Raw genomic sequence first — 57,671 nt, 5'->3', positions numbered from 1 at the left:
GCGGAAGTCCTGCACCTGGTCGACCTGACCGGGGCGAAGGATCCGGCGAAGCGCCAGATCCCGCTGCTGAAATCGCTGGTCGCCGGGGTTGACGTCCCGGTGCAGGTCGGCGGCGGCGTGCGGACCGAAACGGATGTCGCGGCCCTGCTTGAGGCCGGCGTCGCCCGTGTGGTGGTCGGCTCCACCGCGGTGAAATCCCCGGAGGAAGTGAAAGGCTGGTTCAAACGCTTTGGCCCAGAACGGCTGGTGCTCGCCCTCGACGTGCGTATCGACGCCGACGGCAATAAGCAGGTGGCGGTCAGCGGCTGGCAGGAAAACTCCGGCGTGACGCTGGAGGAGCTGGTGGAAAGTTATCTGCCGGTCGGCCTGCAGCACGTGCTGTGCACCGATATCTCCCGCGACGGCACGCTGGCAGGCTCTAACGTCTCGCTGTACGAGGAAGTCTGCGCCCGCTACCCGCAGGTGGCGTTTCAGTCATCCGGCGGCATCGGCGATCTCAATGATATTGCCGCCCTGCGCGGCACCGGGGTGCGCGGCGTGATTGTCGGTCGCGCGCTGCTGGAAGGTAAATTCAACGTAACGGAGGCCATTCAATGCTGGCAAAACGGATAATCCCCTGCCTCGACGTCCGCGACGGCCAGGTAGTGAAAGGCGTGCAGTTCCGTAATCACGAGATCATTGGCGACATCGTCCCGCTGGCCAAGCGCTATGCCGACGAAGGGGCCGACGAACTGGTGTTCTATGATATCACCGCCTCCAGCGACGGTCGGGTGGTCGACAAGAGCTGGGTGTCGCGCGTGGCGGAAGTAATCGATATTCCTTTCTGCGTGGCGGGCGGGATCAAGTCGCTGGAAGACGCGGCGCAGATCCTCTCCTTCGGCGCCGATAAGATCTCGATTAACTCCCCTGCTCTCGCCGACCCGACGCTGATCACCCGCCTTGCCGACCGCTTTGGCGTGCAGTGTATCGTGGTGGGGATTGATACCTGGTTTGACGCAGAGACCGGCAAGTATCACGTCAACCAGTATACCGGCGATGAGAGCCGCACCCGGGTGACGCAGTGGGAAACCCTTGACTGGGTGGAGGAAGTGCAGAAGCGCGGCGCAGGCGAGATCGTTCTCAATATGATGAACCAGGACGGGGTGCGCAACGGTTACGACCTGCAGCAGCTGGCGAAGGTTCGCGCGGTGTGCCACGTCCCGCTGATCGCCTCCGGCGGCGCGGGCACTATGGAACACTTCCTCGAAGCCTTCCGCGACGCCGACGTTGACGGCGCGCTGGCGGCCTCGGTATTCCACAAACAGATTATTAATATTGGCGAACTGAAAGCGTACCTGGCGGCACAGGGCGTGGAGATAAGGGTATGTTGACTGAACAGCTGGACTGGGAAAAAACGGACGGCATGATGCCGGCCATCGTGCAGCACGCCGTATCCGGCGAAGTGCTGATGCACGGCTACATGAACAAGGAGGCGCTGGAGAAAACCGAAGCCACCGGCAAGGTCACCTTTTACTCGCGCACCAAGCAGCGGCTGTGGACCAAGGGTGAAACCTCGGGCCATGTCCTCAATGTAGTGAGCATCACGCCGGACTGTGACAACGATACGCTGCTGGTGCTGGTAAACCCGATCGGGCCGACCTGCCACAAAGGCACCACCAGCTGCTTCGGCGAAACCGGCCACCAGTGGCTGTTCCTCTATCAGCTGGAGCAGCTGCTGGCCGAGCGTAAACACGCCGACCCGGAGAGCTCCTATACGGCGAAGCTGTATGCCAGCGGCACCAAGCGTATTGCGCAGAAAGTGGGGGAAGAAGGCGTGGAGACCGCGCTGGCCGCCACCGTGAACGACCGCTTCGAGCTGAAGAATGAGGCGTCGGACCTGATGTATCACCTGCTGGTGCTGCTGCAGGACCAGGGGCTGGATCTCGGGGAAGTGATTGATAATTTAAGAGCACGGCATAGGTAATATAAGACATGGCGGTTATAAAGCCGCCATTAATTACTCTTTCTAAATGAACCCTTCACGCAGCACTCGAAATACCTCCCAATATCCTTTACAACCTAATATTTGAGATGTGAATTGGATTCACATGATAGATGTAGTTTGTTAGAATGCTGCCGCTTTTAACATCCAATTGGAACGCTAGCGGAGTATATAATGCCAAGTTCAGGCCCATTATGGCAACTAATGAAATATGGGTTAGTTGGGATAGTCAATACACTAATTACGGCAGTTGTAATTTTCCTGCTAATGCATTTGGGTCTTGGCATTTATCTGTCCAATGCGATGGGTTATGTTGTAGGTATTGTTTTCAGCTTCATAGCAAACACAATATTTACATTTACGCAACCAATTAGCATCGATAGACTAATAAAATTTTTATGTGTTTGCTTCATTTGTTATGTGGCAAATATCATTGTCATAAAAATATTTTTCGTTTTTATGCCAGAAAAAATATATTCAGCACAAATCCTTGGGATGTTTACATACACTATCACAGGTTTTATTTTAAACAAGTTCTGGGCGATGAAATGACAACCTCAACTGATATAAAAAGCACTCCTTCTTTAGCTATTGTGGTACCTTGCTATAATGAACAAGAGGCTTTTCCTTTCTGTCTCGAAAAGCTTTCGAATGTACTAAATTCATTGATAGCCAGAAATAAAATTAACAACAATAGTTATCTTTTGTTTGTCGATGATGGTAGTCGTGACAATACTTGGGCACAAATTAAAGATGCCTCGACCGCTTATCACTATGTGCGAGGAATAAAATTATCAAGAAATAAAGGACATCAAATTGCCTTAATGGCAGGGTTACGCTCGGTCGATACAGACGTAACCATTAGCATCGATGCGGATCTACAAGATGATGTAAATTGTATCGAAAAAATGATTGACGCTTACAGCCAGGGATATGACATAGTATACGGCGTAAGATGTAATCGAGACAGTGACACTTTTTTTAAACGTACAACAGCTAATGCATTTTACGCAATAATGTCCCACATGGGTGTAAATCAAACTCCAAATCATGCAGATTATCGATTATTAAGTAATCGTGCGTTGGAGGCTCTTAAACAATATAAAGAGCAAAATATATATTTACGTGGATTAGTGCCTCTTGTGGGATACCCCTCGATTGAGGTGCAATATAGCCGTGAAGAAAGAATTGCAGGTGAATCAAAATATCCAATAAAAAAAATGCTTGCGCTGGCTCTCGAGGGAATTACCTCATTATCAGTTACACCGTTACGAATTATAGCTATGACAGGTTTTATAACTTGCATCATATCTACCATCGCTGCTATTTATGCTTTAATTCAAAAAACAACAGGTACTACAGTTGAGGGATGGACATCAGTCATGATCGCTATATTCTTTCTTGGCGGTGTGCAAATGCTTTCTTTAGGTATTATAGGAGAATATGTCGGGAAAATTTATATAGAGACGAAAAATAGACCTAAATATTTCATTGATGAAAGCGTAGGTAATGATAGCAATGGAAAATAATATGCAAAATCTGATCAATTCTTTAGCAGAGGGAAATAAAAAAAACGTTTACATTTTTTATTTCTTTCTGATTATGTTAACATTTTCACCGGTAATTTTCTTTTCATATGCATTTTCAGACGACTGGTCAACATTCTTTGATGCTATAACAAGAAACGGTTCTTCGTTTCAGTGGGATGTCCAATCTGGTCGTCCCGTTTATGCTGTGTTCCGTTACTATGGAAAAATGTTAATTAATGATATTTCTTCATTTTCGTATTTGCGGCTTTTTAATATATTAAGTCTTGTTGTCTTAAGTTGTTTTATTTACAACTTCATAGACAGCAGAAAAATATTTGATAACCCCGTATTCAAAATAATATTTCCACTGTTAATTTGCTTACTCCCTGCGTTTCAAGTTTATGCTTCATGGGCAACATGTTTCCCGTTCACTATTTCAGTATTGCTGGCAGGTATTAGTTATAATAAATGTTTCCCACATTCGAAGCAGCGGTCGTCATTGCCAGAAAAATTAGCATCCATTGTTGTCTTATGGGTGGCATTTGCAATATATCAACCGACAGCAATTACATTCTTATTCTTTTTTATGCTTGATAGTTGCATAAAAAAAGAAAGTAGTTTAACTGTGAAAAAAGTTGCGACATGTTTTATCATTTTAGTTATCGGTGTTGCAGGCAGTTTTATCATGTCAAAAGTACTTCCTGTCTGGCTATATGGGGAATCATTATCGAGAGCCGAGTTAACCGCAGATATCGGTGGAAAGATGAAATGGTTCATAAATGAATCACTAATAAACGCTGTAAATAACTATAACATACAACCAGTAAAAATATATTCTTGGTTCTCCTCATTTGCAATTTTAATCGGCTTATACACTATTTTTGTGGGAAAAACAGGCAGATGGAAAACGTTCATAGTCATAACGATCGGGATAGGTTCCTACGCTCCAAATTTAGCGACAAAAGAAAATTGGGCAGCATTCCGCTCGTTAGTGGCCTTAGAACTTATTATATCAACTCTATTTCTTATTGGCATAAATAGCCTTGTCAGTAGAATTTCTAAGCAAGCATTTGTCTGGCCTCTTATCGCTTTAACAATTATGATAATAGCTCAGTATAATATTATAAATGGATTTATTATTCCTCAACGCTCTGAAATTCAGGCACTTGCTGCGGAAATAACTAATAAAATACCTAAGAATTACACAGGAAAATTAATGTTCGATCTCACAGATCCTGCTTACAATGCCTTTACAAAAACACAGAGATATGATGAGTTTGGGAATATTTCATTAGCAGCGCCCTGGGCGCTCAAAGGTATGGCTGAAGAGATCAGAATTATGAAAGGATTTAATTTCAAACTATCTAACAACGTTATAATTTCTGAGACCAATCGATGTATTGATGATTGTATGGTTATTAAAACGTCAGATGCAATGCGAAGGTCAACGATAAATTATTAGTAATTTCTGTGCCGCCCTCATTTTTTATGGGGGCGCTATTACAGTAATCATAAAATACGCTTTTAAATACTAGTCTTTATTTGAGAGTAGTTTAAGAAACTTTGTCTGAACAGTCTTTAGTTCTTCATTGTAATTTTCGAGAATTTTATTATCTGCTTTAATAGCTAAATTTTCCCTATTCATAGAAGCAATCATTTCGTCCTTTTGTTGAAGCTGCTGTTTTATCTCCTCAACTTCGTTTTGTAAGGTCAAAATATTTCGTTGGGCATTCTCTAATTCATTAAGAACCCGATCTTTTAATGAAAAAAGATACTCTTCAGCAGACATATCAGCGATTCGTCGATAAGCAGAAAGAATAAACTCATCATAAAAGTCTTCATTATTGATATCAAAACTGCTGATGAATAATTTGACATCTTGAAACAGTTTATTAAAGGCTTCACCCGATAGCGTATTTAAGTGCCACTCAAGGAATACGACAATGTAATTATAAAAATCCCTTTGTCGCTTTTGCATCATGCCATTTTTAAAAAGAAAATCCCTTAGAGCAACAAGAGCATCAAGTGCGCAATGATAGGAAACGGAGCGAGTTGAAGACAATGATGTTTTTCGATTAATCGTATGAGTAATCAATATTTCATCAAGAATAGTTACCTTTTCGGCACTAAGCATAGATGCACACACAAAAAACAGATCATTTGATGTTCTTAAATCTTGGTAGCTCAACGAGTGCTGAATAATAAATTCACGTCGGAATAGTTTGTCCCATGGCCACCATATAAATGCCCTGAAAAAGTCTCGCTCAATATCTCCAGGCGAGAAAACTGCTTTTTCAGGTAATAAATCTTTTCGAATTGAATCTGGCATTGGAGCATACTGGAGAGATTGTAGATTAAATGAGCGGCTTCTGCATACAACGATATCTGCCCCTGATAGCTCCGCACAATCAGACATGTGCTTCAACATGTTCGTATCGACATAATCATCGTCATCAAGAAATATTATATATTCTCCCTTTGCTTCTGAAAGACCTATATTACGTGATATGCCAGCTCCAATATTTACAGCGTTATCAATAATTCGTATTCTTTCATCGCTGGATGCAATCTCCTTAAGGATATCTAATGTATTATCACTCGAATGATCATTGATTATTATAATTTCAATTTCATACAATGACTGTGAAACAATGTTTTTTAGAGTATCTGCAATATACTCTTCGGCGTTGTAAACAGGAATAACGACCGAAACAATTATATCACTTTTTTCATGAGCCATAAAAATACCATTAGTAGTAAATTGAATTACATTATATAAACATTACTATTATCAATATGAAGGTTTTTCGCAATAATAAATGTGAAACTTACACATCATCGAACTACATCATGATATATTTGCAATGTTTTATCGATAATCATAACACTAGAAAATTTATCTTGTATACGTTTCCTCCCCTTAATACCCATTTCAACGCGTGCTTTAGGATTGCTAAGTAAAAAGGCAAGTTTATCAGCCAGCTCTTCAGGTGAATTGCTTTTAACAATAATTCCATTATCGTTATCAATAATAAGGCTATCACAACCACCAACATCATAAGCAATACAAGCGCGACCCACAGAAGATGCTTCCAGAAGAATTCGCGGAACACCTTCAGAATAAACTGACGGCAAAGCAACGATATTTGATTGCTCAATAAGATCGCAAACATTATTCGAACGACCTAACCAGTTAATTAATCCTTGCTGATGCCAATTTTCAATGACCTGAAGGGAAATTGCATCTTTATCATTTTCGACCAGAATTCCAGCAACATTCAAAGTAAAGTGAATATTCTTACTGCGTAATATTTTCTTCGCTTCAATTAAGTCGCCCAGTCCTTTACTCCACAACATACGGCTGGCAAACAATACAACAGGGACATCGTGATCCTGTTCAAGAGAATATTTGTATATCTCTGGATTAATGCCTGCACCATCAATAACAATAGTCTGTTGTTCTTCGAGTCCAACCAACTTAGCCAGTTTTTTTCTGTCGCGGTCATGTTCAAACATAAATATACAGCGCTTATTACTGGCAATATATTTATATGCAGCAATAGTAAACTGCCGCAATAATTTTAAAGGCATGCTGTCAGAAGAAAATACTCTTCCAAGCCCAACAAAACTTACGATGACCGGCAGATTAAATTTCTTCGCGAGCACACCACCAATCAAACATGGCTTGATAGTGATGCAATGCAAGAGATCCGGTTTTATATTTTTAATAATTTTTTGCACATCATGGTAAGTACGAAAGAAAACTAATGCATTAAAAGATTGAGCATCAAGAGTAACATTATGGCAAATAAAGCCAAATGTTTTGAATTTATTTATTATGTTGTCATCAATAAAATGGCTGATGATGTGAATCTCATAACCTGCATCACGGGAGGCGATGGCACGATCGATCCAGTGTAAATCGAAGTACCAATCCGAATTTATGAAATAACACAATTTTCTCATTGCTATGCCCACTTAATGATACTTACCACTAATACCTTTTATGCCATGTGAAATTCCACGAAGAATAAATTTCATATAGGAATATTTTTGACGTTGCCATGGCAGGATTAATATATATTTTAGGATGCGTATCGCTATCGCTGAATTGCTATACACGGCATTTTTCTGGAATATTTTCTTCGACAGGATCAAATTACGGCAGAGATAGTAAACCTTCCATTCAGGTGCAATAAGTTTGCCCTGAATACTCACATCATGATAAAAAAGCAACTCCGGGCTATACATAATTTTCTCACCAGCTAGTGATAGCTGATAGCCAAAGTAAAGATCATCAAAGTAGATAAAAAGCTGTTCATGGATGTGGTCAAGACTGGTCGCGAGCAGATCACGATGTATGACCATCCCAACAAATGAAACCGTTTGTACGAACATAGAACGATTAGCTGCCGGGATAAACTCTCCAGGGTAGCGTAAATAGCGTACAGTGTCGCCAAGTGAAGTTGGCACACGCGAGAACGGCATATTCATCGGACACGGTTTTCCTTGTGGATCTTTCACCAGTCCACTAAATACCCGACATCCCTGCTTATCCAGCTGTGAAAAGGACTTCAACGTGTCTGGATAGGGGTAAGCATCGTCATCGTAGAAAAATACCCAATCACTTGCCAGCTGTTCACAGATATACTGACTACCGGTTTTAAAGCCCCCCGCCCCACCGGTATTCTTGGTGAGGGTTAATACAATGACTCGTGTATCAACAATTGACGAAAGCCAGGCTTGGGTCCCATCCGTGGACCCGTTATTGACAATAACAATATTAGTGAATTCAAGTTTGAGGGTCTCTCCAACCGTTTTTTTCAGTTTGCCGAGACGATTGAATGTCACTATCAATGCCGTATATTTCATCGTACAGAAACCGTAAACACAGGCATTGGCTGATTTTCAGTGAGTGAATTTAAATAGACTTCTGCCGTTTTCAATGCTTCGGCGATGGTCACATCCATGTCGAGGTAACGGTAGGTTCCAAGACGACCGACAAAAGTGATGTTGGTTTCATTCTCGGCCAATGACAAATATTTTTCAAGAAGGGCCATCTCTCCCATCTGGCGAATAGGATAGTAAGGAATATCATTTTCTTCACAAGCACGGCTATACTCTTTATAACAAACAGAGCCGTCGTGTTGTTCCCAGGGAGAAAAATATTTATGTTCAGTGATGCGAGTATAGGGCACATCCACAGAACAGTAGTTCATCACTGCGCATCCCTGGTAATCACCCTGATAGATAAACTTTTTAAAATCTAATGTTCGATAGCCCAGACGGCCATATTGGTAGCCATAAAACGCATCTAATGGACCGCTATAGAATACGTGATCGTAATGAGTTCGCTCGTCAACGATAAATTCCCGCTGTAAGTCAACCTTGATATTCTCATGATTGAGAATTGACTTAATCATCTGCGTATAACCACATTTCGGCATGCCCTGAAATTTGTGGTTAAAATAATTATCATCATAGTTAAAACGAACAGGAAGACGTTTAAGAATAGATGCGGGCAGTTCCGAGGGTTGCATCCCCCACTGTTTAATCGTATATCCTTTAAAAAAGGCCTCATATAACTCTTTACCAATAAAGCGTAACGCTTGCTCTTCAAAAGTTTGTGGATCAGCAATAGTGCTGTCCCCTTTCTCAGCAATGAGCGCTCTGGCCTCATCAGGCGAACAAGTTTTTGAGAAAAACTGATTGATAGTATGCAAATTAATAGGCAGGGAAAATACCTGACCATTAACTGTCGCTTTAACCCGGTTCACATAGGGCATCATCTCTGCATGCTTGTTGACATAGTTCCACACTGTTTCATTGTCAGTATGGAAAATATGGGGTCCATAAACATGTACCATCACATTCGTTTCAGAGTCGCGTGCATCATAGGAATTCCCCCCAATATGATCACGCTGATCGATAATATGGACTTGATGTCCCTTCTCAGCAAGTTGGCGACCGATAACTGCACCAGAGAAACCAGCGCCTACGATCAATATTTTTTTTCTTTTCATCTGTTGTCTCTTTTATTGTCCAAGAATAGCACGGCGTACTTTGTAATAATATTTAGTCATCATGTTTCTTCTTGGCGTGCCTATTGGTGCATATTTATTAACATAAGGCATCAGTACGTTCTTGATTTTGGTCTGGAACAAGATTTGTTGTTGCGGCTCGCTATGGGTTAAACCAATCGAAGCCGCTAACGACATTTGACGTTTATAGATTTCCATCTCCCATGGAGTGTTAGCGATGTTTTCAATAAAGTCGTCATAAAAATCGACTTTTTCGGTATTCCATGGTTTGTTCTCACCCGCATAATGAATCATTTTAGGCTTCTTGCGAGCTGCTAAAAATTTCATATACGTTGCAAACTTAAGATTAGGGAAGAAATCATCCGTGTTGCCATTACCATGATAAACGTTCCACTCTAATGGCAGAAATGTGACTCGAGAGTAGAAGACTTTATTCATGATATCCTGGTCGAGGAACCAGTATTTTTTTGCCTTTAATACCCGCATCAATTCAGCAAAAGTATTTTCTTCGACCATTTGTTTGACATTAAAAACAATAATCCCTGCCTGAAAATATTCATCAGGGTTATTCATGTTTAAGGTTTTCTGTAAATATTCGCCTGCCGGCATAACGCCATCATCTGATGCCGACATTGCAGAAAATTTTACAAAACCTTCCATGACGATATCCTTAACCGCTGCAACTAAATTGTTGCCCAGAGGGACATCAAGCAGTTCACCCAGGTCAGCCTTTACAACGGTATCCGAATCAATAAATACGACTTTATCGTATCGTCTGAACAGTTGAGGAATAAAAAGACGGGCATACGTTGATGCGCTAAAATGCGCTCGGGTATGCACACCGTTTATTTCAGTGAAAGCATTAACGTCAAAAAAACGAAGAGAAATATTCGGATGAGCCGAAGTTAGATTTACCAACCGCGTTTTATTCAAATAGCTAACTTTGTTTTCGAGTACGACGATATCATAATTTTTATTTTTGTCCGCATGTCGGATAATGGAATTAATTAATGCGCCACCGCTGATTGCGTAATTATCATCGAAACTGATAACCACTGGAACCGCAGAATCAAAAACTGGATTCAGTGCACCATTGAATGTTTCATTGCTGACAAAGGTACGCTGTAATTCTTTTACCTTAAGCTCACCATCTTGTTGCAGCTTAATTATGTAAATATTAAACAGCCGTTCAGCTATATGCCCAATAACGCGTTTTTCCTGAGCATTATAATTGTTCATCGAGATGGCATCTTCGAGATTATCCAGAATGGAAAAGAGCCACTCAGAATAGTCAACAAAAATATCTTTGCGCATGACAAACATATTTGTGTAATAGCCATCACTGGCATCATTAAACGTTTTTATTGCCGTGCTATACTCTGGATATAGTTTTTCAACGATGGCAATGGCAGCCTGATAATCACGAATGTGTAAGTATTCACCTCGTTCATAGTGATCGTAATTATTTTTACTTCCCGCCGCAGTGACAGACCATTTTTTGGGCAGCAAGATGTCAATACCTTCGACACACCGTTGAATTGTTTCTTCGTTTAATCCAAAGATCTTCTCATATTCTTCATCAATGCATGGATGGTTCACGACCCCCCAGGTATCCTCAGAAAAAGTTTGTTTTTCGGAAAAATTAAGATGACGGCGATAGTGCATGAAACCGACATAGTCTGCCAGCTCTTCGTTTTTCCAAACCCAATAATGCGCAGTTAGTTCGCAATAAAACGGATTCTTAAAGGAAATATTATCGCCAGTGTCATCTCCTGGACAACCAATTTCATTACAAGAATTAGCTTTGCCGACATGCAGAGGTTTGATAATTGCAGCATTAAGAAAAGCACTAGGCTTATGGTGGCTGGTATAGATTTTAACGCTATTGTTCATTATATTACCCACTGATTAAGCCATTGCTTGCTTGTACAGTTCAATGATTCGCTCTGCAGACCCCACTTCTCTGAGCCTATGATTTTCGATCCAGATGACTCTGTCGCAGATTTTTTCAACGTCACTCATATTGTGGCTAACAAACAATATTGTCACGCCTCTTTTCTTAAAATCTCTGATGGTCTGAATACATTTTGCCTGAAAAGCGATATCACCTACTGCCAGAACTTCATCAATAATTAAAATATCCGGTTCAACCTGACTGATGACCGAAAAACCTAACTTAGCTAGCATTCCGCTTGAGTACACTCTGATTGGCTCGTCTATGAATTCTCCCAGTTCCGAAAATTCAATAATACGTTCCATACGTTGCTGGACCTCTTTACGCCGAAGGCCCAGCAGAGTAGCATTCAGGTAAATATTCTCACGCCCGGTAAGTTCCGGATGAAAGCCTCCGCCGAGTTCAAGCATCGATGCCACCCGTCCTTCAGTGGTGACGGTTCCCTTAGTTGGCTTAATCACGCCGGCAACCAGGCCAAGCGAGGTACTCTTTCCTGCCCCATTACGTCCAATCAGGGCAACAGCCTCACCTTTGCCAACTGTAAAGGATACGTCTTCGATAGCTAAATATTTCCGCCCCTTCAGCAACTGAAAAGCGCGTTTGGGATGGAAAATTAAATCTTTGATTCCTGAGCCAATATGATGGTACAGAGGATACTCTTTTGTAACATGACTGAAGTTAATAACTGGGTGCATTACAAGATCTCTGCAAATCGATATTTTAATTTATTGAAAATAGACAAACCGACAACCGTCAAAATGATTCCCGTAAAATAGAGTATAGAAATATACTCATAATTAAGAGTCCCATTCATGAATAAATCACGCCAACTAAGAATCATACTCGCTAGCGGATTGTAGGTAATTATCCAGCTAAATTTTTCCGGAATCATATCAGACGCATATAAAATCGGCGTACAATAAAACATCAGCATAATCCCCAGACTGACAAAGCGCTCTAGGTCACGGAAAAACAGGTTCAGCGTTGAAAAGATGATTGAAACACCAAAGGTGAAAATCACCTGGCCAATAGCAATGAGAGGTATACCCCAAACCCAGGACAAGGACGGCGTCATGCCATAAACAAAAAGAAAGACAACAATAACCGGGATGGTGCAAAGAAAATGCAAGCCTTCCATCATCACATTACTTAGCGGAATCACGGACCGGGGAAAAACTGTCTTCTTGATAATTTGAGCGTTAGCGATGAATGAAAATAATGAGTTAGTGGCCGAACTGGCAAACCATTGCCACGGAAACAAGCCGGTAATGAGGAAAACTGTATAATTTGGAATTTGTACTCTCATTACCAGCTTAAATATAAAATAATAAATCATGGCAAAAAGCAATGGATTTGCTACTGACCATAAATAGCCTAGCATGCTGCTCTTATAGCGCACTTTTAGATCTTTATTTGTTATCACAACAAGTAAATCAAATAAATACCCTAAATTGTACTTCATCTTTATACTCATAAATTATTCTGCAAATATCCACTGAATGAGTTAGTCATACCAGGTCTACCTCGCCGATCCTGTCAGGCTCAACAATCGAGAAACTGACTGCTTTGTGCTGCGGGCAAAGTTTATCAGGTCAGCTGCCATTCATCGACTGCAACCAATGATTTGAACGGAAGCGCAAGCGACACCCCAGCAATAAACCGATAAAAACCCTTTTAATTCAATAAATTAAAAAATCACCTTATGTTTTCTTCCACGCTACCGCCATTGGCTATCGCAACCAAAATGCGTGATCCACCGAGTTTTTAACACTCACATCCGTTCAAACCGCACTGCAGATGGCATTACTGTTCAGTACAGCCATGCATCTCGTTACCTTAGCTACAAAAAGGCTTTACTCTGGCGTTTCCCTTCTCCGTTAGCTATCAGGACTTTCTCATTTCCGCAAGCAGCATGCCTGGCGTAGCACTCCCCTCACCTGCTCATCACGCCCTTACATGCAAAAGAACCATCTAAGGACAGCATGAAATTCTGAAATAATTTCTTGCATATTAATAACAACTTTTGGTGATGATTTATCAAGCAATACCTAAGTCTGCCAAATAGAACGGCAGCGTATTATAACTCTGCAAGTAAGGAATAAAAGTAAAAATCCGGTGCATGGCTTTCTCAATGTAAAAATGGACACACTTTAGACGATATGATGGCATTATCGCTAAAGTGCTCTCGGGAAACAAACACACCGGGCAAACCAAAGTAACAATCTTTACTCTACGAGGCCAGACCGCGTCTAAAACCTAGCAATACTCGATAAAACCGAAACAAACAGATAACCCATTGTTTATATTGGTTTCTATAGTGCTTTTCATCTTCTGAATGGCTTAATACCTTTCACGAATGATAATTAATTACAAGGCATTTACTCTCAGACGCCGCTGTTTACAGTTACTTGCATATCTTGTCATGGCAAAGCAAGTGATCCCAACCGCAAGCCAGTGTAAAATCGGCACTTATGTAGAACGGGATATCCACACCCCGGAGGAAAAATATGAAGTTTTTGGTCACTGGTGCCGCAGGTTTTATCGGCTTCCATATCGCGCAGCGCCTGCTGAATGAAGGGCATGATGTTGTCGGAATCGACAACATGAACGACTATTATGACGTCAGCCTGAAGCAGGCACGTCTGGATCGCCTGGCATCTCCAGCATTCCATTTCCAGCAGCTGGATTTGGCCGTCCGTGAAGGTATGGCAAAGCTGTTCGCCACAGAGCAATTTGACCGCGTGATCCACCTGGCCGCCCAGGCCGGCGTGCGCTACTCGCTGGAAAACCCGTATGCGTACGCAGACGCTAACCTGATGGGGTACCTGAACATTCTGGAAGGCTGCCGTCATACCAAGGTGAAACACCTGGTGTACGCCTCCTCCAGCTCGGTTTACGGCCTCAACCGTAAAATGCCGTTCTCCACCGAAGATTCCGTCGATCATCCGGTCTCCCTGTATGCCGCCACCAAGAAAGCTAATGAGCTGATGGCGCACACCTATTCTCACCTGTACGGCATCCCGACCACCGGGCTGCGCTTCTTTACAGTTTATGGTCCGTGGGGTCGCCCGGATATGGCGCTGTTCAAGTTCACGAAAGCGATGCTGGAAGGAAAAAGTATCGACGTTTACAACTACGGCAAAATGAAGCGCGACTTCACCTATATCGACGACATCGTCGAGGCGGTGGTTCGGGTGCAGGATGTGATCCCGCAGGCCAATGCCGACTGGACCGTTGAGAGCGGTTCCCCGGCCACCAGCTCCGCGCCGTATCGGGTATATAACATTGGCAACAGCTCACCAGTGGAACTGATGGACTACATCACCGCCCTGGAAGAAGCGCTGGGGATGGAAGCGCAGAAGAATATGATGCCGATCCAGCCGGGAGATGTGCTGGACACCAGCGCAGACACCCAACCGCTGTATGACCTGGTGGGTTTCAAGCCGCAAACGTCAGTGAAGGAAGGCGTGAAGAACTTCGTGGAGTGGTACAAGGATTACTATCAGATCTAGTCCCCATGCCCTGCCGCAATCGTCAGATTGCGGCACCTCTTCTATGGAACCTCCGTTATCCGGGCTATATGTCGACTGAATGCACATTCATTGTTTTATATATAATATTTTGTGCTATAGACGGTATTTTTGCCTTTTTACTCGCACGCCTGAAACCAGTTTCATCCAGCCTTTTTCAGAAAAGCAAATATCCGCACGCCAGGCACTCAAACTTTCCTGATATCCAAACCAATTTGGTTAGCGAAAACAGCATTATATGCTGATAGATAAAAAACATTACTCTCTGTAGGAATTTTCCTAAATCCAGGATATGTTAGAGCAAGCCATGCAACAGCACAAAACTGATGTATTGCTTATCAAACTAATAATTCAATCAACATACGCCCTGTGGTAGATATTATGGAAAACCTATTTTTCTTAGTGGTCGCTGCCATACTACTTGCTGTTTCCGTTTATTTCTTAATTTCTTATTTAAAAGACAGAAAGAAAACGAAACTGACGTTTAATAAACGCAAGTGGTAAGGCCCACTTCATATTGCAATTAGATTAAGATAATATTAAGAGATAAAAAATGATATGACAGAATGACTATTCATTCTGCGTTTTGGCATGGCCTTAAGGCAAGAAAAAATAACGCTACTCGCGCCCTATCCCTCGTTTTTTCATAGGACATAAATAACAAAAGCCTGCGTTGCAGGCTTTGTTTTACCTCCCGGCGCTTATCTCCGGCATCTACATCACAGTGACGGTAGCTCTTCACAAGGTAAGTTTAACTTATCGGACCTGTTTTCAACCCGCAACGGCTTTTGAGCAGGATCGTAATGTCCATCACAATTTATTGAGCTTAATCTGAATGTTCGAGAAATACGCGTAGTGAGGGATATAGCGGGGAGATAAAGAAGAACACTGGCGGCAGGGAACCGCCAGTGTCAGACAGGCAGAATTAATCGTTACCAAACAGATCGCGGGTGTAGACCTTGTCCGCCACATCCGCCAACTCTTCCGCCATACGGTTAGAAATGATCACATCAGCTTCTTGCTTGAAGGCATTCAGGTCGCGCACGACACGGGAGTTGAAGAACTCATCTTCCTGCATCACCGGTTCATAGATAATAACCGGAATACCTTTCGCCTTGATGCGCTTCATAATGCCCTGAATAGAAGAGGCACGGAAGTTGTCCGAACCACTCTTCATGATCAGGCGATACACACCCACTACTTTCGGCTTACGAGCGAGAATAGAATCCGCGATAAAGTCTTTACGGGTACGGTTGGCATCGACGATAGCCGCGATGATATTGTTCGGGACCGATTCGTAGTTCGCCAGCAGCTGCTTGGTATCTTTTGGCAGGCAGTAGCCGCCGTAGCCAAAGGACGGGTTGTTATAATGGTTGCCGATACGCGGATCCAGGCATACCCCTTCGATAATCTGCTTGCTGTTCAGCCCCTGGCTTTCAGCATAGCTGTCGAGCTCGTTGAAATAGGCAACGCGCAGCGCCAGATAGGTGTTAGCGAACAGTTTGATCGCTTCCGCTTCGGTAGAGTCGGTAAACAGGGTCGGGATATCCTGCTTGATCGCGCCTTCTTTCAGCAGATCAGCGAAACGTTCGGCACGCGCGGAGCGCTCACCGATGACAATACGCGACGGATGTAGGTTGTCGTACAGCGCACGTCCTTCACGCAGGAACTCAGGAGAGAAAATAACATTATCAATCCCTAAACGTTCTTTGATGTCGCGGGTGAACCCCACCGGGATGGTCGATTTAATGATCATTACCGCGTTCGGGTTGATCTCTGTGACATCGCGAATAACCGCTTCCACCGTAGAGGTGTTGAAGTAGTTAGTTTTGGGATCGTAATCGGTCGGCGTCGCAATGATCACGTAGTCGGCATTGCGGTACGCGTCGTGCTTATCCGTGGTGGCACGGAAATTTAACGGTTTTTCTGCCAGATATTCCTGAATCTCTTTATCGACAATCGGAGAGATCTTCTGGTTAAGCATATCCACTTTGGCCTGTACGATATCCAGGGCCACCACTTCGTGGTTTTGCGCGATCAGGACACCGTTCGATAAACCAACATAACCTGTACCGGAAATAGTAATTTTCATGAGATTACACTTTAATCAGTTAACTGGATAATGGCGGATAGCCACGAAATTAAATAATTCTGTGGGCGGTTTTACGCTTTGACCAGTGGGATGTCAAGAATAAGCCATAAGGTCAAAAATACGATTAAAATCTGACCCTATGGCTTCCATTATGGATAATGCATTACTTGAGAAGAGCTAAAATCTCTTCGGTTTTTGCATTCATTAACGCAGTATCCGCTCTGGACTCAACGTTCAGACGCACCACCGGCTCGGTATTGGACGTGCGCAGGTTAAAGCGCCACTCAGGGTATTCAATACTGATACCGTCCGTTGTGTCGATGTGTGCGGCCGCCGGCTCATACTGCGCCCGGATGCGCGCTATCGCCTCCGCTGCATTTCCCAGCTTGCGGTTGATCTCCCCCGACGCCGGGAACGCCGCCTGGCGGTCCGCCACCAGCGATTTCAGCGAGCTGTTCTTCAGGCACAGCAGCTCCGCCACCAGCAGCCACGGGATCATCCCGCTGTCGCAGTAGGCGAAGTCGCGGAAGTAATGGTGCGCGCTCATCTCCCCGCCGTAGATGGCGTCTTCCTGGCGCATCCGCTCCTTGATGAACGCATGCCCGGTCTTCGACATCACCGGCTGGCCGCCGCTGCGGGTCACGATGTCCACCGTGTTCCATGTCAGACGCGGGTCGTGAATGATTTTCGCCCCCGGCTGCTTCTGCAGGAACGCTTCCGCCAGCAGGCCGACAATGTAGTACCCCTCGATAAACGACGCCTCGTCATCGAACAGGAAGCAGCGGTCGAAGTCGCCGTCAAAGGCGATCCCCATGTCCGCCTGATGCGCACGCACCGCGTCGGCGGTGTCCTGGCGGCACTCCGGCAGCAGCGGGTTCGGGATACCGTTCGGGAAATGGCCGTCCGGCTGGTGATGCACCTTGATAAAGGTCACCGGCGCCCCGGCCGCCGCGAAGCGTTTCTCCACCTCATCAATTACGTGCCCCGCCGCCCCGTTGCCGGAGTTCACCACCAGCTTCAGCGGACGGGTGAAGTTCGCCAGGTCCACGTAGCCCATCAGGTGGTCGACGTACTCCTTCAGCACCGAAATCTGGCGCAGGGTCCCGCGACGCGCCGGGTCCACCGGCGGGAACTGGTTCTCCTCCGCCAGGCGCTGGATATCCCGCAGGCCGGTGTCGCCGCTGATGGGCTTCGCGTTCTCGCGCACCAGCTTCATGCCGTTGTAGTTCATCGGGTTGTGGCTGGCCGTCACCTCGATACCGCCATCCACCCCGAGGTGGAAGGTGGCGAAGTAAATCTCTTCCGTGCCGCTCAGGCCGATATCCAGCACGTCGGTGCCGGCGTCCATCAGCCCGCGGGCCAGCGCCAGCTTCAGCGACTCGCTGGTGAGGCGCACATCGCCCCCCACCACTATCTTCCCGGGTTTCAGAAATTCGCCGTAGGCGCGGCCGATACGGTAGGCGATGTCCTCGTTCAGCTCCTCGCCCAGTTCACCACGGATGTCATAAGCCTTAAAGCATGTTAACTGTGTCATTCTGCGTTTTGTCCCGAAAAAATTAGCAACGACCATACTGGTCTTTAATACGAATAATGTCGTCCTCGCCGAGGTACGACCCCGACTGGATCTCCAGCACTTCCAGCGGAATGCGGCCCGGGTTTTCCAGGCTGTGCTCGGCGCCAATCGGAATAAAGGTGGACTGGTTCTCGGTCAGCAGGAACTGCTTGCCGTTGACCGTCACCTGGCCGGTGCCGGCGAGAATGACCCAGTGCTCGGCGCGGTGGTGGTGCATCTGCATCGAGAAGGCGCCGCCCGGTTTCACGGTGATGCGGTTGACGTTGAAGCGCGGGGTCTGGACCACCACGTCGCAGCGGCCCCAGGGACGGTAAATCTCGCGGTGGCGCTTGTACTCGCTGCGCTGGTTCTGCTTGAGGAACTCGACCGCCTTCTTCACGTCCTGGGAACGCTCGCGGTTCATCACCAGCACGGCGTCCTTGGTGCTGACAATCACCAGGTTCTCCACGCCGATGGCCGCCACCAGCTTCTCGTCGCTGTTGATGTAGCAGTTTTCGCTGTTGTGCACCCACGCGTCGCCGCTGAGGACGTTACCCTGCCCGTCTTTCGGGCTGACCTCCCACAGGGCGGACCAGGAGCCGACGTCGCTCCAGTCGGCATCGAGACCGACCACCACCGCGTCGGCGGTTTTCTCCATCACCGCGTAGTCCACAGACTCGTCCGGACACTCGCAGAAAATGTCATGCGGAATGCTGATGAAGTCGCTGCCGTTGTCGGCGGCATTCACCGCGACCTGGCAGGCTTCGAGGATATCCGGGCGGAATTTGGCCAGCTCGGAGAGGTATTTTTTGGCGCGGAACATAAACATGCCGCTGTTCCAGTAGTACTCCCCGGAGGCGAGGTAGGCCTCGGCGCGCTCGCGGTCCGGCTTCTCCACGAAGCGGGCCACCTGGTACGGGGTGTGGGCGCTGTCGGTGAGGGCCACGCCTCGCTGGATGTAACCGTAGCCGGTTTCCGGGGCGTTCGGCACGATACCGAAGGTGACCAGATGGCCTTCATCGGCATACTGCTCGGCGACGCGGATGGCGTCGTGGAAGACCGGCTGGTTATTGATGATATGGTCGGCGGCGAGGACCAGCATCAGCGGGTCGTCGCCGTGACGGGTGGCCTGAAGAGCCGCCAGGGCGATGGCCGGGGCGGTGTTGCGCCCGACCGGCTCAAGAATAATGTTGTTGGACAGCTTGTTGAGCTGGCGCAGCTGTTCGGCCACCAGGAAGCGGTGCTCTTCGTTACAGATGACCATCGGTTCATGGATTTCAAGGCCCGAGAGGCGGGTGATGGTTTCCTGCAGCATGGAGTTCTGCCCGTACAGCCGGAGGAACTGTTTCGGGTAAAGCTCGCGAGACATCGGCCAGAGACGACTGCCGGTACCACCAGCCATGATCACAGGAAGCAACATATTAATATCCTTTAATTAAAACCCTGTTATTAAACACCCAGATATATTCTGAGGCCAGAAGCAGCTTATTATAAGTGTACAAAAGTATAAATATGGCAAATTCTTAAAAGATAAGCATTTGGTTTATTAGAGCTGGATAAATAACGCAGGCGTGCAAATAAGATGACTTTGATCAGATTATTGTAGAATAACTAACAATAGATAACAGTCAGGCCAAATGGCCTGACTGTGGCATATAAAGATTATTCCAACCACTCGGTATGGAATACACCTTCTTTATCAGTACGCTTATAGGTGTGCGCACCAAAGTAATCACGCTGAGCCTGAATCAGGTTAGCGGGCAGAACTGCGGAACGGTAGCTGTCGTAGTAGGCAATTGCAGCAGAGAAAGTCGGTACCGGAATACCATTCTGTACGGCATACGCCACTACATCACGCAGCGCCTGCTGATAGTCATCAGCAATCTGTTTGAAGTACGGTGCCAGCAGGAGGTTAGCAATGCCAGCGTTTTGCGCATAAGCATCGGTGATCTTCTGCAGGAACTGCGCACGAATTATGCAGCCAGCGCGGAAAATCTTAGCGATCTCGCCGTAGTTAAGATCCCAGTTGTATTCATCAGAAGCAGCACGCAGCTGGGAGAAGCCCTGAGCATAGGAGACGATTTTACCGAGGTACAACGCGCGACGCACTTTTTCGATAAATTCAGCTTTATCACCGGCCGGCTGGGCCTGCGGACCACTCAGCACTTTCGACGCGGCTACACGCTGGTCTTTAAGCGAAGAAATATAGCGAGCAAATACGGACTCGGTTATCAGAGACAGAGGTTCGCCGAGATCCAGTGAGCTCTGGCTGGTCCACTTACCGGTACCTTTGTTTGCTGCTTCATCAAGAATGACATCAACGAGGTACTTACCTTCTTCATCCTTCTTGGTGAAGATATCTTTGGTAATGTCGATCAGGTAGCTGCTTAGCTCACCTTCGTTCCATTCGGTGAAGGTTTGCGCCAGCTCTTCGTTGGAAAGTGCCAGACCGCCTTTCAAAAGCGCATAAGCTTCAGCAATCAGCTGCATGTCACCATACTCAATGCCGTTATGAACCATCTTCACATAATGGCCAGCACCGTCAGCACCGATATAGGTGACACATGGCTCACCGTCTTCAGCAACCGCAGCAATATGCTTCAGAATCGGAGCAACTAACTCATAGGCTTCTTTCTGCCCACCAGGCATGATGGAAGGCCCTTTCAGAGCCCCTTCTTCACCACCGGAAACACCGGTACCGATAAAGTTAAAACCTTCGGCAGATAGCTCACGGTTACGACGGATGGTGTCCTGGAAGAAGGTGTTGCCGCCATCAATGATGATGTCGCCTTTATCGAGGTAAGGCTTCAGGGAATCGATGGCGCTGTCGGTGCCAGCCCCGGCCTTCACCATCAACAGGATACGGCGTGGTGTTTCGAGGGATTCAACAAACTCTTGTACTGTATAGTAAGGAACCAGCTTCTTGCCTGGATTTTCGGCAATAACTTCTTCGGTCTTTTCACGGGAGCGGTTGAAAACGGAGACGGTATAACCGCGGCTTTCGATGTTCAGCGCAAGGTTACGCCCCATCACAGCCATACCGACAACCCCGATCTGTTGCTTGGACATTACATACTCCTGTCTGGTGTGGTCACTGCGACACGTTCGCAGCTTAAATGTGATGATAATGTTAGCCCAAAGTACATAGAGCTCATAGTGAAAATTTGTTAACTAGCACAACATATAAATTTTGGACTATAAATGCACAATGCTTATCTTAAGCAGCATCTTATCAATAAGCAGATTTGTTAATAAATCCTTTAAAGACAGTAAGGAATATTATTTTTAGATCTAACCAAATGCTCCAACCTCTGATATATAACAAATCATATTCGATTCGTTTTTCCATTTTTTCCAAAGTATCTGTTTCACCACGCCAACCATTAATTTGTGCTAAGCCCGTGATACCTGGCTTAACCTTATGACGAAGCATATATCCCTGAATTAAGGACCGATATTGCTCGTTATGAGAAACTGCATGCGGTCGAGGTCCTACAACGGACATCTGACCAAAAAGTACGTTAAAGAACTGCGGAAGTTCGTCTAAGGAAGTACTGCGTAAAAACTTGCCAACTTTAGTCACGCGGATATCATTTTTTGTAGCCTGAATAACTTTATCGTCGTTTTCCATTACAGTCATCGAGCGAAATTTCCATACTTTTATAGGTTTTCCATCCATTCCATAACGCACCTGGCGGAAAATAACCGGCCCTTTCGAGGTAGTTTTAACTGCAGTAGCAATAACCAGAAGAATTGGTGATATCAGAATAAGAATCAATGATGATACAATGATATCTTCAAGGCGCTTAAAAACCATGTTAATGCCATTCAGCGGGGAATCAAATAATGGAACAACCGGTACGCCATTTATTTCTTCCGTACGCGACTGCAGTATATTAAAAGTAAATACATCAGGTATATAAAGAACAGAACAAGTAGTATCTGTTAATTGTGAAACCATATTTTTTATAGCAACCTCATCTCTCATATGCATTGCAATGTAAATACGGTCAATAGTTCCTTTTCTTGCCTCATTTATTAAATCAGAAATTTTTCCAGCATAAAGTTCTAAATCATAAGTACCTGAAAAGGAGTCTTCATATATACCTTTAACCTCAAACCCTAACCAAGGCTGCTTTCTAAAAGTTTCCAGCAAACTGATTCCTGCTGGTAAAGACCCAGCAAAAGCAACTCTTCTTTTATTATAACCAATCCGTCTAAAAAATCCTGCTAATGCTCTGATCAAAGAACGAGTAACAACAAAGCCAGCACATACAGCCAAATACCAAAAAATAAATGTTCTAAATGTTAAATCAAAATCTGAAAATAACGTAACAAAACCGAGCGTTAGTAAAAAAGAAAGCGACCAATTTTTAAGTATTAAAATTAATTCAACAGAAAATTCCACGCCTCTCCATGAGCGATAAAAGTCTGTAATACCGCCGATCATTTGAAATACAACAAGTGCAACAAGTGCCATTAGTACATAGTGTAAATTAAAAAAATAGTCATTTATAAAACACGAAAAATAAATACCTAAAAATATTATCAGAATATCAGAAAAACGCTGAAGCATAGAAATTATGGAAGCATTTGCATTCGAGCGAAAGCGATGCTGAGATATTGTCATAATTCAATCACTCATTTATAAACAAGCATATCTGTCGATAAGTTTCATTAACGTAACAAACAAGAGATGAAAAACTCTTAGTGTTGCCATGATATATTTCTTTTGATAACCCTTGCTGGAACGCCAGCTATAAGACAATTTTTCTCAAGGAAAACACCATTAACGACTGAATGACTCGCAACAACGCAACCATCAGCGATAATACAACCTTTATTAATGGCAACATTGTTCCCTATAAGGCAATTTTCACCTATGGTAATTTTACCGTCTTTAGGTTTCTTATCATTATAGGAAACCAAATGAAAATCTTCATCCAGAAATTGAACCCTCCAAGAAACCATACTCCCTTTTCCAATGCTAATGCCAGAATAAGAAATAAGATCTGTTTCAGGCCCAATATAACAGTCGTTTAAAATAATCTTACTAGAGTCAGCAATGTCAACCCGAACACTTTTAGCTATAAACACATTTCCTGACACATGCATTTCACCGCGGTTATTTATATAACATATCGAATTATTATTTACGTGACTAACATTTGACAACCCGACAATTAAATTACTATTTTTGTGGAATTTTATATTTTTTATATTCTTTTTTTTCACTTTCGGAGAAGTTAAAATGTTTTTTTTGTAGACCAATCGAAACATTAGCATCCTAAACAAAACACCAATGATGCTACATTCAGAAGATCGGCATCTATTTTTTAGTATACTAATGCGTTCAATAACTTTATTGAAAATCATATTGTAGCTCTTATGTTCTTAAGTTTAAGAAATGATATCCATTAATATAGTACTAAGTTTGACATCAACACTTTGCCCAAAACTTTTACAATAGAATTTAATTTTCCTAATATTATCCGGTAATTTTTCACCAAACCGTACCCATGACCAATCACTATAGTCAGAGGCAGAACAATTCCATTCTCGCGTAGTAATATTATTATCGAGAGAATCATAACACTCAAGAGTTAGTTTTAAGTCACCACTAACAATCTTCAACATCATTCCTCCCGACAGTATACCTGTCGATTTCACCAATACACTTTGTGATAAACTAGCGCCGTTTTTTGAAAATACAATGGTTTCAGAATCATTGGAAGAAATACGCGCCTGGAGTGAAACACCATCATTGAAATCCCAATATCTCAATCCATCCTTAAATCTTGAGTTCATCAACACAGAAGAATCATTTTTGTTTAAGGCTAAATATGACTTATTATTTAATGAGACTCTAACGTTTTCGAGATAAGACTTCCCATCACCGCCTACTAGTACTAGAGCATTTTCCGTGCCTTTTGATGGATTGTAGTTTTCAGTTGCCTGGAATCGTAAATTACGCACATATAAACCATTTTCATTGTCACTTATCACATAAAACAATGGCGTATTTATTATTTTAGGTGTCGGACTTATAAAAATAAAACTGTCAATAACTGAAGCAAAGCTATTTATTGAGTTAATACTAACAATTGTAAAATCTGTCGTTTTTCGCCCTGGGTTTTCCATGTGCGATTGGTTTATAAAGACATTTGCATCACCAAACAATTTAACCTCATGATTATCAAATGAACATTTTGAAAAGAACCAATCACCATAATGTAATTCAGTATAACTCCGATTATCAGCAAACATACAATTATCAAATACCATGCACTCTCCAGAATTCTTATTGCCGGGAGGAGCAATAATATTTCCCCATAAAAAATGGCAATCACAAAATTTTATGCGCCATGAATTATTATCAAAAGCTAGTGTAGTACGCCACCCCTGAATCGATACTGAATCAATCGTGAAGAGCGAACTATTTCTTTCATCCCCACCAATTTTTATTGCACAACTATCCAGTAAATTTTTAATTCCAGCGCCAATTATTGCAATACTCTTGATAGCGACTTTGACATTTTGAAATCGTTTAGAATAATCTTTCTGGCTCGAGAATAATCTTATTGCAAAATCTGCGTTAAAATCATTAAACCATTTTAATGTTGACAGATCCGACGAAAACCATGATGTTTTCGATACATCTATTTCATATGTTTTTTTAACCTGATAGATGTGCCCTGGAATGAATTTAAGAGGTAAGCATTCGTTGTGTGCCGCAATATTAGCCCGCGATATAGCATTTGAATCATCATTAATACCATCACCAATAGCACCAAACCAGCTGACATCAATAAAATCATCAATCTTTCTCTTCCATGTGCAATTTTTACCACGAATATAAATTACATTGTCAATTAGTTCATCTGCAATAACAGGTATACTTACAAAATATCCCGAATAAAAGAAAGAGTCATCCTGAGTAGCTTCTTGGCCACTAATAAAAACACACTCACCAATAAATAAAGATATGTATTGTTTAATACTTTCAATAGTATATCTCTTACTCTGAGGGGACTCGATGACATCCTTATTCGAGCTTGCATAGCTGGTAAGGACAGGGAATAGAGTTAGACTTGGAATTAATTTTTTTAAAAAATATCTTTTTGACATGAGTAATTTCATTACACCCCCCTGAATGATTTGGCAGGATATTTATCTCTTTAAGAGCAATTGACGAAATAAGCCTTTCATCTCAGCAAGTAACTTATTAGGGCTAATAAAAATAGTTAAGATATAAACGCCCCCACCTATTACTATTTTCAGGATAAAAAATGTTAATGAGATTTTATCAATATAATTATCACATACCAACAATAATAAAATCATAGGGAGTGTATGAACGAACGGAATAAAAAAACTATTTATATAGTCAACAATACAATTCCCTAGCACTGGCTTAAGTAAAAAGAAATAACTTAATAATGCATTAATTGCCTGGCAAATCAAAAAACCAATGGCCGCACCAACCATTCCATTCCAGATAGTAGAAAAATACAGAACAGGAATAAATATGATTATTTTTACAAAATTAAATCTAACACTTAACTCCATTTTAGCTTTTGCCATAAGCAATGAACCAATAGGGTTTGCTACCATACGCATTGCTCCGGCAATACAAAGAAGTTGGAGCGTAGGAACTATAAAAAGCCATTTCTCACCAAACACCAGATATACAAAATCTTTTGCAATAATGCATAAACCAAGCAATGCAGGGAAATTTATATAACTAATCACGTGTAGGAGTTTAAAGAAATTAATTCTCAGCCTTTCTTTATCGTCTTGTATTTTTGATAATGCTGGAAATAAAACCCTGGTGATTATAGGACTAATTTTAGATGGTGGATTGACTGCAACGTTAAATGATAAATTATACCCCCCAACATAAATAGCACCAAGAACTCTAGCGACTATCGGTGTTGTTATTGAGGAGTTGATATAATTTAATATACTATCAAGCGTAAGGTAAAATGAGAATAAAAGTTGTTTTTTAATCTCTCGTAATTTACTTCTCTTCCAAGTCGGATGATAATATTTCCGACCAACAAAACTTAATATTACAGTTCTCATCGAAACTGTAAGTAAATATCCAAAAACAGCACATGAGGCATTTTTAGTTATTATTCCAATGATGACTGTCAAACAAAACCCAGTAAGATAAGAAAAACTTTCAATTTTAGACAGAATATCAAATTCAAGTTCTTTTTGCATTAACGCTCGGTATTGCTGGCCATGAGGCATGATAATAAAAACAAGAGCAGTTAATTGTATAAGAAAGCTTAATCTATCCAGCCTCATCCATGAAGAAATCTCATATGACAAAATGATCGTCACAACAAATAAAAATATCCCCAAAAATATATTAACCCAATATAAAGCTGATAACTCATCTAACGTTATATTTTTTTTCTGAATAATGGCGTTGGAGAGACCACAGTCCGCAAGCATATCAGTGAATAAAAAGACAACTGTCATTATTGACAAAACACCGAATTCAAATGGCTCCAGAATACGAGATAGTATTACCATTTGTAAAAAACCAAGCACAATAATTGTAAAAGATGATAACGCTGACCATTTCGTGCTTTTTATCGTTTTTAATTTTAAACTCATCTAGTAATACCTTAACTTTAGTTGATGTCATTTTCGGCCCGATTTTTTGATAAAATTATCAAAAATGCAATGCAAAACGGAGTAAAGTAACTACCTAAATGAGAAATAAAAAACATATTTGAAAAAATTATAAAGAGCAATAGAAAATAAGAATTTCTTTCGGATTGCGCATCAAATTCTTTGAGTATTTTCTTAATGAAATATATAAATGGAATTAAGAAAAAGACCCCATAAATAATCAATAAATCTAATATTAGCGACTTGGTCCCAACAGTTTTATATTCTCCTGGAATTGTATATGTATATACCTCATCAAAATTCAAAAAAGGAAAATGGCTTTTAATGAAGTCTATTACCCCTGAAGTAAAATCGTAAATAGATGGCAAATAACCGAAGAATCCAACTCCTAACGGATTAAATAAAAAAATCTTCAGTCCGACTATGAACATCGTTCCCCTTGTTGCCACGGATGAATATGTGTCTATATCACTTGCAAGTGCATCTAGGAAATAATATTTGAATATAATATAAGATATTACTATTGAGCATAGCGACAGCAAAACCCTAAACATTAACTTTCCTTTAAGGGAAAAATAAAAGCAAATACATATCAAAAATGAAAGAGCAGCTCCTTTAGAGGTTGTCAATATAGCGATAACGATCGTTACAGTGACAAGGAAAAAAGTACTCCAGTTTAACAGTACGGCTAATAGAAGGATACTACATACAATCTGGTAGCCAAATACACTAGCTTCAAGAGAGAATCCTCTCAACCTCTCAGGGCTAATAAAATCGTTATATTGTATAATACTTTTGTTATTTATTATGGCAGGATCTAAATAATTGAGCAAAACAGAAAAAATAACAACAATAATAATTAAGGCGGCGCCAGCTCGAATATCTTTGATATTTTGTCGCAATGAATAGTAAAGCGCCAAAAAATAAAAAACATATAATAAAAAATATCTACTCCCTCTGTCAAGTATGAATATCGGGTCTAACTCTGGAAAATAAAAAACCCAGTAGAAATAGTACAAAAATGAAATCAATAAAACACCAAAGAAACAGAGCAATATGTTTTTATTGACCTTTAGTCCTTTTGACAAGATAGAAACAAATAGGCCTGGCAACAGAATTAAAGCCGAAGGAGAGGCTGTCATAATCCCCCCGATACTTTGCAGGCTAGTATTATCAAAAGGTATAAAAAGACAAAACAAGAAAAAAAACGGATTTCTAAAAAGCAATCTAATTATATTATGCATGTCAGTTCTCTTTGAAAATACTCGAGAAAACTTTCTTCGAATCATAATTTTCCTGTATAAATGAAAAGGCATTAAATGCTATTTCTTTCATACCTGATATATTTTTAGAATAATTAATTATGTGCTTTGCAAATAGCACTTCGTCATTGGCTATTACTAACTGTTCTCCATGATTAGTTCCAGTGCCCTCACTTCCAATGCTTGTACTAACGACAAACATAGTGTTTCTCATCGCATCTAGATTTTTTAATTTCACTCCAGCACCATTAAGCATTGGATTAATAAAAATGCAGTTTCCATCGTAGATCGCTTGGAGTTCTTCATCACTAGGACTAGTAATTAAATTTATAGCATTACCATCATATATACTTATAGCTTTTTTCAATTCTTCAGAAATCCCATTCTTAGCATTACCTGCTATAGTTAATTTTATATCAGGATTTTCCTTTATTACCATTGGATGAACTTTGTTAAGATACCAGATAAGTCCTTGCAAATTATTTGGCATGAATAAATTGCCCACAAAAAGCACATTGCAATTGTGCAAGTCGAATTTATCATATTTAAAAGGATGCATTACAGGGATATGACTTGGTAGCCATATCCCTTTGGACTCTTTATCACATTCATCTTTAGATATAAACAAAAGTTTATCGAAAGATGAATTGATATCTTTTTTATTATATTTAAAAGCTAACATTTCATAAAAATAATAAATTTTTTTAAAGATAGATTTTTCATCATTAAACAGTGCCTTATAATATACAACCTCATCATTATGAACTCTAAGTAGCTTATTCTTTGCGTCTAAGGTGCTATTTTTAAGAATACTGTAGACATACTCAGATTCACACAAAACATAATCATATTTTTTATTTAATTTTATTTCTCTCAACCTAGAACGGGATTTTACTTGCAACGGAAGGAATTTCAACATATCATTAAAAGCACTTCTTATCATTCCAAGCCGTTGAGCATAGTAAACATTTTTACAAATTCGCTCCAAATATTGTTTACTGGCTTCGTCTATTTCCTCCTTATATGTAACGATCAAATCAACATCATGTCCTGTTGAGGATAATAACTCCAATCTCATTAATATATCTAATCGACCACCATGGTTGGCAGGATATGGGCAATCAGTTGAAACAACGATAATTTTAGCCACTTGCTTTAACCTTTATAAATTTTCAAATATTGTTCAGTAACATAATCAACGTTAAATATTTTCTTTTCAGAATCATCTATCTCAACAGGAAATGGTATGCTATCTATATCTTGAATATCTTCTAAAAAATAAATGTTTGGCAAAATTCTAGATAATTCAGTTATACCACCGACTCGATTAGTTAGAACTACTTTCCCCGCGAAAATCGCTTCTACAACTACACGACCGAAAGGCTCTTGCCATTTTATAGGTAATACTATTATATCGACTTTTTGCATAAAATCATCGACAGGACAATAGCCTAATAATTCAACATTTGAGTCAAGTGCTAACTGCTTCAAAGAAGCGCTATTTTTGTCAAACTCTCCTGCAGCAATAAACTTTTTTGTTTTATTTAACTGTGCCAACTTACAAAATTGGTCAAAGCCTTTTTCGTAAGTCAACCGCCCGATAAAGCCTAAACGTTTATCATTAGCGGCGGTAAGATCAAGAATAACATTAGATTTCACTGAATTATATATAGTGTATTTTTCTGTACTTTTAAAAAAACCGGCTTCAATGTGTTTATCTTTTATATAGTTGCTAATGCCTACATAAACATCGACATTTTTACCCAATATTTTTTTTGAAAGCGACCATAATGATACCGCAATCGATTTAACTGACATTTCTGAACCATTTTTATAAAGTTTGCAATTTGGATGGATCAGATAATAATCTCTAGAAGTATGAATAACTCTACACTTGTATTTTTTAGCTTTTTGCCATACAGCACATGATATTCCACTAAGATTATTAGTATGTACAATATCAGGCTTTACATCCATAATAATATTTTCGAATTCTTTGGCAATTTTAAAATTATATAGATCAATTAGATGCCATAAAATTTTACTTAACGGATTTCTTTTAGTTAAACTCAATCCCCAATATATGTTTGAGTATGGCAAATATATTATTTTTACACCGTTATGTTCTGTATCTTTACGCTCATTATGCTCATGAATACTAACGACTGTTACCGAATGCCCCTTCTCAATTAATGACTCGGCCAATATCTGAACCGAAACCTCGGCACCACCTATTTTATATGGATAATATAACGTGTTTACTAAAATAATATTCATGAAATACCCATGTCGTTTATTGATTATATTTAATAGCTCTTATATATTTGCACATAGCTATTTACCATATCGCTTTTCCTGAATTTATTAGATGCGAATTCACGGCATGCTTCTTTTTTTTCATTCCAAAAATGGATAGTATGTGAATCCATTATCTCAACAACTTTATTAGCGTCTTCGAAGTTAACAAGCATACCTGTTAAGCCATCTGAAATAACTTCTGGTAAAGAAGCCACATTATTTGCTATTACTGGCACTCCATATAATTGCGCCTCTACCGCAACTAATCCAAACGATTCCCATCGACTAGGCATAAGCAAGACATCATTCTCGCAAAAATATGCTGGCAATTCTTTATTGTCAACCCAGCCATAATATACCACATTTTCTTTTTCTATTTTTTCGAAAACATCATGTACAGAATCGCCAATGATATTAAATGTATATTTAGAAACGTCGGCAACCTTGATTACATTGAGTAAATAATCATACCCCTTTTGTTTATCAAAACGTCCCACAAACAGTATATTTATTTTCTCCTTCTGGACCTCGTTTTCATTGCATTTCTTTATACGTTCTAATTTTTCTTGTCCATCTAGCGAAACTGCATTATATACAACCTTTATTTTATTTTTACTTATTCCTGCATCTACAGCACATTTATACTCATAGTAACTATTTGCAATAATACAATCTGTCTGTTTTGCTAGAATTCGCTCAATATATATATATGCTTTTTTCTTCCATTTTTTTGTGTCCATGATAAATGAAAAACAATGCGGCGTATATATAACTTTATATTTCTTTTTATTTATTAATTTAAATGCAAATAACGCCCTTACAATAAAACCGGCAAATGAACTATGTAAATGAATAACATCAAATTTATTATATTTTAATGTTTTAATGATTACTAAGAATAAAGATGATAAAGATGATATATTTCTACCTGTTCGTGAGAATAAAGTTTTTTGTGCGCAATATATTTCTTTTGATTGACTCTCAGGGCATATCACATGACTATCAATTTCATTGTTTTCCGTTAGATTATTTATAACTGTTGCAACACCACCTTTAACGGTTTCCGCGATATGGATGACGTTCATTATTATCCTTTTATTATATATTTTAAAAAAGGGGATTCTTCGTCCCCTTCTTGAGTAACCTATTTTTTATCTGAATATGAATAATCGTAATAATTATATCCATACCCGTATTTATTACTTGCTTTTTTTACCACACCATTCAAAATACATCCTTTAATATTTACGCCACTATTTTGGAATCTCTTAACACTTATATCAATTTCTTTCGGTGTGTTTTCTTCAAATCTGGCCACCAACAAAGTAGTACCCACATAGTTTCCGATAATAGCAGCGTCAGCCACAGCCAGGATTGGAGGTGTATCTAATATGACAATATCATAAGATTTATTCGCCCACTCAAGTAATTCCGCCAATCGATTATGCATGAGTAACTCAGCTGGATTTGGTGGAACCGAACCTCGAGATATATAATCAAAGCCCTCTGTCTGTAAGTTATTTATGATTTTATCAAGTGCAACTCTTCCTGATAAATAATCAGAAAGTCCATTCGTGTTTTTTATATTAAATAATTTGTGAGTATAACCTTTCCTTAAATCAGCATCGATAAAAATAACCTTTTTACCTGTTTGAGATATTACTGAAGATAAGTTAGAACTCACAAATGTTTTACCAGCATTAGGACTTGCACCGGAAATCATTAAGAGATTATTTCTTGCTTCAAGCATTGCAAAGTGCAGACTTGTCCTTAAACCTCTTATTGCCTCAATAGCAAGATCCGCAGGATTTTCTGTAGCAAGTAAAACCTTAGGTCTACTGTCATCTCGTTTATTTAGTCGTTTTGCTATTACATTTTTGGGGTTGCTTTCAGAAACAGGAATACTAGCATAAACATTTATTCCCAACTCCTCCAGTTGTTCTGGAGTTTCAATTCCTTTACGTAATAGAATCCGGACTAAAACAAGGCTTACTGAAATTACAAGGCCAATAAACAAACCGGCTAGGACAACAATTATTTTTTTGGGTTTAACTGGTTTATGCTGGGTTACAGCGCTATCAATTATTCTTACATTGCCTATCGCACTAGATTTAGCAATATTCAATTCTTGCTGTCGATTTAATAATTGCATATATACAGCTCTACCTGACTCAACATCACGACTCAAACGTAAAATTTCTTGCTGAGTCTCAGGCATTGTTGCAACACGCTTATTTAATTTCCCTCTTTCATCCTGTAATGTTTTCCTTTTTTCCATTAAGGCTTTATATGTTGGATGCTCTTTAGTGTAAAGCTGCGAAATTTCTGATTCTCTGAAAGTTAATTCATTTAATTGATTGTCGACATTAACAATTTGATCTAATACAGATTTAGCCTCTAACGACAAATCGACGGAATCATTCCGCTTTCTGAAATCATTTAACTTATCCTCAGCTGAATCCAAATCGCTCCGGACCATTGGCAACTGTTTATTAAGAAACTCTAAGCTTTTCTCATCTTGTGCTGCTTGCCGAGATATATTCTGAGCCAAGTAGTTCTCACTAATACTATCGACTATATTTTTTATTTTGAGTGGATCATCGCCTAGATATGATAATATCAATATTCCAGTATCTTTACCTTGATCAGCTACTGATAAGTTTTCTTGTAAATCTGCGATAGCCTTAAGTTTTGACACGTACTTAATAGTAAATTCAGCACCAGGCTTAGCATTAATTTCATCAATTTTTAGTGTTATTCCATCTTTTTCAATTAACTCCCCAACTTTTCCATTTATTTCCTCCCCTCCAAACTCTATAACATATCTATTACTATCTTTCACTTTAAGCGTGAATTCCGGGGGGTTTTCTTCATCTCCTATAGAAGAAGAAACATATAACCGTGATAATTGTATATTTCCCTGGTGCTCTCCACTTAACCTTGCCCATCCACGCCCAAAAATAGGAAAATACTTTGGACTTACTACAGCCTGGAGATTTAAATCATCAACTGTTTTACCTAGAATCATTCTTGATTGGATCAATGCAATCTCAGGGGCCGATTGTGGCTGACTATCGGGAAGCATCTGACTTAAATTGCTAAGTATTGCATTCGCTTGTTTTTGTTCGACCTGTATTAAAGCATCAGCTTTATATATAGGCGTCGCAAAAAAAGCATATAATAAAGCAATTAATGTTGCAAATGAAGTGAGAGCAATGATTATTTTTCTATGATCGATTAATTCACCAACCATTCGACCAAAGTCTAAATCATCTACTGTTTCTGGTTGCTTCTTTTTGGATATTGAAGTCATGCATTATTTCCTGAATTTCTAAGCTTTTAATTTCTCAGCCCATAACAGAGCAGATTGCTCAATAAGTTTGAACACTGATGCAAAGGCCTCTTCACTTTTCCTATAAGGATCAGGAATATCTCTTTGTTCTAACCAATGGCCAAACAACATTGTCTTACCTCGTGCTTCGGGTGCAATGTTGCTTATCTGCTCAATATGATTTTTTTCCATTACAAGAATTAATTCATATTCTTTACTTAATTTTGATGTAAATTGTCTTCCTAAATGACCTGCCAATGAAATCCCATTTTTCCTTGCGACTTCAACAGCTGATTGGTCAGCTTCATGATCAACCAAAGCTTGTGTACCCGCAGACGAAATGTTTTTGGAAGGAAGTAATTGTTGTAAATACCGCTCACCAATTGGCGAACGGCATATATTCCCTGTGCAAACAATTAATATTGTACTAAACATATTATGGCCAATCCTTAATAAATTTCGCAGTTTCCGTCATGTCATGAACGCCGGTAATAGTCGGGACAAGCTGAGAAATTACACGATTCCAACGTACTAAAGGAGCTGTTGTGACATATACAATATCATATGGTTGCAATTGAAATTCTGTTCCCAGAACCATTGCCGAAGCATCTTGTGCATTAAGCTGATAAATGTTAGCTATTTTACCTTGCTTGTCACCTTTCAACTGGCGAATAACAAATACTCCAGTTGCATCACTGAACGCTTGCGACATACCTTCAGCATTGCCTAGTGCTTCAGCAATTGTCATACCACTGCGGTCCATTTTTAGCGTACTTTGTTTACCCACTTCCCCCATGACAAATACTTTTAAATCATCATTGCGTGGGACAAAAAGAATATCCCCAGGATAAAGTAAATGATTTTGTGTCAAGTCCCCTTTCTGCATCAAAGCGTACAAAGAAACTTTAGTATCTTTACCATTATGCGTTAACACAACATTTCGCCAGTCAGCATCTGGTGCAAGACCACCTGCAGCATTGATAGCGTCCATTACGGTTAATGGAATATTAGTTATCGGTTGCTGCCCGGATTTTGCAACTTCACCAGTTACATAGGCTTTTTGCGAACGGAATGCTGCAACACTTACATCAACCTGGGGACTTTCAATATAAGTCGTCAAACGACTGGCTATATCCTGACGTACCTGGCTAAGCGTCTTGCCCGCCACCTGCACCTTACCTATATAGGGATAGAAAATGGTTCCATCAGAATTCACCCAGTTACCGGTGTCACTGGCGCTACGGTACTGACCTGCAGGTGTTGTCAGCTCCGGGTGATCCCAAACGGTTACCATTAATACATCGCCAACCCCAATGCGATATTCATAACTTCGTAGTAAATTATCCAGCTGCGGGTTTGGACGAGCGAGTATGGTTTCCGGTCGAAGCTGATCGATAAGCCCCGGCGTCATCGGGTACACATTGACCAGTTTATCCAAATCGTAATCACTGTCTGGAAGCTCCACCACGTTCTTACGTAGACTGTTTAATCCCTGTCCAGGGACAATGGTACAACCCGATAAAAACCCAATCGCCAATGCTAATGCCGAAAATCTAACAATTTTTTTCTTCATAATGTCACATCATCAGTAAATCAAAATTTGCCAATTCCTGAGCAGCTGTCATAGCCGTTGCTTCCTTACCAGCCTGCGGAGAGAGAAAAGCTGACTGCATCCTGCAGCGCTATCACCGCTCTCCCCTTATTTTCAGCATTCAGCCTTATAAACTAAATGGTATTTCTATCCCTGCGCTTGCCCCAACGTCATCGCTGTCGCTGTTGTTAGCGTTGGTGTACCACAAAGAGGTATTCAGACGAACCGACTGATAAACGTCACCGCTCCAGCCCAGTTGTACACCTTTCAACGTGTCCGAATGAGGGAATGCCTTGTTAATTGATTGATCTTTTGGATTCACCTTGGCATATGCAAGGCGCGTGCTCCAACGCTGATTATTCTCAGTAATCAGTTCTACCTTGCCTGCGAACAACTGACCATCCCCTCCCATCGCATCGCCCAGTGGATACCCTTGTTGGTAATAACCATCTTTGTAGATGTGGTGGGTATAGCTGTAATTGGTCCGGCTCATATTGGTACGTGTATCATGCGCTTCCACATACCAGTTAACCGCATCCTTACCCCAGCCGTGGTGCCCTTCAATCCCGCCAAGGAACATATTCGCCGATGGTAGGTAACCAGACTCATCCTCACCAACCATCTGCCCATAGAAACTCACTGGCCAGCCAAGAGTTGGTTCAAGTTTGAACTTAAAGTCAAACCCTGCCAGCTGGTTACCCGGTTCGTTATCTGTCCCGGTATTATCATGGCCAGTGAAGCCATCCCAGAAACTGCTGAATGATTGCGGTCGACCTTCCCCGCCCCACTGCATAATACGTGATGCACCTAATTCTAATGACTGAAACGGCGTAAAGGTGAAGCGTCCGCCAATAATTTTGGCATGGGGCACCGCGGTATATTGATTCATCTGACTAGCGGAGATTTGGTACTGCCATGGACCCACCCAGCGCAGCCACCAGGTTTCCGGTGCCGCCTGCTCTGCCCGCTGCATCAGAAAGCCGGTCATCGGCCGCATCGCATCCCCGCGGATCAAGCTACCTTCATACCCAGGTCCCCACCACTGCGGAACCTGACCAAAAGAGAGCCACTGGTTCCAGAACTTCACCGCGCCGTAGGCGCCGTTGGCGTTGAAGCGCGACCCGTTGCTGATCCGCTCTCCCCCTTCGACGTTGCCCTGAAGGTGGACATCCCACCACTCGCCGCTGTTGTTGAACGCCAGGCCTAACGAGTTATCCGCCGGCTGTGTCTGACCAAACCCCTGCGGAGTGCCCGGCTGGTCGGTTGAAGTGTAGCCGGTGAACCGGAAATCGGCTTTTAAGGCAGACAGTCGCTGGTTGATACGGGCCAGCACCACTTGCTCTGAAGAATAGGAAGGCTTGGCCTTTTTCAGTGCTCGGGCGATCTCTTCCTGGCTCAGCGGCCAGGTCGACAGGCTCAGATGGATGACCCCGCGATCGGAAAGCCAGGCCAGGTCGTTACGCAAGTCGTTGTCATTTACCACTAACCCGGCCGCGTAAGCCTGGGCTCCCAGGGAGGTAAGCAAACCCAGCGTCATAGCAATGCGCGCAATTTTTATCATTGTACAAGATCCATTTTCAGCCCCGCTGTCGTCTCTCAATGAGAATGAGGGGAATACCAAGATAGTAAGCGCTCGCGGCACCAGTCGACTTCACTGTGCAACACCGACGAGGCAAGTACATTTACCCTAAGCTGCTTGTACCCCTCATAACATCTGCCCAGCTCACAATGTAGGCGAATTTTATCGTCCAGGCTATGGAAGAGTAGGGAAAGTTTTTGCACAGGCAATATCAGCAGCCTATCCTGACCAACTTCGAAGGATACCTAGTGATTATGATACGCATCTAATAGGGATGCTTACCTCAGGTCAGGCGATAAAGCAGCCGTTTCACAATCGTCCCGTGTGCTCTACAGATAGCGGCTTCAGCGACGCTACCGCCCCTGGCTTAACAGCTACCAGCGCACTGACTACCTGAACGACTTAATTTTTATCGACCCGCGGATGAATAATTGGTCAGGCCATTATTTTTGGCGGCGTTAAGTTTACGGGATTTCGGTCACAATTGGGAGTGTTGTTACCGAACATCTGCCAATTAATGCCGCCTGTCGTTCTACTGACAAAAAATAAGCGGGTCACCAATTAAGATTATTCACTGATTTCCAGGGTTAGAAATCTTCCCGGTACTGCTACAACATCACACACGCAGCTAACTTACTGTAAAAAAACATCTTTTTACTTAGCTCATCATCATGCAAAAATCAGATGATGGCGTTATAGTCAACTACAATTTCTAATAGTTTCCAGTGTCTGGATATTCATTGAATGTGCATCAGGTAACGTCTCAGCGCATTTAAGAAACGTCTGATCAAAGCTATATCCAGACAAATATGCAATAACAATGTAGTAGCACTTCATTATTTCATAAATATGAATTATCAATTACCGGATATATAGTAGAATATTTTCTTATTTGTCTAATTAACCGGCGAAAACTTAATTTCCCCTGTAAAACAAATGGCGATTACCAGGCCTGCTTGTGGAGATCGGTACGCGTAAAGGGTTTATCCAGCGGCCCCACCGCGGTGGCGATTTGTCCCAGCAGGGACTGAGTCGGCGCTTTGCTGCCGCTATGTAAAAGGATAAGCGGAACCATCACCAGGCATGCAACACCGCCCCATGAGATATTCACGCTTTCCGGATCAGGGGTACGTTTTTGCAACACCAGGAACAAAGCGCTGCCAGCAGCGCCCAGCAGCAGGCCGGCAATCACTTCCGAGACGGAATGCGCATGGATGACCAGCCGCGAATAGCCCACCACGGCGGCCAGAACATAGCCGGTAATAACGGCCGCTTTACGCAGACCGACGGAGAAACGGGCGCTGAGCAGCCACAGGAAGATAGGCCAGAAGGCCGCGGAGAGCGCGGAATGGCCGCTGAAGCCGGTGTAATCCAGCTCACGAATGCCCAGCCCCCAGCCCATAAAGGCCAGTTTAGAGGCGCAGACGATAGCGCCGGTGATGCCGAACAGCAAACTCCACTGCCACGCCAGCAAACGCGACGTTTTACGCAGCATCAGGACAATAAACAGCGCCGCTGCGCTGGGCAGCAAAACGGTGCTATCGCCAAAAAATGAGATGAGTTGCCAGTTCATATACCTGTGATCCTTCGATGATGTCCACTGCCGTACTCAGGGATTATCCGTAATGTCTGTACCAGCTCGCATGCCAATTCATTTCACATTTTTATGCATGCAAGTGAGATGTTTAAAGCGGAAACATGATCGCAGTCAAGTTTTATTTTTGGCTGTCGTTGACCGCTTTCCCTGCGCTTTAGGAATTGTCGCACTAAGTGACTATTCATAAAGCATTATTGCCGCTACTCCGACCATTGCACCACAGAGGCCCGAGACAAACTACCAGAAGTCTCCGAAGCCATACGTTTCTTTACAATCGTTATAACATTCACGTTATGAATAATTTCTGCATAACGTTATGAGCGGCGTGCCGAAAGGCTCTGCCCTGCCGCTCATCTTTACGCCAGCTGTCAGGCCAGCATTTTTTTAATACTTTCGCGGAATTTGGTGCCTTCTTTCAGGTTACGCATCCCGTAGGTGACGAAGGCCTGCATGTAGCCCATTTTCTTCCCGCAGTCGTAGCTTTCGCCGGTCATCAGCATCGCGTCGACGGACTGCTTCTTCGCCAGTTCGGCAATGGCGTCGGTCAGCTGGATACGGCCCCATGCGCCCGGCTCGGTACGTTCCAGTTCGGCCCAGATATCCGCCGACAGCACGTAGCGCCCCACCGCCATCAGATCGGAGTCCAGGGTCTGCGGCTCGTCCGGTTTTTCAATAAACTCGACGATACGCGCCACCTGGCCTTCAGCCACCATCGGCTCTTTGGTCTGGATGACGGAGTATTCGGAGAGATCGCCCGGCATGCGTTTCGCCAGCACCTGGCTGCGGCCGGTCTCGTTAAAGCGGGCGATCATAGCGGCGAGGTTATAGCGCAGCGGGTCAGCGGTGCCGCCGTCAAGGATGATATCCGGCAGGACCACCACAAACGGGTTGTCGCCGACTACCGGGCGGGCGCAGAGGATGGAGTGGCCCAGGCCCAGCGGCTGCGCCTGACGCACGTTCATGATGGTCACGCCCGGCGGGCAAATGGCCTGCACTTCCGCCAGCAGCTGGCGCTTCACGCGCTGTTCCAGCAGGGCTTCCAGCTCGTAGGAGGTATCGAAGTGGTTTTCCACCGCGTTCTTCGAGGAGTGCGTCACCAGAACAATCTCTTTGATCCCGGCGGCGACGATTTCGTCAACGATGTACTGAATCATTGGCTTATCAACGATCGGCAGCATCTCCTTTGGAATTGCCTTTGTGGCCGGCAGCATATGCATGCCTAGTCCTGCGACCGGAATAACCGCTTTCAAATTCGCCATATTCATCTTCACCTGTTTGGTTGCAAAACACGCGGTTTTGCAAAATTGTACATGTCACAAATCCATTGGAACTGATAATACACGGATACTGCCCGGGCATCTGCCCGCCAAATTCTTAAATTCACTGTCACGTAAAAGAATACACACAACTCCCTTTTACCAACAGTCAGAAGTGAGAATAATCTTATTTTCGTTCAGGTTATTCAGCGGCTCGTTCCTTTGCGCCGCGCGATGTGGCTGAGAGGCCCGTCTATCGGGGTCTGTTGGCCGCCGGCCCCGCCGCGCCGCGCGTATGCCCGGAAAGAATAGATAGAGATAATAAATTTCGCCAGGCAATATATTTCAGCATAAACAGCCGGATATGACGACATATTAGCCTGAATCCGCGGCGGTGAACTGCGATCCGCCCTATTCTGCACTCACTTCATAATATGAATTATGCCGGTTTTGTGAGCGGGCTTCGCGCTTCGCTTTGCTCTGCGCATCCGCGCTCGCCGTGACGAACCTTGGGAGCGAGCCCTTTTGCCGACCTCGCTGAAACACAGCGGAAAAAGTTCTGATATCGGCAAGTTTATTCCATGGTCGCCGCCATGGTGTTATTTTTTCACTGTTCTTTTCCGGAACATAATTCTTATCGGTTCGCTTAATCCGCTGGAAATATATCCATCCACGGCAGGGCGATATCCGCGTCGTTATTGCATTTTAGACTCATCTTATCCATGATCGTGGTAACACATACCGCAGTCGTACAGGTTTTAATACATATGGAATGGATTGCCGATCCGTCAATCTGGGCAGGTCTCGTCACGCTGGTGGTTATCGAACTGGTGTTAGGTATCGATAACCTGGTCTTTATCGCTATCCTCGCCGAGAAACTCCCTCCCGCCCAGCGCGACCGCGCGCGGATCACTGGCCTGATGCTGGCGATGGTCATGCGTCTCCTGCTGCTGGCCTCTATCTCCTGGCTGGTCACCCTGACCAAACCGCTGATTGTTTTTCACGACTTCAGCTTTAGCGCCCGCGATTTAATTATGCTGTTTGGCGGCCTGTTTCTGCTGTTTAAAGCGACCGTCGAGCTTAATGAGCGGCTGGAGGGGAAAGACAGCGATAACCCCACCCAGCGCAAAGGGGCGAAATTCTGGGCCGTCGTGGCGCAGATCGTAGTGCTCGACGCCATCTTCTCGCTTGACTCGGTGATCACCGCCGTCGGCATGGTTGATCACCTGGCGGTGATGATGGCCGCGGTGGTTATCGCCATCAGCCTGATGCTGATGGCCAGCAAGGCGCTGACGCGCTTCGTTAACAGCCACCCGACCATCGTGATCCTCTGTCTGAGCTTCCTGCTGATGATCGGCTTCAGCCTGATTGCTGAAGGCTTCAGCTTTATCATTCCGAAAGGCTATCTATATGCGGCTATTGGCTTCTCGGTCATGATTGAAGCGCTTAACCAGCTGGCGCAGTTTAACCGCCGTCGCTTCCTCTCCGCCAATATGACGCTGCGTCAGCGCACTACCGAAGCGGTGATGAATTTGCTGAGCGGGCAGAAAGAAAAAGCTGAACTGGATGCTGACACGGCATCGCTGGTCGCCGATCAGGATCAACATCCACTGTTTAATCCGCAGGAACGACTGATGATTGAGCGGGTGCTGAACCTTAATCAGCGCAGCGTCAGCAGTATTATGACGTCGCGCCATGATATCGAGCGCATCAACCTTAGCGCGCCGGAGGAAGAGATCCGCAGCCTGGTGGAGAAAAATCAGCATACCCGGCTGGTGGTGACCGGCGGGAAGGATAATGAAGATCTGCTGGGTGTGGTGCATGTTATTGACCTGCTCCAGCAGTCCCTGCGTCAGGAGCCGCTGGATCTGCAGGCGCTGGTGCGCCAGCCGCTGGTCTTCCCGGAGGGGCTGCCGCTCCTCTCGGCGCTCGAGCAGTTCCGCCAGGCCCGCACCCATTTTGCCTTTGTGGTCGATGAGTTTGGTTCCGTCGAGGGGATTGTGACCCTCAGCGACGTGATGGAGACCATCGCCGGCAATCTGCCCAATGAGGTGGAGGAGATCGATGCCCGGCACGATATTCAGCATCATCAGGACGGTTCATGGACGGTCAACGGCCATATGCCGCTGGAGGACCTGGTGCAGTACGTTCCGCTGCCGCTGGATGATAAACGTGAGTATCACACCGTTGCCGGTCTGTTGATGGAGTATTTGCAGCATGTGCCGCAGGTGGGGGAGACCATTGAGATTGACGGTTATACCTTGCGCACGCTGCAGGTCGACAGCCATCGGGTGCAGAAGGTGCAGATCGTCCCGCCGGCAAAGCAGGATGAGCTGGATTATGAGGTGTAATTCTCAGGCATAAATAACGGCTCGGGGTATCCAGGGTAGTAAAATTGATAGCCAGATATCCTGTTTAATGCCTGATGGCGCTTCGCTTATCAGGCCTACGGGATGGCGAACTAATCGGGGGATGACACCCTCCGTATAATCCAGGCCGGGTCAGGCGTAGCTGCCACACTGCCTGATGGCGCTGCGCTTATCAGGCCTACATTAAGTGGCGACGCAAACGGATGATATTGCACACATCCCAGGCCGGGTCAGGCGCAGCCGCCACCCGGCATCATCGTGACATCAGACGTTGACGATAAGCACGCAGCCCGGAAACTTCCGGGCCGCGGGGGTGGGAATTACAGCTTATCGAGCAGCTTTTTGGCATCGTTGCCGTCTTTGCTGCCTTTATTACGCTCAACCCAGTCGTTGAGGCGCTGCTTCGCTTCATCCTGCAGCTGTTTGCGCAGGATCTGGTCGACCTGCAGACTGTAGCTCAGCGACTGCCACTCGCCGTAGATGCGCAGCGGGATAGCGGTCTGTTTCAGGCGGTCGATAAGCTTGCCCTCCCCTTTCCAGCCGCCGAGCACGCGCACGTTGAAGCGCATATCGCAGTTCTCTTTCTGCAGATCGAGCTGTCCTTCGCCGGTCATCGCCATCACGTCGGACTGCCCCTGCAGGCGGTTCAGCGTCACCAGCCCGTTATCCAGCGTCAGCCGGCTGCTCACGGAATCCAGGCGGGTGGCATTGTCGTAATTTTCCTGCGCCCGCACGTTGGTGCTGCGCTCCACGGCCTGCTGCACCAGCTGCTGGAAGTTCAGCCCTTCGGTGCGGGTATCGGCCATCTGGAGCTGAGCCTGTCCCTGCCAGTGGCGACGGAAATCATCGGCGTCAATGCGCGTTCCGGAAAATTCGCCGCTCAGCGACAGCTTACCGGTCAGGTTTAAGGAATAGTTAAAGGCTTTGATCAGCGAACCGATCTCCACATTCTGCAGCGCCGGCTGGAACGTCGCCAGCGGCGTGTCGCCGCGGGCATCCAGGGTGCCGGGGAGAGAGAGCTGCCCGCCATCAAGATTGCCCTGCATTTTGCTGACCGTCAGCAGCCCCTGCTGGTTGCTGATTTCACTCTGCACCTGGGTAAAGTTCAGACCGCGCCACTGCAGCTGGTCGGCGCTCAGGGCCATTCGGCCGTTGAAGCCGCGCAGGCTCTGGTAATCTTCGCGCTCATCGCTGTCGGCGATCACCGGGCGCAGCGGTCGCGTCTGACTCTGGCCCTGCTGACTGGCGCTACTGTCCGTCGCCGGCGACCTTTGCGCCAGCAGACTATCGAGATCGAGAGTGGTGGCGTGCAGATCCAGCGACCAGTCCGGGCGATCCCCCAGCACCACGCTGCCGCTGCCGGTAACGGTGCTGCGGTTAGCCATCAGATTCAGGTTGTCAAAACGCAGGGTCTTGTCATCTTCCTGCCAGCTGGCCTGCAGACTTCCCTGACCATTAATGCCGTCCGGTGGGAGCTCGGCGCCGCGCAGCTGCCAGCTAAGCTGGGTAAAGTCGGCTTTTAAGGAGTGCGGATAATCGCCGCCCTGCACGGTGGCGGAGAAGTTCAGCGCCAGGTCGCGCTGGTCGCGGTTCACCCGGCCGGAGAAATCCACGGTGGCCCGGTGATTCTCATCCTGCTCCATCTGCAGACGGATATCGCGCACGGTCACCTGCTCGCCGCTCTCATGCTGGAAAAAGAGCACGCTGTCGGCCACCTGCAGCTGACGCACATCGTAGGACCATCCGCGATCCTCCGGGGCCAGCGGCAGGGTGTTGTCATGCGGCACCACCGGCGCTGAGCTGTCGCGAACCGCCTCGGTTTTCGGGGTCAGCTGGATCACCGCGCCCTTGAGCATCACCTGCTTAACCTGCAGCTGATGCGAGAGCAGCGGCAGCAGCGCCACGTCGAGGCGCATATTGTCGGCGCGGATCACCGGCTCTTCGGCGCCTCGGGCGGTCAGCGTCATCCGTCCGCTGAGAATGCTGAGCTGCGGCCAGACGTGCCAGCGCAGCGGGCCATCAAGGTCAAGCTGATAACCGCTGCGCTCTGCCACCTCATGCACCATATAGGCGCGAAAATCGTTGGGATTGACCAGCAATACCAACGAGGTAAGCCCGGCGACAATGACCGCCAGCAGGATCATCAGCGTTGTCAGTATTCGTCTCATGGCACCCTCAGCAACACCCCGTTGACGTTATCAATCCTTGTCGATTCGGCTCGCCACCGCGCCCTGCTGGTCGCGATATTTGGCGTCTTCACGGCGGTTATACGGCCGGGCCGCCGGGCCCGATAACGGTTCAAAGCTCAGCGCGCCGATGGGCATCCCCGGGCGTAGCGCCAGCGGCAGCTTGCCGGAGTTGTAAAACTCAAGCACGATGCAGCCGGACCAGCCTGGGTCGATACGGTGCGCGGTAACGTGCACCATCAGCCCCAGGCGCGCCAGCGAGGAGCGTCCGTCCAGCCAGCCTACCAGGTCGGCAGGCAGGGTGACAGACTCGTAGGTCACCGCCAGCGCCAGTTCGCCCGGATGCAGGAAAAAGGCTTCCCCTTCCGGCAGGACGATCTCTTCGCTCATCACCCGGTCCAGCGCGGCGCTGACCTCGGCCTTCGGGCCGCTTAAATCGATAAACGGCGCCGTGTGACCACGGAAGGTGCGGAATTTATTACCCAGCCGTACATCAACCGTCGCGCCATTAATACGCTCAACGGGCGGACGCGGATTGATGGCGAGTCGCCCTTCATCCAACCAGGCTTCGATATCTCGGTCACACAGACGCATGGGCTTTCTCCTTATAAGGCTGCTTCCCGCACGCTTCGCGGCGGAGAGGGCAACAGGGCTACTCTTTGCACGTTACACAATTCGGCCAGGTTATTCAAAGAACTGACTGATTTTGGCCTTCAGAATATCAATAGCGATGCGGTTTTTGCCGCCGCGCGGCACGATGATGTCGGCATACTGCTTCGACGGTTCAATAAACTGCAGGAACATCGGGCGCACGGTTTTCTGATACTGGGCCATCACCGAGTCCATGGAGCGGCCGCGCTCGTTAACGTCGCGCTTAATACGGCGCATCAGGCAAATATCGAGAGGGGTGTCGACGAAAATAGAGAAGTTGAGCTCGTTACGCAGGCGCGCGTCGGTCAGCAGCAGGATCCCTTCAAGGATAATCACCTTCTTCGGCTCGACGTGAATGGTGTTCGGCGTGCGGGTATGCTCGACGTAGCTATAGACCGGCAGTTCAATCGGCTGGCCGCTTTTCAGCATCTGCAAATGCTGGAACAACAGACTGTGGTCCATTGAGCTCGGGTGGTCATAGTTGGTTTTGACGCGCTCTTCCATCGACAGATGACTTTGATCTTTGTAATAGCTGTCTTCCGGAATGACGCCAATATGTTCGTCGCCAACTTGTTCACGCAATTCGCGATAGAGAGTACTGGCGATAAGACTTTTGCCAGAAGCCGATGCGCCGGCGATGCCTACAATGACGCACTGATGGGACATATCAGTCATAAATTTTTGCGACCTGATTAACCTGGATAGAGATGGAGGGTGGCGGCGGACCGCCAAACGCGGCAATTATAGGGATTTCAGCGTCCCGATACCAGTGGTATGCGCCCCGGGCGGCTATTCCGCCGCCGGCGCCCAGTCATCGGTATACCAGATATGCAACAGCGCGTAGGATCGCATCGGCTGCCAGCGGCGGGCATAGCGGGCGATGGCGGCTGGGGTCATTCCCGGAAAGCGCTGTTTAATCAGGTAATCATCCGGCAAAAAGATATCTTTCGCCTGCCAGCCGCGCAGGGCAAAGTAGTTTGCCGTCCAGCGGCCAATCCCGGGCAGGGTCTGCAGTTGACGCAGCCCGGCGTCAATATCCGCCGGCGCCGTCAGGGGCAGCTCGCCGCTGAGCGCCGCCCGGGCGAGGTGGATCAGCGCCTCCGCGCGTCGCAGCGGCATCCCCAGCGCCTTAAGCGCCTGCGGGTCGGCCCGGGACAGCGCCTCTGGCGTCGGGAACAAGACATATCCAGGCGCCTCCGCCAGCGGTTCGCCCCAGCCAGCCGCCACTTTGGCGGTGAGCCGGGCGGCCATTGCCACGCTCACCAGCTGGCCCAGCACCGCGCGCACCGCCTGCTCGAAGGCATCCAGCGCCCCCGGCAGGCGCAGCCCCGGCCGCGCCTGCGCCAGATCGCCCAGCGTGCGAGCGACCTGCCGCGGGTCGCAGGCTAAATCAAACAGCTGGCCAATTCGCGCATAGCAGATCTCCGCCACCGGCTGCAGCCCGGGGGAAAGGGTCACCCGCAGGCCCTGCGCCTCTTCGTCCGGCGCCAGATGAATCAGCCCGCGGTGGCCTTCCACGCCAAAGCTGCGGCTGTAGCCCCCATCGTGAAAACGCTCGACGCCGGCGACCGCGCGCGCCTGCAGAAAACCAACCATCCACGCCCAGTCATAGGGCGGGGTCCAGGGTAACAGCACCATAAGCTCTCCTTTATATAGCGTTTCAATGATAGTCGCCCTTGACCATCAGCGCCTTGCTTTTAAATTCCGGTTGTCGGCATGGCGACGATCCGCTAAAGTCGCCCCCCTTCTTCACCGGCATGGGGATTTTGCAGACGATGTTTATTGGTTTTGACTACGGCACCGCCAACTGTTCGGTGGCCGTGATGCGGGAAAATACCCCCCAGCTGTTAACGCTGGAAAACGGCAGCGCCCTGCTGCCCTCCATGCTCTGCGCGCCGACGCGCGAAGCGGTCAGCGAGTGGCTCTATCGCCATCATGATGTCCCCACCCACAGCGACGAAAACCAGGCGCTGCTGCGTCGGGCCATCGCCGCCAACCGCGACGAAGACATCGAGGTGCTGCGCAACAGCGTGCAGTTCGGTCTCGCCTCGCTGCATCAGTATGTTGAAGATCCGGAAGAGGTCTACTTCGTTAAATCGCCAAAATCCTTCCTCGGCGCCAGCGGGCTGAAGCCGCAGCAGGTGGCCCTGTTTGAAGACCTGGTCTGCGCCATGATGCTGCACATCAAACTGCAGGCCGAAAGCCAGCTGCCCGAGCAGATCGACCAGGCGGTGATTGGCCGGCCGATTAACTTCCAGGGCCTCGGTGGCGATGAGGCGAACGCCCAGGCGCAGGGGATCCTTGAGCGCGCCGCCCACCGCGCCGGTTTCCGCGATGTGGTCTTTCAGTTTGAACCGGTGGCCGCCGGGCTCGATTTCGAAGCGACCCTCAGTGAAGAAAAGCGGGTGCTGGTCGTCGATATCGGCGGCGGAACCACCGACTGCTCCCTGCTGCTGATGGGCCCGCAGTGGCGGGAGCGCGCCGACCGCCAGCAGAGCCTGCTCGGCCACAGCGGCTGCCGCATCGGCGGTAACGATCTCGACATTGCCCTGGCCTTCAAATGCCTGATGCCCCTCCTCGGCATGGGCGGCGAAACGGAAAAAGGCACCGCGCTGCCGATCCTCCCATGGTGGAACGCGGTGGCGATCAACGACGTGCCGGCGCAGAGCGATTTCTACAGCACCGCCAACGGCCGCCTGCTGAACGATCTGCTGCGCAGCGCCCGGGATGCCGACAAGGTGGCTCTGCTGCTGAAGGTCTGGCGCCAGCGTCTCAGCTATCGTCTGGTGCGCAGCGCCGAAGAGAGCAAAATCGCCCTCTCCAGCGCCGCCAGCGTCGAAACCGCGCTGCCGTTTATTCAGGACGAGCTGGCCACCGCCATCGCCCAGCAGGGTCTGGAAGCCGCGCTGGATCAACCGTTGACCCGCATTATGGAACAGGTGCAGCTCGCGCTCGACAGCAGCCAGACCACCCCGGACGTGATCTATCTTACCGGCGGCAGTGCCCGCTCGCCGCTGATCAAAAAGGCGCTGACCGCCCAGTTGCCGGGGATTCCGCTGGCCGGTGGCGATGATTTTGGCTCGGTAACCGCCGGGCTGGCCCGCTGGGCGCAGGTGGTTTTCCGCTAACCCCAGCCCACCGCCGCCGCGCAGCAGGTCTGTCCTGATCCTGCCGATGCAGATTACGCTGGAATATTCCTGGTCTCCCACGCAAAATGGCCTGTTCGTCCGGACAGGCCTGTCCACTTTTCCCCCTTCCGGGGGCGTATTATCCATACCGTAGCCAGATGTCTGCGGTCTGTATCGTTGGCTTGCCGCAAGGGGGCGTGATTGAAAAGGGTGTCTGCGATCTTCGCGGCGGTCCGGCGTTGCCGGCCGCAGTTCCTGGCAGGCTGGCTGCTCAGCTGTGGATTATTCTTGCTGCTGGTCGCCCCACAGGCGCAGGCGGCGACGCGCCAGGTGGGCATTGATATTCCGGTCCAGTGGTACGCGGACGCCAGCGGCCAGATGACCATCGATCGCTTCGCCGCCCTGCCCACAGACCAGCTCGCCACCACCCGGCAGATCCCCTCCTTTGGTTATTCGCGAAAAACCTGGTGGCTGCGCAGCGAACTGCCGGGAACGTGGTTTGCCGGGGAGCCGCGCTGGCTGCAGCTGGGCCCCTCTTTTGTCGACCATCTGACTATTTACTACCGGCCTCTGGGCAGCGATGCCCCCTGGGCACAGCGCACCTTTGGCGACCGCGACGGCGCCCGCGAGAGCGACCTGCACTGCCGCGAAAGCGTGCTGATCCTCCCCCCGCCGCCGACCGCCGCCGGCTATGAGGTGGTCTTTCGCCTGCAGAGCACCAGCACTCTGATCCTGCTGGCCTCGCTCTCTTCGCCGCAGGAATTTGTACAGCGGGCGACCGCCGACACCGCTTTCTGGAGCTTCTACTTCGGTCTGGCCGCCGTCGCCAGCGGCGTGGCGCTGTGGCTGGCGCTGGCCCTGCGCCGGCGTCTGCTATGGGGGATCTGTCTTTTCTCGCTCAATTATCCGCTGGTGGCCGCTCTGCACGGCTTCCCGGAGTGGTTCTTCGGCCACGCCGCGCTGCCCTTCCAGGATTTTATGATCAGTAGCCTCTCGCTGTTCAGCTATGCCACCGCCCTCTGGCTGCACAGCGAGATTTTTGATCTGAAGAAGAATATGCCGCGACTTCATCAGCTGCTGATCGCCGCCGTGATACTCAACCTGGTGCTGCAGGTCAGTATTCCGCTCGGGTTTTACGGCTTCGCGATGCAGATTGAAGGGGTAGTATTCATCATTATCACCCCGGTGCTGCTGTTCACCTCCTGGTGGCTGTGGCGCAAAAAAGCTATCGACCGTACCACCCTGCTGCTGGGTCTGCTGCCGCCGTTCTATGTCGTCGCCGCGGTGCTGGTGCAGTTGTCGATCCATGGGATTATCCCGTTCCATATGGCGATCTTTTCCCTCTGGCAGTACGCGCTGATCGTCCACATCATTACGGTGCTGATCATTGCCATCCTGCGGGTGCGTGCTGAAAACCGCCAGCTGGAGCAGAAGCAGCGCCTGGCGCGCGAACTGCAGATTGAGCGTGAAGCCAGCTTCCACCAGCGGCAGTTTATGGGCATGGTGGCGCACGAATTCCGCACCCCGTTGGCGGTGATCCAGGCGGCGCTGGAGAATCTTCGCCTCTCGGCGGCCTCGACCAGCCAGGAGGCGCGCTTCGATCGCATCGGCCGCGCCGCCACCCGCCTGGTGCAGCTCACCGATAACTGCCTTGCCGACGCCCGGCTCGCCTCCCACGATCTGCACGTCGAGCGCCAGCAGACCGCCCTGCTGACGGTAATCAACATGGCCGCCTCGGTAGTGGCTATCTCCCATGATCACTACCTGAACATCCGCCAGCACGGCGCGGTGGAAAGCCCGCAGCTGCAGGCCGATGCCGGCCTGCTGTGCATCGCTATCGCTAATCTGCTGGATAACGCCGTCAAGTATTCGCCCCCCGGTGAAATCGCCATCGATATTCATTCCGATGCCGGGCAAACGGAGCTGCGCATTCGCGACCACGGCCCGGGACTCCCCGCCGGACAGGCGGAACTGATCTTTGAGCGCTACCGCCGCGGCGAGCACACATCGCCGGTGCCAGGCGGCACCGGTCTCGGACTGTATGTTGCGCGTCAGATAGTGCAGGCTCATGATGGCAAACTGTGGCTGGCCGAGCATGGCCCGGACGGCTGCACCTTTATTCTCACCCTCCCCACGGTTGCTTAAGAGGAGAACGACGTATGGCTTTACGGCTGGCGATAATTGAAGATAACGCCGATCTGCTGGATGAACTGCTGGCCTGGCTGGGCTATCGCGGCTTCGAGGTGTGGGGGACGCGCAGCGCCGAAGCCTTCTGGCGGCAACTGCACAGCCATCCGGTGGATATCGTGCTGGTTGATATCGGCCTGCCCGGCGAGGATGGCTTCAGCGTACTGAACTATCTGCATGAGCTGGGGCACTACGGTCTGGTGGTGGTCAGCGCCCGCGGTCAGCAACAGGATAAACTGCAGGCGCTGAGCCTTGGGGCCGATGCCTATCTGATCAAACCGGTAAACTTCGCCCATCTTGCCGAGACCCTCACCGCCCTCGGCGCGCGCCTGCGCCAGGACCGTCCGGCGGCTCCGCCTGCGGAGGCGATCGGCACGCCGCCGGCCGTCTCCCCCGGCAGCTGGCGTCTGCAAGAGGATAAACTGATTTCACCCGACGCCCGGACGCTGGAATTAACCCAGCAGGAATATCGCCTGGTCCAGCTCCTGATGCGCAATCGCAACGAAGTGTGCAGCAAACTGGATCTCCATGCCTGCCTGTTTTCCCATGAAAGCGAGCCTGACCTGCACCGGATCGACGTGGTGGTTAGCCGCCTGCGTCACAAGGCACGCCAGCAGGGGATCCACCTGCCCGTTCGCGCAATCTTTGGTAAGGGACTGGCCTTTATTTCCTGAACGACGGGGCGCGTCGGCGGCCGTGCGGGATATAAAAAACTCGTAAGTGTTAATTTTTCTCATTTTCTGAGAGAAATGAGAGGAATGAGACTGACGATGACCTTAAGAACTTTCTTATAGTGCTAGCACATCAGGATGATGGCGTAAGATTTTCACGGGACAGAAAAGCATATAACAAAACGTATTAGCCGTTCGCGGCAAATTCTGACACCATGCAACACAATCAGGGTAAAAACGATGGCCATGCAAACGTGGTTAGTTTTATTGCTATGCATTTTTTTCTTCAGCATCTCTGTATACAGTTTTATTTCCTATCTGAAAGACAGGAGGCGGCAGAAATTGACTTTTAACGATAAGCGTTCGATGCGTCGTAAATAATTCACTTTAAAATAATAAAAAATTATTGTAGGTACTTTTATATCTTCAACACACCGCATACGCCCGGAGGATTTGTCACAGCATGGCGTTATGTTTTGCGTAAGGAAATAACGCCATGAGAAACATTAATGTCACCATCAACACCCGCAACGCCTTTGTCCGTGAATCGCTGGTAGCCATGGTCAATGACCTCACCCGGGGCGATCTGCGGGCGCGTTTTTCCTGGCATAACACCGATCTGTCAGCTGAAGATATCATTATCTGCGAAGTGATTCCCGGGGAAATATACCTGTGTAATACCCTGATTAAGAACAGAAAAAGAGGAAGCTCGCTGATTATCCTCCATAGCTATGACCAGCTGCCGGAAGATGAGTTCATGATTAACTGCCTGAAAGGGGTCATTTTTGTTTCGCTAAAAACGGCCAGTATTCCGCAATTGCTGACGATCATTAAAAGCGAGCTCCAGCATTGTATGACCCCCACGGCTACCGACGCCGCAGGCCGGGAACTCAGCTGCGCCAGCTGTCCGCATCGCGTGTTATCGCGATCGCAGACCGCCGTAGTGCACGGTATTCTCGAAGGGCTGGATATGAGTAAAATCGCCGCCCTGCAGCGTGTGAGTCCCCGCACCGCCGCCTATCATAAGAATAAGATCATGGAAAAATACAGCCTGAATAATAATCATGAATTTTTCCAGTTTATGAATCTTTTACGTGAGCGCTGGTAGGCAAACAGCAGCACAAAAAAAATAAGATATTGACCTGGCTATATTGTCGGAAATCCGAAAATAGCCGCAGGATGCTAAAAAATATCCAGCGCTGGCGGACATAACGTTAAACTCTGACGCTTCCTCGGTATAAAGACGTTACCGCCCGTCTTTATATAATAAAAAACACGCTACACGAGGAAAACTGATACTTCGTCACATTGCCCCTGACGTGCCTGTCAGGGGTCTTTTTTCCGTGTGGAATAGCGCCCTCAGTGAAAGGGCGCGGCAGGATCAGGCTTCCGCTTTCTCCACTTCCCAGTCCGGCTGCGCTTCCTCGTCGGTCAGCAACCCTTCATTTTTCGACAGCATCGCGGTGGCGATGCCATTACCCAGCACGTTGATGGCAGAGCGCCCCATGTCGAGGAAATGGTCGATACCCATCAGCAGCAGGATCCCGGCGACCGGTATATTGAAGCTGGGGATCGTCGCCGCCAGCACCACCAGCGCCGAACGCGGCACCCCGGCGATACCTTTCGAGGCCAGCATCAGGGTCAGCATCATGACCGTAATCTCGCTAAAGCTCAGCGGCACGTTATAGGCCTGGGCGATAAACATCGCGGCGAAGGAGCAGTAGACCATCGAGCCAACGAGGTTGAACGAGTAGCCAATCGGCAGGACGAACGAGACGATATTGCGCGAGCAGCCAAACTTCACCAGTCGCTCAAGGGTCTTCGGATAGGCCGCTTCCGAGCTGCTGGTGGTAAAGGCCACCAGCACCGGATCTTTCAGCATGTTCAGCAGGCGGAAAACCTCTTTTTTCAGCACCATATAGCCGACGGCAATCAGCACCGCGCTGGTCAACAGCACCGCCAGGTAGTAGCCGCCGATGAACGAAGCATAGTTGAGCAGGATCCCCAGCCCCTGGGAGGCAATCACCGACGAGATGGCGGCGAAGATGGCCAGCGGCGCAACGTACATCACATAGCCCGTCACCTTCAGCATAATGTGCGACACCACGTTAAGGGCCGCCACCAGCGGAGCATTAAACTTCTCCCCCAGCGACGCGCCGGCGATGCCGAAGAACATCGAGAACACCACGATCTGCAGGATCTCGTTGTTGGCCATCGCCTCGGTGATGCTGGTGGGGATGGTGTGCGACAGGAATCCTTTCAGGCTCATGCCGCTGACCGCCAGGCCGGTATCCACCGCCTCTTTCGGCACCGCCAGGTTTAACCCGGCGCCCGGGTGCTGGAAGGTGACGATCACCAGCCCGACGAGAATGGATAATACCGAGGAGGTGATGAACCAGACCATCGCCTTCCCGCCTACCCGGCCGATGGTCGCCGTCTCGCCGAGGCGCATAATGCCGACCGTCAGGGTGCTGAACACCAACGGCGCGATGACCATTTTGATCAACCGCAGAAACAGATCGGTGAGCAGCGTAATGTTGTCCGCCCAGGCGGAGACGGTGGTTGGCGTCGCGTAGGCATGGATAGCCGCGCCGGAGAGGATCCCCATCAGCATAAAAATGACGATGAAGAGCGTGAGTTTGTTTGCGTTTGCCACAGCAATGACCCCTGATTATTTAACACGTTGATTTTTAAGTGCATATTTTATTATTATGAGAATGCACTGATTTATTCACCGCATAAATCTAATTAAAGCCCCCGCGGATACAACTATTTTTTGCTTTTTTAAACTAAAAGTTGATATCACCCCGGATATCGGCCGCGGGAGCGCGCGGCGTCGCGGCGGTTATCCAGACATTTCTCAACCTTCTTTTCATAATTCCTCCATTTTTACGGCCCCTTCCCTCACTAAACTAGTATCATTCAGCGAAACGCTTCAGGATGAGACCGTAAACTAATGAAAGGCAGTAACATACGTCGTTGGGGCGCCGCGCTGGCGGTAGTGATTATCGCCGGGGCCGCCTACTGGTTCTGGCACGATCGCGGGACGAGCGGCAGCGGGGCTCCCGCCGCCGGACAGGGCCCGCAGGGGCCGGGCGGCGCACGCCATGGCCGCTTTGGCGCCGCGCTGGCGCCGGTGCAGGCGGCCACCGCCACCGAAGAAGCGGTCCCGCGCTATCTCACCGGGCTGGGTACGGTGACGGCGGCCAACACCGTCACCGTCCGCAGCCGGGTCGACGGCCAACTGCTGAGCCTTCACTTCCAGGAGGGTCAGCAGGTCAAAGCCGGCGACCTGCTGGCGCAGATCGACCCCAGCCAGTTTAAAGTCGCTCTCGCCCAGGCGCAGGGTCAGCTGGCGAAAGATCAGGCCACCCTTGCCAACGCCCGCCGCGATCTCGCTCGTTACCAGCAGCTGGTGAAGACCAACCTCGTCTCCCGCCAGGAGCTCGACACTCAGCAGTCGCTGGTGGTGGAATCCGCCGGCACGGTGAAAGCTGATGAAGCGGCCGTCGCCAGCGCCCAGCTGCAGCTCGACTGGACCCGCATTACCGCGCCAATTGACGGCCGCGTCGGCTTAAAGCAGGTCGATATCGGCAACCAGATCTCCAGCGGGGATACCACCGGGATCGTGGTCCTTACCCAGACGCACCCGATCGACGTGGTCTTTACCCTGCCGGAAAGCAGCATCGCCACGGTGGTGCAGGCGCAGAAAGCGGGCAAAGCGCTTAGCGTCGAAGCCTGGGATCGCACCAATAAGCAGAAAATCAGCGTCGGCGAGCTGCTGAGCCTCGACAACCAGATCGATGCGACCACCGGGACCATCAAGCTGAAGGCGCGCTTTAGCAATCTGGACGACGCGCTGTTCCCCAATCAGTTCGTTAACGCCCGCCTGCTGGTGGACACCCAGCAGAACGCGGTGGTGATCCCTGCCGCCGCGCTGCAGATGGGCAACGAAGGGCATTTCGTATGGGTGCTGAACGATGAGAATAAGGTCAGCAAACACAGCGTGACGCCCGGCATCCAGGACAGCCAGAAAGTAGTCATCAGCGCCGGGCTTTCCGCCGGAGATCGCGTGGTCACCGACGGGATTGACCGCCTGACCGAGGGGGCGAAGGTGGAAGTTGTCACCGCCAGCAGCGGCGAGCAGGCGCAGCCCGCCCCGCGCCAGAGCGGTAAACACGGAGCGCGTTCCTGATGCAGGTGTTACCCCCAGGCCGCACCGGCGGCCCGTCCCGGCTGTTTATTATGCGTCCGGTGGCCACCACTCTGCTGATGGTGGCTATCCTGCTGGCCGGGATCATCGGCTACCGCTTTCTGCCGGTCTCCGCCCTGCCGGAGGTCGATTACCCGACCATTCAGGTAGTCACCCTCTATCCGGGCGCCAGCCCGGACGTGGTGACCTCCGCCATCACCGCCCCGCTGGAGCGCCAGTTCGGCCAGATGTCCGGCCTTAAGCAGATGTCGTCGCAAAGCTCCGGCGGCGCCTCGGTAGTCACGCTGCAGTTCCAGCTGACCCTGCCGCTGGACGTCGCCGAGCAGGAAGTGCAGGCGGCCATTAACGCCGCCACCAACCTGCTGCCGAGCGATCTGCCCAACCCGCCGGTCTACAGCAAGGTGAACCCGGCGGATCCGCCGATCATGACTCTCGCCGTCACCTCCTCCGCCATCCCGATGACCCAGGTTGAGGACATGGTGGAGACCCGGGTGGCGCAGAAGATCTCCCAGGTTTCCGGCGTCGGTCTGGTGACCCTCGCCGGCGGCCAGCGCCCGGCGGTGCGGGTGAAGCTTAACGCCCAGGCCATCGCCGCCCTCGGCCTGACCAGCGAAACCGTGCGCACCGCTATCACCAGCGCCAACGTTAACTCCGCGAAAGGCAGCCTCGACGGTCCGGCCCGCGCGGTGACGCTTTCCGCTAACGATCAGATGCAGTCCGCTGAGGATTATCGCCGGCTGATTATCGCTTATCAGAACGGGGCACCGATCCGGCTCGGCGATGTCGCCAGCGTCGAACAAGGGGCCGAAAACAGCTGGCTCGGGGCGTGGGCCAACCAGCAGCGGGCCATCGTGATGAACGTCCAGCGCCAGCCGGGGGCCAACATCATCGACACCGCCGACAGCATTCGCCAGATGCTGCCGCAGCTCACCGAGAGCCTGCCGAAATCGGTGAAGGTGCAGGTCCTCTCCGACCGGACCACCAACATCCGCGCCTCGGTGCGCGACACCCAGTTTGAGCTGATGCTGGCCATCGCCCTGGTGGTGATGATCATCTACCTGTTTCTGCGCAACGTGCCGGCGACCATTATTCCCGGCGTCGCGGTGCCGCTGTCGCTGGTGGGCACTTTCGCGGTGATGGTGTTCCTCGACTTCTCGATCAACAACCTGACGCTGATGGCCCTGACCATCGCCACCGGCTTCGTGGTGGATGACGCCATCGTGGTGATCGAGAACATCTCGCGCTATATCGAAAAAGGCGAGAAGCCGCTGGCCGCCGCGCTGAAGGGCGCGGGGGAGATCGGCTTCACCATCATCTCCCTCACCTTCTCGCTGATCGCGGTGCTGATCCCGCTGCTGTTTATGGGCGATATCGTCGGCCGCCTGTTCCGCGAATTCGCCGTCACCCTTGCCGTCGCTATTCTTATCTCGGCGGTGGTCTCCCTGACCCTGACGCCGATGATGTGCGCCCGCATGTTAAGCCACGAATCGCTGCGTAAGCAGAACCGATTCTCGCGAGCCAGCGAGCGTTTCTTCGAACGGGTGATCGCCGTCTATGGCCGCTGGCTGAGCCGGGTGCTGAACCATCCGTGGCTGACGCTCGGCGTCGCCCTGAGCACCCTGGCGCTGTCGATTATCCTGTGGGTCTTTATCCCGAAAGGCTTTTTCCCGATCCAGGATAACGGCATTATCCAGGGTACCCTCCAGGCGCCGCAGTCGGTCTCCTTCGCCAGCATGGCCGAGCGCCAGCGGCAGGTGGCCAGTATTATCCTTAAGGATCCGGCGGTGGAGAGTCTGACCTCCTTCGTCGGCGTCGACGGCACCAACCCGGCGCTGAACAGCGCCCGTCTGCAGATCAACCTCAAGCCGCTGGATGAACGCGATGACCGCGTCCAGACGGTGATTAGCCGCCTGCAGCAGGCGGTGGACGGCGTCCCGGGCGTGGCGCTCTACCTGCAGCCGACCCAGGATCTCACCATCGACACCACGGTGAGCCGCACCCAGTACCAGTTCACCCTGCAGGCAAAC

At 47.6% G+C, this 57,671-nt stretch carries 45 protein-coding genes and 2 pseudogenes (2 of these 47 only partly in view); 17 read left to right on the top strand and 30 right to left on the bottom strand.

All coding sequences use genetic code 11. The features are described 5' to 3' along the window. The 6 genes from hisA to AB1E37_RS08195 form a co-directional block, all read left to right on the top strand. A protein-coding gene (gene hisA / locus AB1E37_RS08220; protein ID WP_032425099.1) for a 1-(5-phosphoribosyl)-5-[(5-phosphoribosylamino)methylideneamino]imidazole-4-carboxamide isomerase crosses the window boundary here: on the top strand, window positions 1–612 show its 3' portion. Its footprint begins 126 nt before the window's first position; the window shows 612 of its 738 coding nt (coding positions 127–738); the start codon falls outside the window, past its left edge; its stop codon occupies window positions 610–612. Next, entirely contained in the window at window positions 594–1,370 is a 777-nt protein-coding gene (gene hisF / locus AB1E37_RS08215) for an imidazole glycerol phosphate synthase subunit HisF (RefSeq protein ID WP_004180497.1), read from the top strand. Before hisA ends, hisF begins: the two co-directional genes overlap by 19 nt. Then, window positions 1,364–1,963 (top strand): bifunctional phosphoribosyl-AMP cyclohydrolase/phosphoribosyl-ATP diphosphatase HisIE, encoded by a 600-nt coding sequence (hisIE, locus tag AB1E37_RS08210; protein ID WP_004144136.1) that lies wholly within the window; start codon window positions 1,364–1,366, stop codon window positions 1,961–1,963. The genes hisF and hisIE overlap by 7 nt, the downstream gene beginning before the upstream one ends. 192 nt (window positions 1,964–2,155) lie before the next feature. Then, entirely contained in the window at window positions 2,156–2,533 is a 378-nt protein-coding gene (locus tag AB1E37_RS08205) for a GtrA family protein (RefSeq protein WP_072001698.1), read from the top strand. Continuing rightward, complete coding sequence (locus AB1E37_RS08200; protein WP_004198905.1) at window positions 2,530–3,510, top strand: glycosyltransferase family 2 protein; 981 nt, start codon at window positions 2,530–2,532, stop codon at window positions 3,508–3,510. Before AB1E37_RS08205 ends, AB1E37_RS08200 begins: the two co-directional genes overlap by 4 nt. A 1-nt stretch (window position 3,511) precedes the next feature. Beyond that, window positions 3,512–4,972, top strand: coding sequence for a glucosyl transferase GtrII family protein (locus tag AB1E37_RS08195; protein WP_032447723.1), 1,461 nt, complete (start codon window positions 3,512–3,514; stop codon window positions 4,970–4,972). A 69-nt stretch (window positions 4,973–5,041) separates the two neighbouring features. Here AB1E37_RS08195 and AB1E37_RS08190 read toward each other — a convergent pair whose 3' ends face one another. The 7 genes from AB1E37_RS08190 to rfbA form a co-directional block, all read right to left on the bottom strand. Then, window positions 5,042–6,250: a glycosyltransferase family 2 protein gene (locus AB1E37_RS08190; RefSeq protein ID WP_032447724.1), complete on the bottom strand. Its 1,209-nt coding sequence runs from the start codon at window positions 6,248–6,250 to the stop codon at window positions 5,042–5,044. Between the two features lie 95 nt (window positions 6,251–6,345). Next, window positions 6,346–7,488, bottom strand: a complete 1,143-nt coding sequence (locus AB1E37_RS08185; protein ID WP_074160401.1) for a glycosyltransferase family 4 protein — start codon at window positions 7,486–7,488, stop codon at window positions 6,346–6,348. Then, a complete protein-coding gene (locus tag AB1E37_RS08180) occupies window positions 7,489–8,382 on the bottom strand; it encodes a glycosyltransferase (protein ID WP_284302506.1) in 894 nt (297 codons plus the stop codon). Further along, complete coding sequence (rfbD, locus tag AB1E37_RS08175; protein ID WP_004890861.1) at window positions 8,379–9,533, bottom strand: UDP-galactopyranose mutase; 1,155 nt, start codon at window positions 9,531–9,533, stop codon at window positions 8,379–8,381. The genes AB1E37_RS08180 and rfbD overlap by 4 nt, the downstream gene beginning before the upstream one ends. A gap of 12 nt (window positions 9,534–9,545) precedes the next feature. Next, entirely contained in the window at window positions 9,546–11,444 is a 1,899-nt protein-coding gene (locus tag AB1E37_RS08170) for a DUF4422 domain-containing protein (protein ID WP_032447726.1), read from the bottom strand. Window positions 11,445–11,459: 15 nt separating this feature from the next. After that, window positions 11,460–12,200 (bottom strand): O-antigen export ABC transporter ATP-binding protein RfbB, encoded by a 741-nt coding sequence (gene rfbB / locus AB1E37_RS08165; protein WP_004175264.1) that lies wholly within the window; start codon window positions 12,198–12,200, stop codon window positions 11,460–11,462. Next, entirely contained in the window at window positions 12,200–12,967 is a 768-nt protein-coding gene (gene rfbA, locus AB1E37_RS08160; RefSeq protein ID WP_002912373.1) for an O-antigen export ABC transporter permease RfbA, read from the bottom strand. Before rfbA ends, rfbB begins: the two co-directional genes overlap by 1 nt. 1,045 nt (window positions 12,968–14,012) lie before the next feature. On the opposite strand from rfbA, the gene AB1E37_RS08155 reads away from it, so the two are divergent. Both AB1E37_RS08155 and AB1E37_RS08150 read left to right on the top strand, forming a co-directional pair. After that, the gene (locus AB1E37_RS08155; protein ID WP_032447728.1) at window positions 14,013–15,017 is read left to right on the top strand and encodes an NAD-dependent epimerase; all 1,005 of its coding nucleotides are present in this window, start codon (window positions 14,013–14,015) and stop codon (window positions 15,015–15,017) included. A 399-nt stretch (window positions 15,018–15,416) separates the two neighbouring features. Further along, window positions 15,417–15,539 carry a small membrane protein gene (locus AB1E37_RS08150; RefSeq protein ID WP_004144151.1) on the top strand — a complete coding sequence of 41 codons (123 nt, stop codon included), beginning with the start codon at window positions 15,417–15,419 and terminating at the stop codon, window positions 15,537–15,539. 421 nt (window positions 15,540–15,960) lie between these two features. On the opposite strand, the gene ugd is transcribed toward AB1E37_RS08150, so the two are convergent. From ugd to AB1E37_RS08070, 16 genes are all read right to left on the bottom strand, one after another. After that, window positions 15,961–17,127: a UDP-glucose 6-dehydrogenase gene (gene ugd / locus AB1E37_RS08145; RefSeq protein WP_004175261.1), complete on the bottom strand. Its 1,167-nt coding sequence runs from the start codon at window positions 17,125–17,127 to the stop codon at window positions 15,961–15,963. Between the two features lie 163 nt (window positions 17,128–17,290). After that, window positions 17,291–18,661, bottom strand: a complete 1,371-nt coding sequence (gene rfbK / locus AB1E37_RS08140; protein ID WP_004899416.1) for an O9 family phosphomannomutase RfbK — start codon at window positions 18,659–18,661, stop codon at window positions 17,291–17,293. Between the two features lie 22 nt (window positions 18,662–18,683). After that, window positions 18,684–20,099 carry a mannose-1-phosphate guanylyltransferase/mannose-6-phosphate isomerase gene (locus tag AB1E37_RS08135; RefSeq protein WP_004899418.1) on the bottom strand — a complete coding sequence of 472 codons (1,416 nt, stop codon included), beginning with the start codon at window positions 20,097–20,099 and terminating at the stop codon, window positions 18,684–18,686. A 242-nt stretch (window positions 20,100–20,341) separates the two neighbouring features. Then, the gene (gene gndA, locus AB1E37_RS08130) at window positions 20,342–21,748 is read right to left on the bottom strand and encodes an NADP-dependent phosphogluconate dehydrogenase (RefSeq protein WP_004899420.1); all 1,407 of its coding nucleotides are present in this window, start codon (window positions 21,746–21,748) and stop codon (window positions 20,342–20,344) included. A gap of 163 nt (window positions 21,749–21,911) precedes the next feature. Further along, a complete protein-coding gene (gene wcaJ / locus AB1E37_RS08125; protein ID WP_004180508.1) occupies window positions 21,912–23,309 on the bottom strand; it encodes an undecaprenyl-phosphate glucose phosphotransferase in 1,398 nt (465 codons plus the stop codon). Between the two features lie 77 nt (window positions 23,310–23,386). After that, window positions 23,387–23,959: an acyltransferase gene (locus AB1E37_RS08120; RefSeq protein ID WP_367777061.1), complete on the bottom strand. Its 573-nt coding sequence runs from the start codon at window positions 23,957–23,959 to the stop codon at window positions 23,387–23,389. 120 nt (window positions 23,960–24,079) lie between these two features. Continuing rightward, window positions 24,080–25,819, bottom strand: a complete 1,740-nt coding sequence (locus AB1E37_RS08115) for a hypothetical protein (RefSeq protein WP_004899426.1) — start codon at window positions 25,817–25,819, stop codon at window positions 24,080–24,082. A gap of 30 nt (window positions 25,820–25,849) precedes the next feature. Further along, window positions 25,850–27,307 carry an MOP flippase family protein gene (locus AB1E37_RS08110; RefSeq protein WP_029884358.1) on the bottom strand — a complete coding sequence of 486 codons (1,458 nt, stop codon included), beginning with the start codon at window positions 27,305–27,307 and terminating at the stop codon, window positions 25,850–25,852. Window positions 27,308–27,324: 17 nt separating this feature from the next. Then, a complete protein-coding gene (locus tag AB1E37_RS08105; RefSeq protein WP_004214000.1) occupies window positions 27,325–28,569 on the bottom strand; it encodes an O-antigen ligase family protein in 1,245 nt (414 codons plus the stop codon). Window position 28,570: 1 nt separating this feature from the next. Then, window positions 28,571–29,737 (bottom strand): glycosyltransferase, encoded by a 1,167-nt coding sequence (locus AB1E37_RS08100; protein WP_004180514.1) that lies wholly within the window; start codon window positions 29,735–29,737, stop codon window positions 28,571–28,573. A 5-nt stretch (window positions 29,738–29,742) separates the two neighbouring features. Then, window positions 29,743–30,864, bottom strand: a complete 1,122-nt coding sequence (locus AB1E37_RS08095) for a glycosyltransferase family 4 protein (protein ID WP_004180515.1) — start codon at window positions 30,862–30,864, stop codon at window positions 29,743–29,745. A 29-nt stretch (window positions 30,865–30,893) separates the two neighbouring features. Beyond that, window positions 30,894–31,970, bottom strand: coding sequence for a glycosyltransferase (locus tag AB1E37_RS08090; protein ID WP_004180517.1), 1,077 nt, complete (start codon window positions 31,968–31,970; stop codon window positions 30,894–30,896). A 59-nt stretch (window positions 31,971–32,029) separates the two neighbouring features. Next, window positions 32,030–34,198 (bottom strand): polysaccharide biosynthesis tyrosine autokinase, encoded by a 2,169-nt coding sequence (locus AB1E37_RS08085; protein ID WP_023302671.1) that lies wholly within the window; start codon window positions 34,196–34,198, stop codon window positions 32,030–32,032. A gap of 18 nt (window positions 34,199–34,216) precedes the next feature. Further along, complete coding sequence (locus AB1E37_RS08080) at window positions 34,217–34,651, bottom strand: protein-tyrosine-phosphatase (protein ID WP_004213675.1); 435 nt, start codon at window positions 34,649–34,651, stop codon at window positions 34,217–34,219. A 1-nt stretch (window position 34,652) separates the two neighbouring features. Then, window positions 34,653–35,789, bottom strand: a complete 1,137-nt coding sequence (locus AB1E37_RS08075; RefSeq protein WP_004180522.1) for a polysaccharide export protein — start codon at window positions 35,787–35,789, stop codon at window positions 34,653–34,655. Window positions 35,790–35,934: 145 nt separating this feature from the next. Continuing rightward, window positions 35,935–37,368, bottom strand: coding sequence for a capsule assembly Wzi family protein (locus AB1E37_RS08070; RefSeq protein ID WP_004899441.1), 1,434 nt, complete (start codon window positions 37,366–37,368; stop codon window positions 35,935–35,937). Window positions 37,369–37,708: 340 nt separating this feature from the next. Between AB1E37_RS08070 and AB1E37_RS08065 the strand changes: the two are divergent. Next, window positions 37,709–37,783: pseudogene (locus tag AB1E37_RS08065) on the top strand (hypothetical protein); the annotation flags it as partial. A gap of 546 nt (window positions 37,784–38,329) precedes the next feature. Here AB1E37_RS08065 and AB1E37_RS08060 read toward each other — a convergent pair. Together AB1E37_RS08060 and galF are read right to left on the bottom strand one after the other, a co-directional pair. Further along, complete coding sequence (locus AB1E37_RS08060; protein ID WP_004184823.1) at window positions 38,330–38,959, bottom strand: phosphatase PAP2 family protein; 630 nt, start codon at window positions 38,957–38,959, stop codon at window positions 38,330–38,332. A gap of 315 nt (window positions 38,960–39,274) precedes the next feature. Continuing rightward, window positions 39,275–40,248 (bottom strand): annotated as a pseudogene (gene galF, locus AB1E37_RS08055) (GalU regulator GalF). Between the two features lie 758 nt (window positions 40,249–41,006). Here galF and AB1E37_RS08050 point away from each other — a divergent pair. Continuing rightward, window positions 41,007–42,590 (top strand): TerC family protein, encoded by a 1,584-nt coding sequence (locus AB1E37_RS08050; protein ID WP_002912435.1) that lies wholly within the window; start codon window positions 41,007–41,009, stop codon window positions 42,588–42,590. A 338-nt stretch (window positions 42,591–42,928) separates the two neighbouring features. Here AB1E37_RS08050 and asmA read toward each other — a convergent pair whose 3' ends face one another. The 4 genes from asmA to alkA form a co-directional block, all read right to left on the bottom strand. Continuing rightward, window positions 42,929–44,776, bottom strand: a complete 1,848-nt coding sequence (asmA, locus tag AB1E37_RS08045; protein WP_004899446.1) for an outer membrane assembly protein AsmA — start codon at window positions 44,774–44,776, stop codon at window positions 42,929–42,931. 30 nt (window positions 44,777–44,806) lie between these two features. Then, entirely contained in the window at window positions 44,807–45,388 is a 582-nt protein-coding gene (gene dcd / locus AB1E37_RS08040; RefSeq protein ID WP_004151145.1) for a dCTP deaminase, read from the bottom strand. Window positions 45,389–45,478: 90 nt separating this feature from the next. Further along, window positions 45,479–46,120 carry a uridine kinase gene (gene udk / locus AB1E37_RS08035; protein ID WP_002912442.1) on the bottom strand — a complete coding sequence of 214 codons (642 nt, stop codon included), beginning with the start codon at window positions 46,118–46,120 and terminating at the stop codon, window positions 45,479–45,481. 114 nt (window positions 46,121–46,234) lie between these two features. Further along, entirely contained in the window at window positions 46,235–47,083 is an 849-nt protein-coding gene (gene alkA / locus AB1E37_RS08030; RefSeq protein WP_004213673.1) for a DNA-3-methyladenine glycosylase 2, read from the bottom strand. A 137-nt stretch (window positions 47,084–47,220) separates the two neighbouring features. Here alkA and yegD point away from each other — a divergent pair, with 137 nt between their 5' ends. The 5 genes from yegD to AB1E37_RS08005 all read left to right on the top strand — a co-directional run bounded on the left by yegD (window position 47,221) and on the right by AB1E37_RS08005 (window position 52,539). Continuing rightward, the gene (gene yegD, locus AB1E37_RS08025) at window positions 47,221–48,573 is read left to right on the top strand and encodes a molecular chaperone (protein ID WP_004899449.1); all 1,353 of its coding nucleotides are present in this window, start codon (window positions 47,221–47,223) and stop codon (window positions 48,571–48,573) included. A 288-nt stretch (window positions 48,574–48,861) separates the two neighbouring features. Beyond that, window positions 48,862–50,718, top strand: a complete 1,857-nt coding sequence (locus tag AB1E37_RS08020) for a sensor histidine kinase (protein ID WP_004899450.1) — start codon at window positions 48,862–48,864, stop codon at window positions 50,716–50,718. A 14-nt stretch (window positions 50,719–50,732) separates the two neighbouring features. Continuing rightward, on the top strand, window positions 50,733–51,434 hold the full coding sequence (locus AB1E37_RS08015) for a response regulator transcription factor (protein ID WP_004899452.1): 702 nt from the start codon (window positions 50,733–50,735) through the stop codon (window positions 51,432–51,434). 237 nt (window positions 51,435–51,671) lie between these two features. Further along, window positions 51,672–51,812 carry a small membrane protein gene (locus AB1E37_RS08010; RefSeq protein WP_004180546.1) on the top strand — a complete coding sequence of 47 codons (141 nt, stop codon included), beginning with the start codon at window positions 51,672–51,674 and terminating at the stop codon, window positions 51,810–51,812. Between the two features lie 115 nt (window positions 51,813–51,927). Continuing rightward, window positions 51,928–52,539, top strand: a complete 612-nt coding sequence (locus AB1E37_RS08005) for a response regulator transcription factor (RefSeq protein WP_004899454.1) — start codon at window positions 51,928–51,930, stop codon at window positions 52,537–52,539. A gap of 273 nt (window positions 52,540–52,812) precedes the next feature. On the opposite strand, the gene AB1E37_RS08000 is transcribed toward AB1E37_RS08005, so the two are convergent. After that, window positions 52,813–54,045 carry a dicarboxylate/amino acid:cation symporter gene (locus tag AB1E37_RS08000; protein WP_004233249.1) on the bottom strand — a complete coding sequence of 411 codons (1,233 nt, stop codon included), beginning with the start codon at window positions 54,043–54,045 and terminating at the stop codon, window positions 52,813–52,815. A gap of 342 nt (window positions 54,046–54,387) precedes the next feature. Between AB1E37_RS08000 and AB1E37_RS07995 the strand changes: the two genes are divergently transcribed. Both AB1E37_RS07995 and AB1E37_RS07990 read left to right on the top strand, forming a co-directional pair. Further along, on the top strand, window positions 54,388–55,626 hold the full coding sequence (locus tag AB1E37_RS07995; RefSeq protein WP_004175207.1) for an MdtA/MuxA family multidrug efflux RND transporter periplasmic adaptor subunit: 1,239 nt from the start codon (window positions 54,388–54,390) through the stop codon (window positions 55,624–55,626). Beyond that, on the top strand, window positions 55,626–57,671 hold the 5' portion of the coding sequence (locus tag AB1E37_RS07990) for an MdtB/MuxB family multidrug efflux RND transporter permease subunit (protein WP_004149055.1). 1,077 nt of this gene lie beyond the right edge of the window; 2,046 of the gene's 3,123 nt are visible here — the first part of the coding sequence; the start codon lies at window positions 55,626–55,628; its stop codon lies off the right edge, out of view. Before AB1E37_RS07995 ends, AB1E37_RS07990 begins: the two co-directional genes overlap by 1 nt.

The sequence above is a fragment of the Klebsiella sp. Shm-1 genome, from assembly GCF_040804525.1.
GTDB lineage: Bacteria > Pseudomonadota > Gammaproteobacteria > Enterobacterales > Enterobacteriaceae > Klebsiella > Klebsiella pneumoniae.
Note: the sequence above shows the minus strand (reverse complement) of the source record. Positions and strands in the feature narration are given on the sequence as shown.

Coding starts and splice junctions, on each gene's coding strand:
- hisF (WP_004180497.1), top strand. CDS start 594: ATGCTGGCAAAACGGATAATCCCCTGCCTCGACGTCCGCGACGGCCAG.
- hisIE (WP_004144136.1), top strand. CDS start 1,364: ATGTTGACTGAACAGCTGGACTGGGAAAAAACGGACGGCATGATGCCG.
- AB1E37_RS08205 (WP_072001698.1), top strand. CDS start 2,156: ATGCCAAGTTCAGGCCCATTATGGCAACTAATGAAATATGGGTTAGTT.
- AB1E37_RS08200 (WP_004198905.1), top strand. CDS start 2,530: ATGACAACCTCAACTGATATAAAAAGCACTCCTTCTTTAGCTATTGTG.
- AB1E37_RS08195 (WP_032447723.1), top strand. CDS start 3,512: ATGCAAAATCTGATCAATTCTTTAGCAGAGGGAAATAAAAAAAACGTT.
- AB1E37_RS08190 (WP_032447724.1), bottom strand. CDS start 6,250: ATGGCTCATGAAAAAAGTGATATAATTGTTTCGGTCGTTATTCCTGTT.
- AB1E37_RS08180 (WP_284302506.1), bottom strand. CDS start 8,382: ATGAAATATACGGCATTGATAGTGACATTCAATCGTCTCGGCAAACTG.
- rfbD (WP_004890861.1), bottom strand. CDS start 9,533: ATGAAAAGAAAAAAAATATTGATCGTAGGCGCTGGTTTCTCTGGTGCA.
- AB1E37_RS08170 (WP_032447726.1), bottom strand. CDS start 11,444: ATGAACAATAGCGTTAAAATCTATACCAGCCACCATAAGCCTAGTGCT.
- rfbB (WP_004175264.1), bottom strand. CDS start 12,200: ATGCACCCAGTTATTAACTTCAGTCATGTTACAAAAGAGTATCCTCTG.
- rfbA (WP_002912373.1), bottom strand. CDS start 12,967: ATGAAGTACAATTTAGGGTATTTATTTGATTTACTTGTTGTGATAACA.
- AB1E37_RS08155 (WP_032447728.1), top strand. CDS start 14,013: ATGAAGTTTTTGGTCACTGGTGCCGCAGGTTTTATCGGCTTCCATATC.
- AB1E37_RS08150 (WP_004144151.1), top strand. CDS start 15,417: ATGGAAAACCTATTTTTCTTAGTGGTCGCTGCCATACTACTTGCTGTT.
- ugd (WP_004175261.1), bottom strand. CDS start 17,127: ATGAAAATTACTATTTCCGGTACAGGTTATGTTGGTTTATCGAACGGT.
- rfbK (WP_004899416.1), bottom strand. CDS start 18,661: ATGACACAGTTAACATGCTTTAAGGCTTATGACATCCGTGGTGAACTG.
- AB1E37_RS08135 (WP_004899418.1), bottom strand. CDS start 20,099: ATGTTGCTTCCTGTGATCATGGCTGGTGGTACCGGCAGTCGTCTCTGG.
- gndA (WP_004899420.1), bottom strand. CDS start 21,748: ATGTCCAAGCAACAGATCGGGGTTGTCGGTATGGCTGTGATGGGGCGT.
- wcaJ (WP_004180508.1), bottom strand. CDS start 23,309: ATGACAATATCTCAGCATCGCTTTCGCTCGAATGCAAATGCTTCCATA.
- AB1E37_RS08120 (WP_367777061.1), bottom strand. CDS start 23,959: ATGTTTCGATTGGTCTACAAAAAAAACATTTTAACTTCTCCGAAAGTG.
- AB1E37_RS08115 (WP_004899426.1), bottom strand. CDS start 25,819: ATGAAATTACTCATGTCAAAAAGATATTTTTTAAAAAAATTAATTCCA.
- AB1E37_RS08110 (WP_029884358.1), bottom strand. CDS start 27,307: ATGAGTTTAAAATTAAAAACGATAAAAAGCACGAAATGGTCAGCGTTA.
- AB1E37_RS08105 (WP_004214000.1), bottom strand. CDS start 28,569: ATGCATAATATAATTAGATTGCTTTTTAGAAATCCGTTTTTTTTCTTG.
- AB1E37_RS08095 (WP_004180515.1), bottom strand. CDS start 30,864: ATGAATATTATTTTAGTAAACACGTTATATTATCCATATAAAATAGGT.
- AB1E37_RS08090 (WP_004180517.1), bottom strand. CDS start 31,970: ATGAACGTCATCCATATCGCGGAAACCGTTAAAGGTGGTGTTGCAACA.
- AB1E37_RS08085 (WP_023302671.1), bottom strand. CDS start 34,198: ATGACTTCAATATCCAAAAAGAAGCAACCAGAAACAGTAGATGATTTA.
- AB1E37_RS08080 (WP_004213675.1), bottom strand. CDS start 34,651: ATGTTTAGTACAATATTAATTGTTTGCACAGGGAATATATGCCGTTCG.
- AB1E37_RS08075 (WP_004180522.1), bottom strand. CDS start 35,789: ATGAAGAAAAAAATTGTTAGATTTTCGGCATTAGCATTGGCGATTGGG.
- AB1E37_RS08070 (WP_004899441.1), bottom strand. CDS start 37,368: ATGATAAAAATTGCGCGCATTGCTATGACGCTGGGTTTGCTTACCTCC.
- AB1E37_RS08060 (WP_004184823.1), bottom strand. CDS start 38,959: ATGAACTGGCAACTCATCTCATTTTTTGGCGATAGCACCGTTTTGCTG.
- AB1E37_RS08050 (WP_002912435.1), top strand. CDS start 41,007: ATGGAATGGATTGCCGATCCGTCAATCTGGGCAGGTCTCGTCACGCTG.
- asmA (WP_004899446.1), bottom strand. CDS start 44,776: ATGAGACGAATACTGACAACGCTGATGATCCTGCTGGCGGTCATTGTC.
- dcd (WP_004151145.1), bottom strand. CDS start 45,388: ATGCGTCTGTGTGACCGAGATATCGAAGCCTGGTTGGATGAAGGGCGA.
- udk (WP_002912442.1), bottom strand. CDS start 46,120: ATGACTGATATGTCCCATCAGTGCGTCATTGTAGGCATCGCCGGCGCA.
- alkA (WP_004213673.1), bottom strand. CDS start 47,083: ATGGTGCTGTTACCCTGGACCCCGCCCTATGACTGGGCGTGGATGGTT.
- yegD (WP_004899449.1), top strand. CDS start 47,221: ATGTTTATTGGTTTTGACTACGGCACCGCCAACTGTTCGGTGGCCGTG.
- AB1E37_RS08015 (WP_004899452.1), top strand. CDS start 50,733: ATGGCTTTACGGCTGGCGATAATTGAAGATAACGCCGATCTGCTGGAT.
- AB1E37_RS08010 (WP_004180546.1), top strand. CDS start 51,672: ATGGCCATGCAAACGTGGTTAGTTTTATTGCTATGCATTTTTTTCTTC.
- AB1E37_RS08005 (WP_004899454.1), top strand. CDS start 51,928: ATGAGAAACATTAATGTCACCATCAACACCCGCAACGCCTTTGTCCGT.
- AB1E37_RS08000 (WP_004233249.1), bottom strand. CDS start 54,045: ATGCTGATGGGGATCCTCTCCGGCGCGGCTATCCATGCCTACGCGACG.
- AB1E37_RS07995 (WP_004175207.1), top strand. CDS start 54,388: ATGAAAGGCAGTAACATACGTCGTTGGGGCGCCGCGCTGGCGGTAGTG.